The 56,678-nt window shown below is 34.2% G+C and carries 60 protein-coding genes, 2 tRNA genes and 1 other RNA gene (1 of these 63 running past the window's edge); 26 read left to right on the top strand and 37 right to left on the bottom strand.

Translation table 11 applies throughout. The features are described 5' to 3' along the window. Positions 1–721: the 5' portion of an enolase C-terminal domain-like protein gene (locus tag ACIQ2Z_RS03500; RefSeq protein ID WP_396182775.1), read on the bottom strand. It extends 296 nt beyond the left edge of the window; only the first 721 of its 1,017 coding nucleotides appear in the window; its start codon is at positions 719–721; its stop codon lies beyond the left edge, outside the window. A 66-nt stretch (positions 722–787) separates the two neighbouring features. After that, an RNA gene (gene ffs, locus ACIQ2Z_RS03495) (signal recognition particle sRNA small type) lies at positions 788–886 on the bottom strand. Positions 887–973: 87 nt separating this feature from the next. On the opposite strand from ffs, the gene ACIQ2Z_RS03490 reads away from it, so the two are divergent. Continuing rightward, complete coding sequence (locus tag ACIQ2Z_RS03490) at positions 974–2,053, top strand: glutaminyl-peptide cyclotransferase (protein ID WP_396182774.1); 1,080 nt, start codon at positions 974–976, stop codon at positions 2,051–2,053. A 379-nt stretch (positions 2,054–2,432) separates the two neighbouring features. Here ACIQ2Z_RS03490 and ACIQ2Z_RS03485 read toward each other — a convergent pair whose 3' ends face one another. Further along, positions 2,433–3,296, bottom strand: a complete 864-nt coding sequence (locus ACIQ2Z_RS03485) for a hydroxymethylglutaryl-CoA lyase (RefSeq protein ID WP_396182773.1) — start codon at positions 3,294–3,296, stop codon at positions 2,433–2,435. Positions 3,297–3,442: 146 nt separating this feature from the next. Further along, a complete protein-coding gene (locus ACIQ2Z_RS03480; RefSeq protein WP_396182772.1) occupies positions 3,443–4,018 on the bottom strand; it encodes a hypothetical protein in 576 nt (191 codons plus the stop codon). Between the two features lie 336 nt (positions 4,019–4,354). On the opposite strand from ACIQ2Z_RS03480, the gene ACIQ2Z_RS03475 reads away from it, so the two are divergent. Continuing rightward, positions 4,355–4,585 (top strand): hypothetical protein, encoded by a 231-nt coding sequence (locus ACIQ2Z_RS03475; RefSeq protein ID WP_396182771.1) that lies wholly within the window; start codon positions 4,355–4,357, stop codon positions 4,583–4,585. A gap of 52 nt (positions 4,586–4,637) precedes the next feature. Here the strand turns inward: ACIQ2Z_RS03475 and ACIQ2Z_RS03470 are convergent, their stop codons facing one another. The 4 genes from ACIQ2Z_RS03470 to ACIQ2Z_RS03455 all read right to left on the bottom strand — a co-directional run bounded on the left by ACIQ2Z_RS03470 (position 4,638) and on the right by ACIQ2Z_RS03455 (position 9,661). Next, a complete protein-coding gene (locus ACIQ2Z_RS03470; protein WP_396182770.1) occupies positions 4,638–5,240 on the bottom strand; it encodes a LysE family translocator in 603 nt (200 codons plus the stop codon). Between the two features lie 20 nt (positions 5,241–5,260). Beyond that, a complete protein-coding gene (locus tag ACIQ2Z_RS03465) occupies positions 5,261–6,280 on the bottom strand; it encodes a quinone-dependent dihydroorotate dehydrogenase (protein WP_396182769.1) in 1,020 nt (339 codons plus the stop codon). Between the two features lie 37 nt (positions 6,281–6,317). Next, complete coding sequence (locus ACIQ2Z_RS03460; protein WP_396182768.1) at positions 6,318–7,442, bottom strand: cysteine desulfurase family protein; 1,125 nt, start codon at positions 7,440–7,442, stop codon at positions 6,318–6,320. Between the two features lie 119 nt (positions 7,443–7,561). Next, entirely contained in the window at positions 7,562–9,661 is a 2,100-nt protein-coding gene (locus tag ACIQ2Z_RS03455) for a glycoside hydrolase family 97 protein (RefSeq protein WP_396182767.1), read from the bottom strand. A 120-nt stretch (positions 9,662–9,781) separates the two neighbouring features. On the opposite strand from ACIQ2Z_RS03455, the gene ACIQ2Z_RS03450 reads away from it, so the two are divergent. Further along, positions 9,782–10,780 carry a hypothetical protein gene (locus ACIQ2Z_RS03450; RefSeq protein WP_396182766.1) on the top strand — a complete coding sequence of 333 codons (999 nt, stop codon included), beginning with the start codon at positions 9,782–9,784 and terminating at the stop codon, positions 10,778–10,780. On the opposite strand, the gene ACIQ2Z_RS03445 is transcribed toward ACIQ2Z_RS03450, so the two are convergent. Both ACIQ2Z_RS03445 and ACIQ2Z_RS03440 read right to left on the bottom strand, forming a co-directional pair. Next, positions 10,775–11,329, bottom strand: a complete 555-nt coding sequence (locus ACIQ2Z_RS03445; RefSeq protein WP_396182765.1) for a Smr/MutS family protein — start codon at positions 11,327–11,329, stop codon at positions 10,775–10,777. The two genes, ACIQ2Z_RS03450 and ACIQ2Z_RS03445, sit on opposite strands and share 6 nt — an antisense overlap. Next, a complete protein-coding gene (locus ACIQ2Z_RS03440; RefSeq protein WP_396182764.1) occupies positions 11,322–11,504 on the bottom strand; it encodes a hypothetical protein in 183 nt (60 codons plus the stop codon). The genes ACIQ2Z_RS03445 and ACIQ2Z_RS03440 overlap by 8 nt, the downstream gene beginning before the upstream one ends. Before the next feature lie 126 nt (positions 11,505–11,630). Here ACIQ2Z_RS03440 and ACIQ2Z_RS03435 point away from each other — a divergent pair, with 126 nt between their 5' ends. Beyond that, positions 11,631–11,909 carry a DUF2752 domain-containing protein gene (locus tag ACIQ2Z_RS03435; protein ID WP_396182763.1) on the top strand — a complete coding sequence of 93 codons (279 nt, stop codon included), beginning with the start codon at positions 11,631–11,633 and terminating at the stop codon, positions 11,907–11,909. A gap of 46 nt (positions 11,910–11,955) precedes the next feature. On the opposite strand, the gene rocD is transcribed toward ACIQ2Z_RS03435, so the two are convergent. Continuing rightward, positions 11,956–13,236, bottom strand: a complete 1,281-nt coding sequence (gene rocD, locus ACIQ2Z_RS03430) for an ornithine--oxo-acid transaminase (protein WP_396182762.1) — start codon at positions 13,234–13,236, stop codon at positions 11,956–11,958. A 757-nt stretch (positions 13,237–13,993) separates the two neighbouring features. On the opposite strand from rocD, the gene rlmD reads away from it, so the two are divergent. The 3 genes from rlmD to ACIQ2Z_RS03415 are packed head-to-tail and all read left to right on the top strand — an operon-like array spanning position 13,994 to position 16,604. Further along, positions 13,994–15,406, top strand: coding sequence for a 23S rRNA (uracil(1939)-C(5))-methyltransferase RlmD (gene rlmD, locus ACIQ2Z_RS03425; protein WP_396182761.1), 1,413 nt, complete (start codon positions 13,994–13,996; stop codon positions 15,404–15,406). Further along, positions 15,407–15,904 carry a DUF6452 family protein gene (locus tag ACIQ2Z_RS03420; RefSeq protein WP_396182760.1) on the top strand — a complete coding sequence of 166 codons (498 nt, stop codon included), beginning with the start codon at positions 15,407–15,409 and terminating at the stop codon, positions 15,902–15,904. After that, positions 15,876–16,604 carry a DUF6048 family protein gene (locus tag ACIQ2Z_RS03415; RefSeq protein ID WP_396182759.1) on the top strand — a complete coding sequence of 243 codons (729 nt, stop codon included), beginning with the start codon at positions 15,876–15,878 and terminating at the stop codon, positions 16,602–16,604. The genes ACIQ2Z_RS03420 and ACIQ2Z_RS03415 overlap by 29 nt, the downstream gene beginning before the upstream one ends. 1 nt (position 16,605) lies before the next feature. Here the strand turns inward: ACIQ2Z_RS03415 and ACIQ2Z_RS03410 are convergent, their stop codons facing one another. Continuing rightward, on the bottom strand, positions 16,606–16,836 hold the full coding sequence (locus ACIQ2Z_RS03410) for a hypothetical protein (protein ID WP_396182758.1): 231 nt from the start codon (positions 16,834–16,836) through the stop codon (positions 16,606–16,608). 141 nt (positions 16,837–16,977) lie between these two features. On the opposite strand from ACIQ2Z_RS03410, the gene thrC reads away from it, so the two are divergent. The 3 genes from thrC (at position 16,978) to ACIQ2Z_RS03395 (ending at position 20,508) form a co-directional block, all read left to right on the top strand. Beyond that, a complete protein-coding gene (gene thrC / locus ACIQ2Z_RS03405; protein ID WP_396182757.1) occupies positions 16,978–18,267 on the top strand; it encodes a threonine synthase in 1,290 nt (429 codons plus the stop codon). A 112-nt stretch (positions 18,268–18,379) separates the two neighbouring features. Next, positions 18,380–20,098 (top strand): PAS domain S-box protein, encoded by a 1,719-nt coding sequence (locus tag ACIQ2Z_RS03400; RefSeq protein WP_396182756.1) that lies wholly within the window; start codon positions 18,380–18,382, stop codon positions 20,096–20,098. Continuing rightward, the gene (locus ACIQ2Z_RS03395) at positions 20,098–20,508 is read left to right on the top strand and encodes a response regulator (RefSeq protein ID WP_396182755.1); all 411 of its coding nucleotides are present in this window, start codon (positions 20,098–20,100) and stop codon (positions 20,506–20,508) included. The genes ACIQ2Z_RS03400 and ACIQ2Z_RS03395 overlap by 1 nt, the downstream gene beginning before the upstream one ends. A 55-nt stretch (positions 20,509–20,563) precedes the next feature. Here the strand turns inward: ACIQ2Z_RS03395 and rpsT are convergent, their stop codons facing one another. The 4 genes from rpsT to proS form a co-directional block, all read right to left on the bottom strand. Further along, complete coding sequence (gene rpsT, locus ACIQ2Z_RS03390; protein WP_396182754.1) at positions 20,564–20,815, bottom strand: 30S ribosomal protein S20; 252 nt, start codon at positions 20,813–20,815, stop codon at positions 20,564–20,566. Positions 20,816–20,849: 34 nt separating this feature from the next. After that, a tRNA-Glu gene (locus tag ACIQ2Z_RS03385) sits at positions 20,850–20,921 on the bottom strand. A 45-nt stretch (positions 20,922–20,966) separates the two neighbouring features. Continuing rightward, a tRNA-Glu gene (locus tag ACIQ2Z_RS03380) sits at positions 20,967–21,038 on the bottom strand. A gap of 76 nt (positions 21,039–21,114) precedes the next feature. Next, entirely contained in the window at positions 21,115–22,593 is a 1,479-nt protein-coding gene (gene proS / locus ACIQ2Z_RS03375; protein ID WP_396182753.1) for a proline--tRNA ligase, read from the bottom strand. A gap of 99 nt (positions 22,594–22,692) precedes the next feature. Here proS and ACIQ2Z_RS03370 point away from each other — a divergent pair, with 99 nt between their 5' ends. From ACIQ2Z_RS03370 to ACIQ2Z_RS03355, 4 genes are all read left to right on the top strand, one after another. Then, positions 22,693–23,655, top strand: a complete 963-nt coding sequence (locus ACIQ2Z_RS03370) for a hypothetical protein (protein WP_396182752.1) — start codon at positions 22,693–22,695, stop codon at positions 23,653–23,655. Between the two features lie 40 nt (positions 23,656–23,695). Next, positions 23,696–25,177 (top strand): OmpP1/FadL family transporter, encoded by a 1,482-nt coding sequence (locus ACIQ2Z_RS03365; RefSeq protein WP_396182751.1) that lies wholly within the window; start codon positions 23,696–23,698, stop codon positions 25,175–25,177. Between the two features lie 114 nt (positions 25,178–25,291). Further along, positions 25,292–26,593 (top strand): 30S ribosomal protein S12 methylthiotransferase RimO, encoded by a 1,302-nt coding sequence (gene rimO, locus ACIQ2Z_RS03360; protein ID WP_396182750.1) that lies wholly within the window; start codon positions 25,292–25,294, stop codon positions 26,591–26,593. Positions 26,594–26,753: 160 nt separating this feature from the next. Continuing rightward, positions 26,754–26,990 carry a YdcH family protein gene (locus ACIQ2Z_RS03355; RefSeq protein ID WP_396182749.1) on the top strand — a complete coding sequence of 79 codons (237 nt, stop codon included), beginning with the start codon at positions 26,754–26,756 and terminating at the stop codon, positions 26,988–26,990. Positions 26,991–27,028: 38 nt separating this feature from the next. On the opposite strand, the gene ACIQ2Z_RS03350 is transcribed toward ACIQ2Z_RS03355, so the two are convergent. The 4 genes from ACIQ2Z_RS03350 to ACIQ2Z_RS03335 form a co-directional block, all read right to left on the bottom strand. Beyond that, positions 27,029–29,209: a B12-binding domain-containing radical SAM protein gene (locus ACIQ2Z_RS03350; RefSeq protein WP_396182748.1), complete on the bottom strand. Its 2,181-nt coding sequence runs from the start codon at positions 29,207–29,209 to the stop codon at positions 27,029–27,031. A 159-nt stretch (positions 29,210–29,368) separates the two neighbouring features. After that, complete coding sequence (locus ACIQ2Z_RS03345) at positions 29,369–29,878, bottom strand: tetratricopeptide repeat protein (protein ID WP_396182747.1); 510 nt, start codon at positions 29,876–29,878, stop codon at positions 29,369–29,371. Beyond that, positions 29,862–30,554 carry a peptide chain release factor H gene (gene prfH, locus ACIQ2Z_RS03340; protein WP_396182746.1) on the bottom strand — a complete coding sequence of 231 codons (693 nt, stop codon included), beginning with the start codon at positions 30,552–30,554 and terminating at the stop codon, positions 29,862–29,864. The genes ACIQ2Z_RS03345 and prfH overlap by 17 nt, the downstream gene beginning before the upstream one ends. A gap of 1 nt (position 30,555) precedes the next feature. After that, a complete protein-coding gene (locus ACIQ2Z_RS03335; RefSeq protein ID WP_396182745.1) occupies positions 30,556–31,947 on the bottom strand; it encodes an RtcB family protein in 1,392 nt (463 codons plus the stop codon). A gap of 454 nt (positions 31,948–32,401) precedes the next feature. Here ACIQ2Z_RS03335 and bshC point away from each other — a divergent pair, with 454 nt between their 5' ends. Further along, a complete protein-coding gene (gene bshC, locus ACIQ2Z_RS03330; RefSeq protein WP_396182744.1) occupies positions 32,402–34,006 on the top strand; it encodes a bacillithiol biosynthesis cysteine-adding enzyme BshC in 1,605 nt (534 codons plus the stop codon). 2 nt (positions 34,007–34,008) lie between these two features. Here the strand turns inward: bshC and ACIQ2Z_RS03325 are convergent, their stop codons facing one another. Together ACIQ2Z_RS03325 and ACIQ2Z_RS03320 are read right to left on the bottom strand one after the other, a co-directional pair. Further along, on the bottom strand, positions 34,009–34,335 hold the full coding sequence (locus ACIQ2Z_RS03325) for a type II toxin-antitoxin system RelE/ParE family toxin (protein ID WP_396182743.1): 327 nt from the start codon (positions 34,333–34,335) through the stop codon (positions 34,009–34,011). Beyond that, a complete protein-coding gene (locus ACIQ2Z_RS03320) occupies positions 34,298–34,537 on the bottom strand; it encodes a hypothetical protein (RefSeq protein ID WP_396182742.1) in 240 nt (79 codons plus the stop codon). Before ACIQ2Z_RS03320 ends, ACIQ2Z_RS03325 begins: the two co-directional genes overlap by 38 nt. Positions 34,538–34,902: 365 nt before the next feature. On the opposite strand from ACIQ2Z_RS03320, the gene ACIQ2Z_RS03315 reads away from it, so the two are divergent. Next, entirely contained in the window at positions 34,903–35,322 is a 420-nt protein-coding gene (locus ACIQ2Z_RS03315; protein ID WP_396182741.1) for a nucleoside-diphosphate kinase, read from the top strand. Between the two features lie 133 nt (positions 35,323–35,455). Here the strand turns inward: ACIQ2Z_RS03315 and ACIQ2Z_RS03310 are convergent, their stop codons facing one another. Next, a complete protein-coding gene (locus ACIQ2Z_RS03310) occupies positions 35,456–35,752 on the bottom strand; it encodes a DciA family protein (RefSeq protein WP_396182740.1) in 297 nt (98 codons plus the stop codon). After that, positions 35,752–36,171, bottom strand: a complete 420-nt coding sequence (locus ACIQ2Z_RS03305) for a hypothetical protein (protein ID WP_396182739.1) — start codon at positions 36,169–36,171, stop codon at positions 35,752–35,754. The genes ACIQ2Z_RS03310 and ACIQ2Z_RS03305 overlap by 1 nt, the downstream gene beginning before the upstream one ends. A gap of 111 nt (positions 36,172–36,282) precedes the next feature. Between ACIQ2Z_RS03305 and ACIQ2Z_RS03300 the strand changes: the two genes are divergently transcribed. After that, complete coding sequence (locus ACIQ2Z_RS03300; protein ID WP_396182738.1) at positions 36,283–37,356, top strand: serine hydrolase domain-containing protein; 1,074 nt, start codon at positions 36,283–36,285, stop codon at positions 37,354–37,356. Here the strand turns inward: ACIQ2Z_RS03300 and ACIQ2Z_RS03295 are convergent. The 13 genes from ACIQ2Z_RS03295 to ACIQ2Z_RS03235 all read right to left on the bottom strand — a co-directional run bounded on the left by ACIQ2Z_RS03295 (position 37,353) and on the right by ACIQ2Z_RS03235 (position 46,003). Then, positions 37,353–37,652, bottom strand: a complete 300-nt coding sequence (locus ACIQ2Z_RS03295; protein ID WP_396182737.1) for a hypothetical protein — start codon at positions 37,650–37,652, stop codon at positions 37,353–37,355. The genes ACIQ2Z_RS03300 and ACIQ2Z_RS03295 overlap by 4 nt on opposite strands. Further along, on the bottom strand, positions 37,652–38,605 hold the full coding sequence (gene ftsY / locus ACIQ2Z_RS03290; RefSeq protein ID WP_396182736.1) for a signal recognition particle-docking protein FtsY: 954 nt from the start codon (positions 38,603–38,605) through the stop codon (positions 37,652–37,654). Before ftsY ends, ACIQ2Z_RS03295 begins: the two co-directional genes overlap by 1 nt. A gap of 98 nt (positions 38,606–38,703) precedes the next feature. After that, positions 38,704–38,856, bottom strand: coding sequence for a DUF4295 domain-containing protein (locus ACIQ2Z_RS03285; protein WP_290861547.1), 153 nt, complete (start codon positions 38,854–38,856; stop codon positions 38,704–38,706). 8 nt (positions 38,857–38,864) lie between these two features. Continuing rightward, positions 38,865–39,047: a 50S ribosomal protein L33 gene (gene rpmG, locus ACIQ2Z_RS03280; protein ID WP_290861549.1), complete on the bottom strand. Its 183-nt coding sequence runs from the start codon at positions 39,045–39,047 to the stop codon at positions 38,865–38,867. 24 nt (positions 39,048–39,071) lie between these two features. Then, positions 39,072–39,308, bottom strand: coding sequence for a 50S ribosomal protein L28 (gene rpmB, locus ACIQ2Z_RS03275; protein ID WP_396182735.1), 237 nt, complete (start codon positions 39,306–39,308; stop codon positions 39,072–39,074). A gap of 74 nt (positions 39,309–39,382) precedes the next feature. After that, positions 39,383–40,630 (bottom strand): CinA family nicotinamide mononucleotide deamidase-related protein, encoded by a 1,248-nt coding sequence (locus ACIQ2Z_RS03270; RefSeq protein ID WP_396182734.1) that lies wholly within the window; start codon positions 40,628–40,630, stop codon positions 39,383–39,385. Between the two features lie 238 nt (positions 40,631–40,868). After that, positions 40,869–41,213 (bottom strand): Hpt domain-containing protein, encoded by a 345-nt coding sequence (locus ACIQ2Z_RS03265; protein ID WP_396182733.1) that lies wholly within the window; start codon positions 41,211–41,213, stop codon positions 40,869–40,871. Between the two features lie 3 nt (positions 41,214–41,216). Continuing rightward, positions 41,217–41,828, bottom strand: a complete 612-nt coding sequence (locus ACIQ2Z_RS03260) for a fumarylacetoacetate hydrolase family protein (RefSeq protein WP_396182732.1) — start codon at positions 41,826–41,828, stop codon at positions 41,217–41,219. 45 nt (positions 41,829–41,873) lie between these two features. Then, positions 41,874–42,650 (bottom strand): exonuclease domain-containing protein, encoded by a 777-nt coding sequence (locus ACIQ2Z_RS03255; protein WP_396182731.1) that lies wholly within the window; start codon positions 42,648–42,650, stop codon positions 41,874–41,876. A gap of 148 nt (positions 42,651–42,798) precedes the next feature. After that, positions 42,799–44,145, bottom strand: a complete 1,347-nt coding sequence (locus ACIQ2Z_RS03250) for a dihydrolipoamide acetyltransferase family protein (RefSeq protein ID WP_396182730.1) — start codon at positions 44,143–44,145, stop codon at positions 42,799–42,801. Positions 44,146–44,303: 158 nt separating this feature from the next. Next, positions 44,304–45,473 (bottom strand): glycosyltransferase family 2 protein, encoded by a 1,170-nt coding sequence (locus ACIQ2Z_RS03245; RefSeq protein ID WP_396182729.1) that lies wholly within the window; start codon positions 45,471–45,473, stop codon positions 44,304–44,306. Positions 45,474–45,482: 9 nt separating this feature from the next. Then, the gene (locus ACIQ2Z_RS03240) at positions 45,483–45,785 is read right to left on the bottom strand and encodes a type II toxin-antitoxin system RelE/ParE family toxin (protein ID WP_396182728.1); all 303 of its coding nucleotides are present in this window, start codon (positions 45,783–45,785) and stop codon (positions 45,483–45,485) included. Continuing rightward, entirely contained in the window at positions 45,782–46,003 is a 222-nt protein-coding gene (locus ACIQ2Z_RS03235; RefSeq protein WP_396182727.1) for a hypothetical protein, read from the bottom strand. The genes ACIQ2Z_RS03240 and ACIQ2Z_RS03235 overlap by 4 nt, the downstream gene beginning before the upstream one ends. Before the next feature lie 155 nt (positions 46,004–46,158). On the opposite strand from ACIQ2Z_RS03235, the gene ACIQ2Z_RS03230 reads away from it, so the two are divergent. The 9 genes from ACIQ2Z_RS03230 to ACIQ2Z_RS03190 all read left to right on the top strand — a co-directional run bounded on the left by ACIQ2Z_RS03230 (position 46,159) and on the right by ACIQ2Z_RS03190 (position 56,513). Further along, positions 46,159–48,018 (top strand): ABC-F family ATP-binding cassette domain-containing protein, encoded by a 1,860-nt coding sequence (locus tag ACIQ2Z_RS03230; RefSeq protein WP_396182726.1) that lies wholly within the window; start codon positions 46,159–46,161, stop codon positions 48,016–48,018. Between the two features lie 81 nt (positions 48,019–48,099). After that, entirely contained in the window at positions 48,100–48,879 is a 780-nt protein-coding gene (locus ACIQ2Z_RS03225) for an O-methyltransferase (protein ID WP_396182725.1), read from the top strand. A 100-nt stretch (positions 48,880–48,979) separates the two neighbouring features. Continuing rightward, on the top strand, positions 48,980–49,669 hold the full coding sequence (locus ACIQ2Z_RS03220) for an ABC transporter ATP-binding protein (protein WP_396182724.1): 690 nt from the start codon (positions 48,980–48,982) through the stop codon (positions 49,667–49,669). Positions 49,670–49,745: 76 nt separating this feature from the next. Next, positions 49,746–50,702, top strand: coding sequence for a RimK family alpha-L-glutamate ligase (locus tag ACIQ2Z_RS03215; protein ID WP_396182723.1), 957 nt, complete (start codon positions 49,746–49,748; stop codon positions 50,700–50,702). 107 nt (positions 50,703–50,809) lie between these two features. Further along, positions 50,810–51,382, top strand: a complete 573-nt coding sequence (locus tag ACIQ2Z_RS03210) for a cob(I)yrinic acid a,c-diamide adenosyltransferase (RefSeq protein WP_396182722.1) — start codon at positions 50,810–50,812, stop codon at positions 51,380–51,382. Positions 51,383–51,564: 182 nt separating this feature from the next. Further along, positions 51,565–51,786: a DUF2795 domain-containing protein gene (locus ACIQ2Z_RS03205; RefSeq protein WP_002986941.1), complete on the top strand. Its 222-nt coding sequence runs from the start codon at positions 51,565–51,567 to the stop codon at positions 51,784–51,786. A gap of 81 nt (positions 51,787–51,867) precedes the next feature. Further along, the gene (secA, locus tag ACIQ2Z_RS03200; protein ID WP_396182721.1) at positions 51,868–55,221 is read left to right on the top strand and encodes a preprotein translocase subunit SecA; all 3,354 of its coding nucleotides are present in this window, start codon (positions 51,868–51,870) and stop codon (positions 55,219–55,221) included. 78 nt (positions 55,222–55,299) lie between these two features. Continuing rightward, positions 55,300–55,935 carry a hypothetical protein gene (locus ACIQ2Z_RS03195; protein ID WP_396182720.1) on the top strand — a complete coding sequence of 212 codons (636 nt, stop codon included), beginning with the start codon at positions 55,300–55,302 and terminating at the stop codon, positions 55,933–55,935. Positions 55,936–55,940: 5 nt separating this feature from the next. Further along, on the top strand, positions 55,941–56,513 hold the full coding sequence (locus ACIQ2Z_RS03190) for a hypothetical protein (protein ID WP_396182719.1): 573 nt from the start codon (positions 55,941–55,943) through the stop codon (positions 56,511–56,513). Positions 56,514–56,678 lie beyond the last annotated feature (165 nt).

Genomic DNA, 56,678 nt, shown 5'->3' with positions numbered 1-56,678 from the left:
AATGTGGTTGTAATAAATTCAAATCTTCAATGGATTGCACATCTTCATCCGCCATCCAATTGGCATAACTATTTTGGGATAAGTTTTTATAATTTTCAACACCTTTTGCCATTGGTTGTTCGAAATACAAGAATTTTGCTGAAAGTGGATCGTTTTGAATGAACTTACATATTTCCAATGAAAAACTACCATTGGAATCGATGCTGATTTTCTTTCCGGTAGCCAACAATTTATCCCTGAAGGAAGTTGACCATGAGTTGACTTTCACTTTACAAAATTGCCAATCCGATTCCATTATTTTCTTAAGTTGAATGGCTTCCTCATCCAAACTAATAGTAATGGAGGATTGAGGTAATGAAGTTGATTGTATTAGATTTAATTCAGCAAATGTTATGTTTTCTAACTTTCCATACAAATCCCAAAAAGCACAATCTAAGGCCGATTGTAAAAAAGGATGCAAAGAAAAAGCTTGAATTTTCTTGAAAAAATCAAACGGATGTTCAATTACTAAAGATGAAAATAAAGGCTTAATTCGCTCTAAATCATTCACAAAATCAGCTAAATGAATATGGTAATAATCAATTTCGGTACATTCGCCAAAGCCGTTTTTTCCATTAAAATCAATTGAAATAATTAATGCTTTTCTGAAATGATAAACACCGTAAGCAATTTTGAAAGGTTCTTTCAGTTGGTGTTGTACTATTTTCCAATTTAATTTCATAGGATAGAATTAGGAAAATTTCTGAAAGTTTGGTAGTAGAATCTGAACTAAATCATAGGAAACAAAAAATGGCAAGCGACCTACATCGCACCGCTACAACCACATACCTTTGCTGTGTTCCCACCCTGGAGGAGTTTGCAGGAGCTGGTCGTGTAGGACTTGCCGCTGTAAATATACAATATTTTTATGTTTTTGCAAGGAAAATAGTTCGATTCAAATTGTTATATTTGTCGATATTATTACTAAATTCTCATGAAAAACTATAACTTATTATCATTCATTTTATTAGCCGTTCTTTTTTTAAGTTGTGAAGACAAAGAAAAAGATAAATCAGGTTTATTTTTGTTGAATACTACTCAATCAAAAGCTCAATTTTCAACGGATGAAAAAGCTATTTTGACTATTTCAAATACAAAAAACAAAACAATAGACAGTATTGTTTATTTCGCTAACGATAAAAAAGTAGGAACTGTTACCGGTGCAAAAAACGTCGAATTTACATTAACCGATGAAAAGTTAGGTTATCAAAATTTGAAAGCCTTGGTTTATTATGAAAATGACTATGCCGAAGCAACCTACCGCATTGAACTGATTTCTGAAATTAAAGAACCAAAATTACTAAAATATACGTTAGTCAATACCTATCCACATGACATTAAAGCGTACACGCAAGGACTGGAATTTTACCGCGACACCTTGTATGAAGGAACCGGAAACGGTGCAGGAAATACTACCGGTTTAAAAGGAATTTCAAGCTTACGCAAAACCAATTACAAAACCGGAGAAGTCTATAAAAAAGTAGAACATCCGGAAGAAATCTTTGGAGAAGGCATAACCATTTTAAATAATAAAGTGTACCAATTGACTTGGCAAAATTTAATTGGTTTTATTTATGATGCAGATACTTTTAAAGAAATCAAACGTTTTAATTATTCCAAACGAATTCAAGGTTGGGGATTATGCAACAACGGAAAAATGCTTTATCAATCAGACGGAACGGAGAAAATTTACTTTTTAAATCCGGAAACCCTTCAAATTGAAGGAAATATCAACGTGTATTCGGGTGCCAATAAAATAAAATCGGTGAATGAGTTGGAATGGATTAATGGTAAAATCTTCGGGAACATCTATCAAAGAGACGCTATTGCTATCATCAATCCTACCAATGGAGCCGTAGAAGCCGTGATTAATCTTGCCGAATTAAAAAAGAAAGTCACACAACATCCCGACCTTGATGTGCTCAACGGAATTGCTTACAACTCGAAAACCAAAACACTTTTTGTAACGGGTAAGAATTGGGATAAGATGTTTGAGATTCGTATAGGGGAATAAGTTGCGGGATACGGGTTGAAAGTTGCTACCCAATAATCTTCTTAATGAAACAACTTACCTACATTATTTGTCTTTTATGCCATCTTGAAGGGTACAACAACTATGCCTTAGGTCAGTCGTATGTAAGGAGATAGTTCTCTTTTGATTGGGTTTTGCACATTACATTGTTGGGGATTTAAATCTCTTTTTGAATGCATTTGACCTGTTTTAACTGCTTTTGACCTAAGTTGATTCCCTTTGACGATTTTTTTGGATTTCAGAGTGGTTTTGTTCGATACATGTTCGGTATTTGTTCTAACGGGCTTCGGAAAAAGGGGGTGTTTTGCGAACAAATGTGCACCTAATCCCGAACAAAAGTTGAAAATTACAACCCAACCCTTTAATGAAACTCACCAAACACCTTCGTTGCTTCATTATAAGCACTTTCAAAGCTCATTGGGCTTGTGTTTGTATTTTCCTTTTGGGTGGTAAAGTAAGACAATAACTTCTCTGTCGGCATGTTTCCTGTTAAGTCGTCTTTGGCCATGGGGCAACCACCAAAACCTTGAATGGCCCCGTCAAAACGGCGACAACCTGCCTTGTAGGCTGCGTCCACTTTTTCAAACCACTTATCGGGTGTGGTATGAAGGTGAGCACCAAACTCAATATGTGGGTATTTTGGAATCAAATTCGAAAATAAATAGTCTATTATATCGGGTGTCGAACTGCCAATTGTGTCGGATAGTGACACTATTTTTACACCCATGCCTGCTAACTTTTCTGTCCACTCTCCTACGATGTCTACGTTCCAACGATCGCCATAAGGGTTTCCAAAACCCATTGACAAATAAGTCACTACTTCTTTATTCGAATGTTCGGCTATTTCCAGTATTTCTTCTAAGGTTTTGATGGATTCCGCAATGGTTTTGTGTGTATTACGCATCTGGAAGTTCTCTGAAATAGAAAAGGGATACCCTAAGTATTGTATTGCTTCATGTGCAGAAGCGAGTTTTACTCCTTGTGTATTGGCAATGATGGCGAGTAATTTACTGCGGGTTTGCGATAAGTCTAAACCTGCCAGCACCTCAGCAGTATCGGCCATTTGCGGAATTGCTTTGGGGGAAACAAAACTTCCAAAGTCTAGTGTGTCAAAGCCTACTCGCAAGAGCGACTGAATATAGGCTACTTTGCGCTCGGTGGGAATAAAGGTTTTGATGCCTTGCATGGCATCCCGCGGACATTCGATTATTTTTATTGGTTGCATCGGTGCTCAAATATAGGAAAGTATTTTGTTTTGTGAAAATGGTTTTTTTGGAGGGGCTGAGGGCCTAAGGCACTAAGGTACTGAGGGAGGTTGGAATAAGCAAAAAAAAATAGAAACACTGGGTTTCTATTTTTTGGTTAGGCTAGTTATTTTTTCTTTTTGCCGGACGCTTTTTTCTTAGCTTTTTTCGCTTTTTCTTTCGCTTTGGCTTTTTCTTTTGCTTTGGCTTTCTTTGCTTTTTCTTTCTCTTTCGCTTTTGCTTTTTTTGCTTTTTCTTTTTCTTTCTTTTTTGCTTTTTTCTCTTCTTCTTTTACCTTTTTCATTTTCTTTTTTAGTTTTTTAAGGGTCTTTTTGTCCAAGGTGGAAGTTACTTCCACGGTGGTTACTTTCATAGCTACTTCTTCCGGTTTGGCGGGAGTAGTGGCGGCCACTCTTCTTGGTGCAGGAGCGGTTTGTTCCATGCGGTCGACTAACGGGGAGCTTTTTACGGCAGGTTTGCGTACCGCAGGTGTTGCAGCGGCAGGTTTTGCGGTTGTTGTTCTAGGCGTTGCGGTTCTTTTAGGAGCCGCTGGTTTTGCTGTTGCCGCCGGTTTTGCCGCCGATGCTGTTGTTTTTGCTGCCGGTGTAGCCGGTTTTCTTACGGGAGTTGCCGGTTTTGGAGCCGGTGTAGCCGTTTTTTGTACTTCTGCTGCCGGAGCTTCCGGGGTTTTATTTTCTTCCATATGCTTGTGTGAATGAGTTGATTGTTATGTTATTATTAATTTAATGTTAAACAAAGTTAATTGATTGAAACCGAATTGCAAGGTTAAGTTTTTAGTTTAGGGAAAAACTTAACATTGGGATTTTGGCATTGGGGTTGTATTTTGGGTTTTTGTGGGGAGCGAAAGATCGATTTGTGTTGTTTTATAGGATACTTGGGTGTACTCAAAGACCAATTGGCAGGATGACTGATTTTATTGTGTTTCAGTCCTTCATAAAATCAATACAAAAAACGATTTGCTATAAAACTGATTTTGTTTTGGCCCAGCCTTGAAAGGTAGAAAAAAAGGTACTTCGAAATGGGTTTTGGTTTACAATTGAAAGATACTTCGACAGGCTCAGCAGGAGAGTTGGTTTTTGAATTGGGTTTTTGGTTAACTGTTAGTTTTTTCTTGTTTGTTTTTTTTCTCACCCCGACCCTAAAGGGTGAAAAAAAACGGTGCTTCGAAATGGGTTTTGGTTTACAATTGAAAGATACTTCGACAGGCTCAGCAGGACAGTTGGTTTTTGAATTGTTACTGTGGTATTAAAAACCGTTGTGATTATTTAGGTTAAAAAAAACCTAGTGTCATCACTAAACAGTTATACCAAAATCAACACCGCTATACCTAAAAACACAATAATTTGTAACCACTTTAAAAACACAGCAAACTTTTCGTTGTGGCGTATGAACCTCGTTAGTTTATCGGCGACGATGCTGACCGTAGCAAAAATCAGAAAGGCTTGGAGCATGAACACTAAACCCAGCACATAAATCTGTTGGGTGACATTGCCCGCCTTTTTGTCAATAAATCCTGGGAAAAAAGCTAAGAAAAACAAGGTTACTTTTGGGTTTAATACATTCATGATGAACCCTTGTTTCACTAAAGCCAGCATTGATTTTTGTGGCTTTGCCGAGGTATTCAAAGTAATGGAAGCCGGAGTTTTATAGACTTGGTAGGCAATCCAAAGCAAATAACAAGCTCCAAAAACTTTGATAGCTGTATAAATTACTTCCGCTTCTTTGATAACAGCTGAAACACCTAACGCAATTAATATGGTATGTACCAAAATTCCGGAGACTAATCCTAATGCTGTGGCAATGCCGTACTTTTTCCCGTTAGAGATGCTTTGGGTGAGGACATACAGAATATCCGGTCCAGGGGAAAGCGTTAAAGCGATGGAAGCGAGGAGGAAAGGGAGCATTAAAATTATGAATTGGGAAGTTATAATTCTTTCAAAATTCGGTTGTTGATTTCCTTGATTAATCCCGGACCTTCATAGATAAAGCCCGTGTAGAGCTGAATTAAACTGGCTCCGGCATTTAACTTTTCAATGGCATCATCTGCAGAATGAATTCCCCCCACTCCAATGATTGGGAAGGCTTTGTTGCTTTTTTCACTCAGAAAACGGATAACTTCTGTGGAACGTTTGGTCAGGGGTTTACCACTTAAACCACCTATTTCCTGTTTGTTTTCAGCTAATAATCCTTCCCGGGATAAGGTTGTGTTGGTAGCTATGACACCGGCAATTTTAGTTTCATTTACAATATCAATGATGTCTAACAATTGCTCATCGGTTAAATCGGGAGCGATTTTGAGTAGGATTGGTTTTTGTTTGGGTTTAGCTTCATTTAGGTTTTGCAAGGTTTGCAATAAATTGGTCAGTGGCTCTTTATCTTGTAAGGCTCTTAAATTAGGAGTGTTAGGCGAACTCACATTCACTACAAAATAATCTACGTGTGGAAACAGGGCTTCAAAACAAATCATATAATCAGAAGCTGCTTCTTCGTTAGGTGTATTTTTATTCTTCCCAATATTTCCGCCTATTAAAACGCCTTTGTTCTTTTTCAATCGTTCTACTGCTTCTAAAACACCACCATTATTAAACCCCATTCGGTTGATAATAGCGGCATCTTCTTTTAATCGAAATAATCTTTTTTTGGGATTGCCTTCTTGTGGCTTGGGCGTTAAGGTTCCGATTTCGATGAAGCCAAATCCGAAGCTGGAGAGTTCTTTGTATAGTTTTGCATCCTTGTCAAATCCGGCGGCTAATCCGACAGGGTTTTTGAATTTCAAGCCGAATACTTCTCGTTCCAGTTTTGGATTTTTCACTTCATACATAGCTTGGAAGAGTTTTCCAACGCCAGGTATCTTATGGAGAAAACGAATGACTGAAAAAGTAAAATAATGCACTTGTTCCGGGTCAAAGCAGAACAATATAGGTCGAATGAGTAGTTTATACATTATGGTTGTGTTGGTAGGCAAAAATAATCATTCTCACTTACATCGCTGCTAAACACGAAACAAAATAATCGATTTCTTCTTTGGTATTGTGTTGATTAAATGACAGGCGTAAGCTTGGTTTTTTTAATTCTGGTTCCGAGAGGAATTCCACCAACACATGAGATGGTTTTATACTACCCGACTGGCAGGCACTTCCACGAGAAACGGCAACTCCTTTCATGTCCAATTCAAATAAAATTATACTTTTTTTATCTTCTGCTAAAGGCAATTGCACATTTAAAATCGTGTAAAATGTTTCCAGTCCGCCATTAAATTTTACGGAAGGAAATTGAGCCGTCAGCTTTTCAATGGTATATTTTTTTAGTTCAAAGATGGTATCTCGTTGACTTTCCAAGCCTTCATTAGCGAGTTCCAAGGCTTTTGCTATGCCGGCAATTTGGTGTACTGCTTCCGTACCGGCACGAAGCCCTTTTTCCTGCTCCCCTCCCACTAACAAGGCTGCTATGGGCGTGTTCTTTTTAATAAAAGCAAATCCGACTCCTTTAGGCCCGTGAAACTTGTGGCCACTAGCGACCAGGAAATCAATGTTAAGCTGTTGTAAATCAAGCTCGGTTTTTCCCATTGATTGTACAGTATCCGAGTGAAAATAGGCTTTGTGCAGTTTGCATAACTCTCCTACCCGCTCAATATCTAAGACCACGCCAGTTTCATTGTTCACATGCATCAAGCTCACTAGCGTTGGAGTGTGGTTATCCAACAAAGCCGTCAATTGCAAATAATCAACTTGTCCATTCGGTAAAACCTTTAAGAACTCTACTTCGATTCCGAATTCCATTTGCAATGCCAGGATGGGGTATACTACAGCATGGTGTTCCATTTTGGAGGTGATGATGCGTTTTATTCCAATCTTTTTAACCGCATTATGCAAAATCCAATTGTTGGCTTCTGTTCCGGAAGAGGTAAAAATTATTTCCTGAGCCGAACAGTTGAGTTGTTTTGCTATCCTTTTTCTGGCGGATTCCAAGACTGCTTTTGCTCCCCGACCAAAACTGTGCGAGGAGGAAGGATTACCATATTCCGATTTCATCACGCGAGTCATTTCCTGAATTACTTCGGGATGAATGGCGGTGGTGGAGGCATTATCGAGGTATATTTTGTTCATTGAAAGAATATCATTGTAATTAAAAAAGTATTTATTTATAAGATTCTCTTACTTTATTTTTTCCCTACTTCGCAGGAGATTCCTATATCGACTTCGTCATCTTTCGGAATGACAAAAAATTAATTTAGAGGAATGAAACTAATCGCTGATCCTCCACCGGCGGCAAGGATTAATTTCAGTTTTGTTTTTGATGTTACTTCCATTTTTTTAATTGTGTAAGCTTTTGGATTTTTTTCCCAATGGGCGTCTTTTCCATCTTGATAAATCGTCGCTTTATATTTTTTGCCGGGGGTTAAAAAGTCTAAAGTTATTTCCGAGTTTCTGGCATTTTCATCTGTTATGGTTCCTAAAAACCAAGATTCTTTCCCTTTTGTTTTACGGGCAATGGTGAGGTAATCACCAGGTTCAGCTTCTATGATTTTAGTTTCATCCCAATCTAAATCCACATCTTTGATGAATTGAAACGCATCAGGATAACGCTCGTAATTTTCGGGCAAATCAGCTGCCATTTGCAATGGACTGTAGATCGTTACATACAAAGCCAATTGTTTCGCTAGGGTGGTGTGCACCTGCTCTTTTTTAGTTGCATCATAATGATTCATTTTGATTTCAAAAATTCCGGGCGTGTAATCCATCGGTCCACCTAAAAATCGTGTAAAAGGAAGAATAGTTTCGTGCATAGGCGGATTACCGATGCTCCAAGCATTGAATTCATTTCCTCGGGCTGCTTCCGCCGCAATGTAGTTAGGGTACGTTCGATGAACACCGGTAGGCCGAGATGATTCGTGAGAATTGACCATGATTTTATATTCTGCTGCTCTTTCGACTACCCAATTGAAATGGTTAACCATAGTTTGTCCATCATGCCACTCGCCTCTTGGAATAATTTTGCCAACATAACCGCTTTTTACTGCGTTATAATTATGTTTTTTCATAAAAGAAAAAGCACGGTCCAAACGTCTTTCGTAATTGGCAACCGAACCGGACGTTTCGTGGTGCATAATCATTTTAATTCCTTTAGATTCGGCATATTTTTGAACTTCCTCCACATTAAAATCAGGATAAGCAGTAACAAAATCAAACACGTTTTCTTTCCAGTTACCAAACCAATCTTCCCAACCAATATTCCAACCTTCCACTAATACCCCATCAAAACCATGCTTGGCTGCAAAATCAATATATCGTTTTGTGTTTTCAGTAGTTGCTCCGTGTTTTCCGGTTGGTTTTAACTCCGCATCCTGAGCCATTTGAGCGTTTTGTGAACCAGCATAGTCCCAAGTAGCTTTTCCTACATGCATTTCCCACCAAATACCGACGTATTTCATTGGTTTAATCCATGACGTATCTTCAATTTTTGAAGGCTCATTTAAGTTCAAGGTCATTTTTGAAGCAAGAATTTTACGAGCATCATCACTCACCATGATTGTTCGCCAAGGTGAATTAGCAGGAGCTTGCAAATAAGCTTTATCTCCAATGGCATTGGGCACCAAATGAGATTGCATCAAAAAAGTAGTGGTATCTAACTCTAAATGCATGATGGGATAATTGACCACCGCAGCTTCAAAGATATTGATATACAATCCATCGGCTGATTTCATCATTACAGGAGATTGAATACGGGAATTTGTCATCGGCCCTTTCATGCCAATTCCATTGTTCATGTCTAATTTAGACACATCAACTTGAGACAATTTTGTTTCATTATAAACATATTCCTGGCTATCATAATCACCGGGAATCCAAAAGGCTTTATGATCACCTGCTAAAGCAAATTGCGTCACTTCATCCGTAATGACAAAATAATTTAATTCGGGTTGAGTAGGAAATTCATATCGGAAAGCTAAACCCTCGTCGAATAATCTGAAAACAACATTCATTTTCCGTTTGGTTGGCCTTTGAAATAACTCGACAGTCATTTGGTTATATTGATTTTGAATTTCTTTTTGTTCACCTAAAACCGGTTTCCAACTATCATTAACGGTTGAAAAAGTGGTTTTTAAAATTTCGAAATCCGCTGCTAACGTATTCGTTTTTTTAAGAACCACTCCTAAAAAACTGGTTTGAAGCACCGGTTTCGTTTTATAATTTAAGCTATAATATGGGCGTCCAATTTTGTTTACTCCAACAGTTAATTCCAATTGTTTATCAGGCGATTGAAGATTTTGACTAAAAGTGATTGTTGAGAATAAAAAAAAGATGAATAGGAAAATATTTTTCATTTGTTACGGATTTATGAAACAGTTTCAAAGATAAGCATAATGGTTAAAATCATACTAATTAAATAGAAATGCTTTTGAAAGAAATTAAAAATCCTATTTTTGCTTTAAATTTATAAAACTATGAAACGATTTATAGGCTTTTTGGTGCTTATGTTCACGCTTAATGCTTGTGATGACGGAGACTTTGATATTGAAACATTTAATTTTTCAGATGTATCTACAAACCAGTGCAACAGTGGTGTTTCAGGTTTTTTTATCTATAAAATAAATAATGTAGAAGTATTACTCGTTCAAATTCCGGAAAGTAATTTTATAAATGAAATAACGACTCCCGGCACTCCGAGACCTGTAAACATTGGAGGAGCCAATAAAGTAATTTATAGAATTTATGATGGAACCCTCACAACCGGTGATATTTGCAACACTATTCCCCCTGCAACACCTGTAGTAACTGAAGAATGGAATGCTCTTGCCGGAACAATTGAAATAGTGACAACTGTAAACAAAACCGTTAATGAAACACTTAATTCCTCTATCATTACGGGCTATACACATAATATTATTTTACGAAATGTAAATTTTCAAAAAGGAAATGGAAAAGAACAATTGTTTGAATCTTTAACCTTTGGGAATTATATCACTTCAGCCACGCCACCCGCTAATTTTGAGGGATTTGCCGTAAAAAATTGTTCTACTGACTATAACTTTTTATATAAAATTTCAGGCACACAAGCGTTAACTTTTGCAGTAGATGCAACGCTTTTTCAAAATGAAGTCACACCTGTTGACAGCCCAAGAAAAGCGTTAATTGACGACACTAACCAAGTTGAATTACGGTATTACAGTGACAATATTAATGATGCATTTGCCTGCACATCACCACCGCTTTCTTATCCGGTATTAGATCAAAAATGGGTTTCGGAAGATGGAGTAACCAACGTAAGCGGAATGATTGAAGTGACCACTACAGAAGAATATTTAATTCCGACAGACAATCAAAGTCCGTTAGTGGGTTATCGTCAAAAAGTGACACTGAAAAAAGTTACTATGCTTAGTAACGGAGTAACTTTTAAATTGGGAGATGTATATGAATATGGTGAATTCGTAACGCCTTTATAAAAGTTTTTTCTGGATAAAATAAACCTCCGTTGCCCCTAAACCGTATTTTTGATAATCGGCATCCTGAAATTTGAGGTTTTCATAACGGCCTAATAAAAAGTCTAATTCGGCTTTTAAAACCCCTTCACCTACGCCGTGAATAAAAACGACTTTTGGCATTTTATTTTTAATAGCAAATTCGAGTTGCCTTTTTGCTGTTTCCATTTGTAAATTTAAAATATCGTAGTTGTTCATTCCGCGTTTAGAAGGAACTAATTTTTCGATATGTAAATCGACTTCTAAGACAAAATCATCCTTTCGGGATTTCTTTTCTTTAACAAAACTACGCTTAGTTGGTTCTGTTTTTTCCTGAATTGCTTTGTATAATTTATCTGTTGAAATAAAACTACTTAATTCACTGGTAATGTTTGTCTTAATTAGTTCCTTGACAAAATATGTCATCAGGAATCCGTCTGTAGTTTCTACTTCCACTTCGTTGTTTTTAATGGAAACAACCACGCCAGAAATATCCTCGTCTAACGCTGCAACTTTGTCTCCTATATTAAACATCCTCTTCTTCTTTTTCTTGATTTTTACTTGGAACTTTTTGCATAAGTTTCATTACCCCTATCATTAAAATTACAATTGCAGCAACTTTTATATAGACCTTATAATTACTTTCTTTCGGTGTATAAAAAGCAAAAAAAACTGCGATTAACATGATTGGAATAATAACTTTTTTCATGGTGGAAATTTAAAATGAAATCTCTTTTCAATGGATTCCAAATGTAGAAATTAAAATTATAAGTTTACTACTTGTATTGCAAACTCTTTTTTTTGTAAAATTGTGAATCAATAAAAGTTAAAACTTATGGAAGAATACATGCTTCCCTGTTTATCAAAAAAACTATTTGGCATTGACTGTTTAGGCTGTGGTATTCAGCGTGCCATTGTTTTATTGTTGGAAGGGGAATTTACTGCAGCATTTTACATGTATCCGGCTATTTATACAATGCTTTTATTTTTTGTCTTTATTGGCATCAGTTTTGTTGATAAATCCAGAAACTATCATAAGATAATTATGCTTTTTGGAACCGTCACAGCTGTCATCATGGTTGTTTCCTATTTGTATAAAGTCATAGTCTATTAAATAAATCTAAGCTATAAAAAAAGCCACTTTCAAAGTAGCTTCCTTCTTATTTTTCAAACTCTTTCAATGTTTTGATGATAATTGAAACACAATCCAACAACTGTTCTTCATTCATAACCAAAGGTGGAGCAAAACGAATGATGTTTCCGTGGGTAGGTTTCGCAAGCAATCCGTTTTCAGCTAATTTCATACAAATATCCCATGCTGTTGAGCTATCTTCTGTATCATTAATTACAATAGCATTCAGCAACCCTTTACCTCGCACTAAACTTACGATGGAACTATTTTCAATATACTCGCTTAATTTTGCTCTAAATAATTTACCCAAAGCACGGGCATTTTGAATTAAATTTTCTTGTCCAACTACTTCCAAAGCTGCTTTTGCAACTGCTGCAGCTAATGGGTTTCCTCCAAATGTAGAACCATGTTGTCCGGGTTTAATCACATGCATAATGTTATCATCCGCTAAAACTGCCGAAACCGGATAAACGCCACCGGAAACTGCTTTTCCTAAAATCAGGATATCGGGTTTAGCATATGTATTTTGTCTTTCACAATTGTTTTCGCAAGTACAATTGCCACAAACAGCCAGTAAAGAACCTGTTCTGGCAATTCCGGTTTGTACCTCGTCAGCAATAAAAAGAACATTGTATTGATCACAAAGTTCTTTCACTTGTTCTAAATAGTTTTCTGCCGGAACATAAACACCGGCTTCTCCTTGAATAGGTTCAACTAAAAATCCGGCAATATTTTTATTGTTTTCTAAAACAAATTGAAAGGCTTCAATATCATCATAAGGAATCTTGATAAATCCTACTGTGTAAGGACCAAAGTTTTTTCTGGCATTTTCATCATTAGAAAAAGAGATGATTGTAGTTGTTCGTCCGTGAAAATTATTGTCACAAACAACAATTATAGCTTCATGTTCATCGATACCTTTTTTTTCATAAGCCCATTTTCTACAAATTTTGATAGCTGTTTCAACCGCTTCAGCTCCCGTATTCATGGGTAATATTTTATCAAACCCAAATAATTCGGTAATATATTTTTCATATTTCCCTAATTTATCATTGTAAAAAGCTCTCGAAGTCAACGTCAACGTTTGAGCCTGTTGCACCAGAGCATTCACTATTTTTGGATGACAATGACCTTGGTTCACCGCTGAATAAGCAGATAAAAAATCATAATATTTTTTTCCGTCTACATCCCACACATATACTCCTTCTCCTCTACTCAGTACGACCGGCAACGGATGATAATTATGAGCACCAAATCGATCTTCTAAGGCGATAAATTCTTTTGAATTGATTTTTTCTAAAACTGACATTTTCTTGAATTTAAAATTAACTGCTTGTCAATTCCTACTTTTGGAGAGAAATCATCCTAAACAGAAGCAAAAATAACGAATAAACCGTTGAAAATAATGAGATGATTCATAAAAAAAAATAGTAAGCAGTAAAACTCTTTATTAATCAAATATTAAAAAAGATTACTAATTAAGAATAAATTTTTATTTTTTGCAAAAATTAAAAAAATTGAAATAAAAAAATTCTATTTTTATTATTAAGTTTCACTTTAGTGGGAATAACTTCTTGTTCCTCTGATGATGACATAGCAGACGTGAATTATGTTACTGCAAAATTTAACTGAGTTGAAACGAAGTTTAATATCTTTTAAGTATTATAAAATTAATTATGACGGATATTCAGATATTATTGTAACCGCTACAACAAACAGTGAACCTACTAAAGTAATTACTATTACTTGAGAGTATGGTGCTAACGATCAGAATTTAATTTGGGGATTTGATTAAGAAACAGCTGATGTTTATTACGTTCAGGATTCCGATAATTTTACCTCAAACCTTACTACAAATTCAGACGGAAAATACATAGGTACTTTCTCCGGATCGCTAGTTGATGATTCAGATGGAAATGTAATGGTATTGACTAATGTTGCGTTCAATATTGCTTATTAAAAAATTAATTAAGTTCTAAAACGCCTTCTTTCGAGGGCATTATTTGTTTTAAAAAATAATTTCAATACCCGATTAATTATCTTATTGAATACCTTATTTTTGCCAAATGGGAAGAAAAAACACAGACAAAATAATATTTAAAGAAGTAAACGTTTTAGATGCCGGAGCAAAAGGCGTTTCTGTAGCAAAAGCAGAAGATGGCCGGGTAATTTTTATATCCAATGTTGTTCCGGGCGACATTGTTGACGTTCAAACCTTAAAGAAAAGAAAATCCTATTTTGAAGGTAAAGCAATTTATTTTCATAAACTTTCACCGCATCGCGTAAAACCGGAGTGTGAGCATTTTGGAGTTTGTGGCGGTTGCAAATGGCAAAACATGCAATATAACCAACAATTGTTTTATAAAAACAATGAAGTTTATAATAATTTAAAACGAATTGGCAAGATTGAACTTCCTGATTTTGAACCCATACTAGGCTCCGCAAAAGAATTTTTTTATCGCAATAAAATGGAATTTTCCTTTTCAGACAGTCGTTGGCTCTCTGAATACGAGATTCAACAAGAGGATACGATTGAAAACCGAAATGCATTAGGTTTTCACATGCCAAAAATGTGGGACAAAATTTTAGATATCAATAAATGTCATTTGCAACAAGATCCGTCAAATGCTATTCGAAATAGCTTAAAATCATTTGCAACAGAAAATAACATTCCATTTTTTAATCCCCGACATCAAGATGGTTTGTTGCGAACATTGATGATTCGGACAACCTCAACAGGAGAAATCATGGTTTTGATACAGTTTTTTAAAGAAGATATAACACAACGCGAATTGGTTTTAAATTTTTTAAAAGATAAATTTTCGGAAATCACTTCTTTGCTCTATGTAATTAATAGTAAAGCAAACGACACTTTGTATGATCAAGATATTAAGATTTTTAGTGGTCGTGATTATATTTTAGAGGAAATGGAAGGATTACAATTTTCAATCAATGCAAAATCTTTCTATCAAACGAATTCCGAGCAAGCTTATGAACTGTATAAAATTACGCGGGAATTTGCCGGTTTAACCGGAAATGAATTGGTCTATGATTTATATACCGGAACCGGAACCATTGCTCAATTTGTTTCAAAAAAAGCTAAGAAAGTAATTGGTGTGGAATCTGTTCCTGAAGCTATTGACGATGCCAAAGAAAATGCTAAACGCAATAACATTACTAATTGTGAATTTTATGTTGGAGATATGAAAGAAGTTTTTAATGCTGATTTCATTGCTAAACACGGTAAACCGGATGTTATCATTACAGACCCTCCGCGTGATGGAATGCATGCAGTTGTGGTTGAACAAATTATGCAAATTGCCCCTAAAAAAGTAATTTATGTCAGTTGCAATTCTGCTACACAAGCAAGAGATTTAGCGTTAATGGACTCGCTTTATAAAGTTACCCGTGTACGTTCGGTAGATATGTTTCCGCAGACGCATCATATAGAAAATGTTGTACTTTTAGAAAAAAAATAAATGAAACGATTATTGTTTTTAGTGGTGTTATTATTTCTTTTTCAAGGATGTGAAAAAGACGACATCTGCACACCCGAAACTCCTACTACACCTCGACTTATCATTGAGTTTTATGACAGCGTAAATACATCGGTAAAAAAGGTAGTGGCCAATTTAAAAGCTGAAGGAGAAGGAGCTGATACAGCACTTACATTTGATTTAGTAAGTACAATAGAACTCCCTTTAAAAACAAATGAAGATTTTACACAATACAAATTAACAATCAATTCAACTTCTGCAACGGAGGCGAATATAGACAGTATCCGTATCAATTACACCCGAAATGATATTTATATTTCAAGAGCCTGCGGATTTAAGACAAATTTTGATTTGAATTTATTCAATCCGATAGAAAACACAAATCCGATTGGTGATCCTGAATTTTGGATTGAAACTATAGAAATAATTAAGAACAAAATTGAAACCGAAGATGATGTCCATATCAAAATGTATTTTTAGCGTCGGTTTAATTTTGGTTTCCATTTCTATTGGAGCTCAAGAAACCAAAAAAGACAGTATTCCTTTGAAAACTGAGCGTTACGGTGTTCGAGTTGGAATTGACTTATTTAAATTTGGTAAAAGTTTTTTTGATGAAAACTATAAAGGATTGGAACTAGTAGGCGATTATAGATTAACCAAAAACTACTATCTCGCCGGTGAATTAGGCAATGAAAACAAGACAACACAAGACGATCGATTAAATTTTACTACAAAAGGTTCCTATTTTAAAGTTGGTTTTGATTATAATGTATATGAAAACTGGCTTAATATGGAAAACCTTATATATATTGGTTTGCGTGTGGGAGCTAGCACACATTCTCAGGAAATAAACGCCTATAAAGTTTATAATCCAAACCCTTATTTTGGGGAAGCTCCAGAAGTAATTTCTGATGAAAAATTTGATGGTTTATCAGCCCAATGGGGAGAATTTCTGATTGGAGTAAAAGCCGAATTGTTTTCCAATTTATATGCAGGTTTTAGTTTTAGGTTAAACTATTTGATAAACACCAAAGAACCGGATGGTTTTGAAAATCTTTATATTCCGGGATTTAACAGAACCTATGACGGCACTTTTGGAGTTGGGTTTAACTATACCATTTCCTATTTTATTCCAATTTACAAGAAAATAATAGAGCCTAAGAAGGAAGTTATAAAATAAATTATAATTCTTTAATCTCTTTACTAAAAATCCACTTCATAAAAATTTTAGAGCCATCTTTCGTGTTGACTACTTGAAATTTTGGTGCTATAATTAATGTTATTACAAAAGCTAAAAAAGGAATCCAAATACCTTCTAAAGAAGAAAAATTGGAAATTGCAAAACGCAACGGAATAAAAAAAGCGGCAAAAGAAAGTAACTGGTAAATAAAAACTTTGGTTTTTATATTCATTAGATTTGAATTTTTACCAAAAGTACAAAAAAATCAAGTTTTAATTTTTATATTTCTGTTGAAGAACACAACCTATAAAAGAATTATTTTATATTTACCTTTTCATTATACAAACCAATTCTTCAAAACCAATTCAACCTGATGCTTTACAAAAGTTTGAATCTCAAAGCTCCGAAAGTAACCTTTGAACAAGCCGTTACTCTGGGACTTGCTCCTGACAAAGGACTTTATTTTCCGGACAGTATTAATCCGTTAGAAAATTCTTTTTTTGAAACAATAGCAACTCGTTCAAATGAAGAAATTGCTTATACTGTTATTAAACAATTTATAGGAACTGAAATTGCTGAAGCTGATTTAAAAAAAATCATTTCAGAAACATTGTGTTTCGATTTTCCATTAACAAAAATTGAAGAAAACATTTATTCTTTAGAACTCTATCATGGTCCAACCATGGCTTTTAAAGACATAGGAGCCCGATTTATGGCAAGGTGTTTAGCTTATTTCAATAAAAAAAAACCTAACCAGAAGAACACAATTTTAGTAGCCACTTCCGGAGATACCGGTGGAGCGGTTGCTAACGGTTTTTTGAATGTTCAAGGAGTAGAAGTAGTTATTCTTTACCCGAGTGGAAAAGTTAGTGATATTCAAGAACGTCAACTTACCACGTTAGCTCAAAATATCACAGCGTTGGAAGTTGATGGCGTTTTTGACGATTGTCAGGATATGGTAAAAAGAGCTTTTTTGGATTCTGAATTAACCCATAAAAATCTAACGTCTGGCAATTCAATAAATGTAGCTCGATGGCTTCCCCAAATGTTTTATTTTTTCTTTGCTTATAAAGAATTAAAAAAAATGAATTTGCCCATCATCATTTCAGTTCCAAGTGGTAATTTCGGAAATATTTGTGCCGGTATCCTAGCAAAAAAATTAGGTTTACCTATTAACCATTTTGTTGCAGCAACCAATATAAATGACACCATTCCGCGTTTTATGTTAGATGGGATGTATAACCCAAAACCATCAAAAGCCAGTTTATCAAATGCTATGGATGTTGGTAATCCGAGTAATTTTATACGAATTCAGGAATTATATAAGCATGATTTTTCGGCTTTTAAAAATGATTTTTCGGCCTATTCTTTTTCTGACGAAGAAACACATATTGCATTAAAAGAATTATATACAAAAAATCAATATATTGCTGAACCGCATGGTGCAATTGGCTTTCTAGGTTTAAAAGAAGAAATCAAAAAAAACAATAAGGCCGTTGGAGTATTTTTAGAAACCGCTCATCCGATAAAATTTTCAGATACTGTTGAGCCTGCTTTAGAAATCCGTTTACCCATTCCAACACAGATTGAAAGCATAATGAATAAAGAAAAAAAAACCATCAAAATAAAAACATATACTGATTTAAAAAATTATTTAAGTTAATACAAAATCATAACTATAAAAAATACCACACTTTATTATGATTCAAACTCGACTACAAAAACTACCTTTTTTTTCGCTATTAAAAAGTCAATAATTTATTTATATTTGAATAATGAAAAGTAAATCGAACATCATCACCTTTATTTTTATTATTACAGCTCTTTTTTTAGCACTTATAAGTCATTTAGCTTTCCGTAATAATTTAAAAAATAATGTTGAAAATTTCAACTCCTATCATTTCTTAGTTGATGCTTTCCTTATTATAGGTACAGGTATATTAATCCGTTTTGTTATTGCCCGAAATGACAAAAGAAATATTGGCATACTAAAACAACTTCAAACCATTAACACGGAAATCAAGGATTCTAATGAACGCTATGATATTGTAGCTAAAGCAACCAGTGATACCATTTGGGATTGGAAGATTCAAACCGACGAATTTGTTTGGAATAAAGGAATTCAAGGAGTTTTTGGATACAAAAATGAAGATGTTGGAAATAGTTCCAATTGGTGGTTTGACCGGATACATCCGGAAGACAGTTTGAAAATGTCTGTTAAACTATATTCCTTTTTAGAACAAAAAACAGAACGTTGGCAAGATGAATATCGATTTAAATGTGCCGATGGAAGTTATAAATATGTTTTTGACAGAGGATTTTTATTAAAAGATATTGATGGTAAAGCCATTCGAATGATTGGAGCTATCCAGGATGTTACCAAGCAAAAAGAAGAAGAACAACGGCTAAAACTATTAGAAACAGTAATTACCCAAACCAAAGATGCTGTAGTTATTACAAATACAGATATCTCTGAAAACCCAATTCCTAATATCATTTTCGTGAACCAAGCTTTCGCTAAAATGACTGGTTATAAACCAAAAGAAGTAATAGGAAAGTCACCCATTATGTTTGCCGGAGTAAAATCAGATTCTAATGAATTGAAAAAACTTACTGAATCTATAAAGAATTATCAGGAGTGTTTCATTGAAACGGTTAGTTACAAGAAAAACGGTGATGAATATTGGGTAAATTTTTCTATGATTCCGGTCACAAATAAAGAAGGCGAACATTCACACTGGATTTCCATTCAAAGAGATGTGACCAAAGAAAAAAACCAAGAACGGGAGCGAGAACAACTCATACAGGAATTAACCCGAAATAATAAAGATTTAAAACAGTTTTCATACATAACATCACACAATTTCAGAGCCCCCCTATCCAACTTAACAGGTTTACTTAACCTTATTGATGATTTGCCTATTGAAAATGAAGAACTACAGGAAATTTTAAACGGATTCAAACGTTCAACTCATTTATTAAATGAAACAATTGACGATTTAGTAAAAGTTGTTATCATTAAAGACAATCCATCCATTCAAAAAGAAATTGTTTCCATCAAAGAGATTTTTGAAAATGTTTTTTTTCAATTAAACAATCAAATTAATTTATATAAACCAATTATAAATATTGACATTGAAGACAACCTTTCCACCACGATTAACAGAGCTTACCTCGAAAGTATTGTTTTAAATTTAATGTCAAATGCACTAAAATACCGTTCGTTAACTAAAACTCCAAAAATTTCAATTATAGCAGTAGAAAAAGAAAATTCAGTAAATTTGATTATTAAAGATAACGGAATCGGTATTGATTTGGGCAAAAACAGTGATAAAATCTTTGGATTATATCAACGTTTTCATAATTATCCTGACAGTAAAGGATTAGGATTATATTTAGTAAAATCTCAAATTGAAGCAATGGGCGGTTCAATTGAAGTAGAAAGCCAAGTAAATAAAGGAACTCAATTTAGTTTAACCTTTAAAAAAGTATAATGTTGAAATCTATATTATGTGTTGATGATGATCCAATTACTTTAATGTTATGTAAAAAAGTAATTGTTAAAGCTGAATTTAGTGAAGAAATAATCTTTGCCAATAACGGTCAGGAGGCTTACGATTTATATCAATCTTTTGTTGTAAAAAAAGACAGGGATGCAATTTTTCAATTTCCCCAATTGATTTTTTTAGATTTAAACATGCCCGTAATGAATGGTTGGGAATTTTTAGATTTATTCAAAGATAACCTCTTAAATGAATTTTCTCAAACTAAAGTAATCATCTTATCTTCCACTATTGATCCGTCAGATTATCAAAAGGCAAAACAATATCAAATGGTTTCACATTTCCTATCAAAACCGATTACAGTAGAGATGTTACAGAATTTAAAACCTTTATATTCATAAAAAAAAAATAGCTTTCCAATTGGAAAGCTATTTTTTTTATATCTAATTTTACTAATTATAATTTAGCTACATGCTTAGTTAATTTAGATTTTAAATTTGAAGCTTTGTTATCATGAATGATATTTTTCTTTGCTAATTTATCAATCATAGAAATCACTGATGATAATTTAGCTGATGCATCAGACTTATCTGTAGAAACTCTCAACGCTTTGATAGCATTACGCGTAGTTTTGTGTTGGTATTTGTTTAATACTCTTCTCTTTTCGGTACTTCTGATTCTCTTTAGAGCAGACTTATGATTTGCCATTTTCTTTAAAATAAATATTTTTATTAAAATTTTGTAGTCCGTAGGGGAATCGAACCCCTGTTACCAGGATGAAAACCTGGCGTCCTAACCCCTAGACGAACGGACCATTGTTTTCCTCTAGTTTAAGATTTTCAACCTAATATTGAACTTGTAGCCCGTGGGGGAATCGAACCCCCCTTACCAGGATGAAAACCTGGCGTCCTAACCGATAGACGAACGGGCCAATTGTTTATTGCGAGTGCAAAAATACAACTATTTTTAATACTTGCAATAGTTACAATTTATTTTTTTAATTTTTTTTAATATGCTTTCGCAAAAAGCACCCTTCCAACAGATGGTTTTCCGCTAAGCATGCACATTCCAGGCTCTTCCACTCTATTTAATGGAATACATCGTATTGTTGCTTTTGTCAACTCTTTAATTTTTTCTTCTGTTTCCGGTGTTCCATCCCAATGTGCAGCAAAGAATCCGCCTTTAGAATCCAATAAATCTTTAAATTCTTCAAAATTATTTACTTCCGTTATATGAGTGTTTCTATACTCAAATGCTTTATCAAAAAGATTCTTTTGAATTGTTTCCAATAAATTTTGAATATAAAACTCAATCCCTTCTTTAGAAACTATTTCTTTTGTTAATGTATCTCTACGTGCCACTTCATAGGTCCCGTTTTCTAAATCCTTTGGTCCTACAGCTAATCGAATCGGCACACCTTTCAATTCGTATTCATTGAATTTAAATCCGGGCTTTTGGGTAGTTCTATTGTCAAATTTAACTGAAATATTTAATTTTTTAAGGGCATACACAACATTTTGAACTTCCGTACAAATAGCTTCTAATTGTTCATCCGATTTGTAAATTGGGACAATAACAACTTGAATTGGAGCTAAATTCGGCGGAAGTACCAAACCATTATCATCGGAATGAGTCATCACTAATGCTCCCATCAAACGAGTAGAAACTCCCCAAGAAGTTCCCCAAACAAATTCTTGAGTCCCTTCCGCATTAGCAAATTTAACATCGAAAGCCTTTGCAAAATTTTGTCCTAAAAAGTGAGAAGTTCCGGCTTGAAGTGCTTTCCCGTCTTGCATTAAAGCTTCAATACAATAAGTTTCCACAGCACCGGCAAATCTTTCTGATTCTGTTTTAATTCCTTTAACAACCGGAATTGCCATAAAATTTTCTGCAAAATCAGCATAAACATTCATCATTTGAAAAGATTCAGCAATTGCTTCTGCTTGAGTAGCATGGGCAGTGTGTCCTTCTTGCCACAAAAACTCCGCAGTTCTTAAAAACAAACGCGTTCTCATTTCCCAACGAACCACATTAGCCCATTGATTTATTAATAATGGTAAGTCCCTGTAAGATTGTATCCAATTTTTATAAGTGCTCCAAATAATTGCTTCACTGGTCGGACGAACAATCAATTCTTCCTCCAATTTTGCATTGGGGTCAACCATTAATTTACCTTTTCTATCGGGGTCATTTTTCAATCTGTAATGTGTCACAATGGCACATTCTTTTGCAAATCCTTCTGCATTTTTTTCTTCTGCTTCAAACATACTTTTGGGCACAAACAGAGGGAAATAAGCGTTCGAATGTCCTGTTGCTTTGAATTTTCTATCTAATTCAGCCTGCATTTTTTCCCAAATAGCATATCCGTATGGTTTTATCACCATACAGCCTCTAACAGCGGAATTTTCAGCTAAATCAGCTTTTACCACAAGTTCATTATACCACTTTGAATAATCTTCGTCTCTTTTGGTTAAATTTTTACTCATTTTGAATTATTTGGCATAAAAATTGTTTTATAAATATTAACTATAAAGTTCAGCAAAACTAACTATTTTTGTATTAACAACAATAAAAATGCTTTGATAATGAAAACAAAATATCTCACTTCGTTTAAAATATTATCCCTCTTGTTGACATCAACTCTTGGGGTTTTATTGGTTTCCTGTGGATCTACTCAAAATTCATCCTATTATGATAACGATGGAATTTATAGTGGCTCAGAAAAAAGTAAATCTAAAGAGGCTGAACAAGTTGCACAAAATAATGCAAACTTGGCCTATCAAAATTACTTCAAATCAAAACAATTAAATGCTGAGGAAGAAATTTTTACTGATGTTGAAAATTATTCTTCCGTAACCGATTCAACACAAATAACTGCAGAAAGTTATACTTCCAATGCTAGTTGGGGTACAAATCCAACTTCAATATCTGTAAATGTTTATGATTCCGGTTGGGGATTTAATTATTGGAACTCTTGGTATGCACCTTATTGGGGATTCAACACTTGGTATGGTCCTTATTGGGGCGTAGGGTTTTATCCTTGGTATGGTCCTCATTGGGGCTGGGGATATCCTTATTACGGGTATGGTTACGGTTATGGAAGTTATTATAATGGTTACGCCTACAATAGTGGAAGAAGAGGTGGTAACTATTACACCAATGGTTACAGAGGAAGTTCAGCTTATTCTAGCAGAACAAATGGTTATAGAGGAAGTTCAGCCTATAGAAGTCAGTATAGCACCCGAAATTACACCAATTCAGGAACGCGTTTTGGTACTACCAGAACAGGGACTAGAGGCTATAACACCAACACTGTAAATTCAAGTAATCCTAGAAGTAACCAATACAACACAAGCGGAACCCGCAATAACACAAGAAATTACGGGAATACACCTTCAAATGGAAATAATACTTATACTCCAAGAAGTAGTAGCAGTAGTTCTTCTTCAACTTCAGGAACAAGAGGTGGAGGATATTCAGGAGGTAGCAGCAGTGGTGGCGGAGGTCGATCTGGTGGCGGAGGCGGACGTTCAGGAGGAAGAGGTTAATTTTTTATTTGTTATATAGTTTTAGTTTAAAAATATAGTAATGAAAAAGATACTATTATTTATTGTAGGGTTTGCTAGTCTAACCATACAATCACAAGAAATTCAAGATGCCGTTCGTTACAGTCTTGACGATATGACCGGAACAGCTCGTTTTAGAGCAATGAGTGGTGCTTTTGGAGCATTAGGTGGCGATTTATCCGCCATAAACATGAACCCGGCAAGTTCTGTTATTTTTAACACAGATCAAGTTGGCTTTACCTTTTCAAACCATAGTAAAAAAAACGAGTCTACTTATTTTGGCACGTATACTGAACAATGTGACAGTAGTTTTGATATGAACCAATTTGGTAGTGTGTTTATATTTCACAACAATGATGCAAATTGGAAAAAATTTGCCTTTGCGATTAATTATGAAAACGAAAACAGACTTGATAATTCTGTTTTTTCTGCAGGTGTAAATCCTACTACATCCATAGACAGTTATTTTTTAAATTATGCCAATGGTATTCCTTTAGGAACATTACAAAGTAATTTATATGCCTTAAATTACAATGAGCAACAAGCCTTTTTTGGTTATAATGGCTATATAATAAGTCCTATTTCTGAAAATTTAAGTAATACACAGTATGTTTCAGAGGTTCCTGCCGGGGGTAATTATTACCAAGATAACTATGTAGAAAGCTTCGGATTTAATGGCAAAGTTGCCTTTAACTTGGCTACACAATATAAAGACTTTTTAAGTTTTGGTATCAATTTAAATGCTCACTTTGTTGATTTTAATCGTGCGAGCAGTTTTTATGAAAAAAATACAAATGATTTGGTAAATGGTGTACAAGATGTTGTTTTTGAAAACTTTTTATACACTTATGGATCAGGATTTTCTGTACAAGTTGGAGCAATAATTAAAGCTACTCAAAGTTTACGTTTTGGAGCCTCCTATGAATCTCCAACTTGGTACAATTTAAATGATGAATTCACACAACGTTTATATGCAACGAACAGAGTTAATGGGGTAACTTTTAATGATGTAGTTGATCCGAGAATTCTTAATATTTATCCAAGTTATGAAGTGCAAACACCTGAAAAATGGTCCGCTAGTGCTGCTTATATTTTTGGTAAATCTGGGTTAATTAGTTTTGATTATACTTTAAAAAATTATAGTCATACCAAACTAAAACCTGAAAATGATTATGTTTTCAGAAATTTAAATACTGAAATGGCAAATACTTTAAACAATGCCAATGAATTCAGACTTGGAGCAGAATATAAAATTAAGGAATTAAGCCTTCGAGGAGGCTATCGTTTTGAAGAAAGCCCATATAAAAATGGTAAAACATTAGGAGACTTAACCGGATTTTCAGGTGGTTTAGGCTATAATTTCGGCTATTTCAAGTTAGACTTTGCTTATAGCTATTCACAAAGAAAATCTCAAGAAGGCTTTTTTACAACTGGACTTACTTCGCCCGCTTTTATCAATACCATCACAAATAGCTTTACCACATCATTTATATTTGAACTATAATTAAAGGTAAAATATAAAATACAAAAACCATTCGCTTTTTCGAATGGTTTTTTGTTTTTATCAAAATTTACTCAATATAAATAGCTAATTTTGCAGTCCGTTATAAAAAACAGTATGAGAACCAAATCTTTAAAGAAAAATAAAATCAACGTCATAACTTTAGGTTGCTCTAAAAATGTATATGACAGTGAAGTGTTGATGGGACAACTTAAAGCCAGTGGCAAAGACGTAGTGCATGAACAAGAAGGAAACATCGTCGTAATTAATACGTGTGGTTTTATTGATAATGCAAAAGAAGAATCAGTCAATACAATTTTAGAATATGTTGACAAAAAAGAACAAGGATTAGTTGATAAAGTATTTGTAACCGGCTGTTTGTCTGAACGATACAAACCTGATTTAGAAAAAGAAATTCCTAATGTAGATCAATATTTTGGCACATCAGATTTGCCTCAATTACTCAAAGTTTTAGGAGCAGATTATAAACATGAATTATTAGGTGAAAGATTAACTACTACTCCGAAAAACTATGCTTATTTAAAAATTTCGGAAGGTTGCGACCGACCATGTAGTTTTTGTGCTATTCCTATAATGAGAGGTAAACACGTATCTCAAACCATAGAAAAATTGGTAAGCGAAACAGTGAAATTGGCTAAAAATGGAGTAAAAGAATTAATTTTAATTGCCCAGGATCTCACCTATTATGGTTTGGACATTTATAAAAAAAGAAATTTAACTGAATTGCTGGAAAATTTAGTAAAAATAGAAGGAATCGAATGGATACGATTGCATTATGCATTTCCTACGGGTTTTCCTATGGATGTATTGGAATTAATGAAACGAGAAACTAAAATTTGTAATTACATTGATATTCCATTACAACATATTTCTGATTCCGTTTTAAAATCCATGAGAAGAGGAACAACACAAGAGAAAACAACTTCATTATTAAAAGAATTCCGAAAAACAGTTCCCGATATAGCTATTCGAACAACTTTAATTGTTGGTTATCCCGGAGAAACGGAAGAAGATTTTCAAATATTAAAAGATTGGGTTCAGGAAATGCGTTTTGAACGTTTAGGTTGTTTTGCTTATTCTCATGAAGAAAACACACATGCATATCTGTTGGAAGATGATGTTCCGTCAGAAGTAAAACAACAACGTGCAGCAGAAATCATGGACATTCAGTCACAAATTTCATGGGATTTGAACCAAGAGAAAATTGGTCAGACTTTCAAATGTATCATCGACAGAAAAGAAGGCCCTTATTTTATCGGAAGAACTGAATTTGACAGTCCGGATGTAGATAATGAAGTACTAATAGATGCTTCAAAATTTTATGTGAAAGTTGGTGATTTTGCTTTTATCAAAATCAATAATGCTACTGAATTTGATTTATATGGTGAACCTATATAAATTATATTGTAAATATGGTGCCATTAATCCCTTGATAAATTTTCAAGGGATTTTTAATTTAATACTGTTAAACCTGATATTTATCATACACTATTTCCTTTTTTATATTTAATTTAGTTAAATCAAATAAAACCTATATTAACATATAAATCCTATCACTATGATTACTACTCATCCAATCGTTCAAGAATTCCCAGAGTATTTAGATAAAATAAAAGATTTATATCATCACAATGAAGAATTTCAGGTTCTTTTAGGGTCATATCATTCTTTAGACAAAGAAATATTTGAGATTGAAAAAGGAGAAATTCCAGTTACAGATGATGAATTAACACATAAAAGAAAAGACAGGGTGTTTTTGAAAGATGAAATTTATAACTATTTAAAAAACAACTAAACTTAACAGCTGAAAGTAAATTTTCAGCTGTTTTTTTTTTATAATGTCAGTAAACCTATTGAGCGTAAGGTATTGATTTGTTTAGAATACCAAAACAATTCAAAATCTTCAAAATGCAATTCAAAATCAGATTTGATTTGAGAAAAAGTTATTGTTTTATCCCCTGAGATTGAAATTTTTTCTAGCATTTCTGAAAACCAAATGCCTTTTTCTTTTTCTAATGAAATTTCAACCGTTTCAGTTTTAGAATGAAATATCAGTTTAACCATTTCCCATGATTTACCTTTTTTAGATTTGGTAAATAGTTCATTCGAAGGCCTTGCTCCTATCCAAACAATTTTTGCCGACGGTTTGGTGTTGAATGATTCTTCTTTTTCTAAACATGAAATAATATAATCAGGAGCAATTTTCGTTTTTGGAATTTTAAAATCAAACCATTCTTGTAACTCATATTCGAAGCAAATTCCGTGCATAAAATTAAAGAGCGATTTTTTTAATCCAAAACTAAATTTATCATGATTGATTCCGGTTTTGTCAGTAAACTGTATATCGTTATTAGCAAAAGTAATTTCATTTTGGTGCGGAACAACTCCAAATTTTTCCGGAAACATTCCCACCGGACTGTGGGCTGTCATGGCAAATTGATGCCAAAAACCGGATTGTAAAATTCCTAATTCAAATAATTGACGAACCATTTCTAAACTATCAACCGTTTCCTGAATGGTTTGTGTCGGATAACCATACATCAAGTAAGCATGCACCATGATGCCTGATTCAGTAAGATTTCGGGTTACTTGGGCTACTTGTTCTACGGTAACACCTTTTTTAATAAGCTCTAATAATCGGTCGGACGCCACTTCCAATCCGCCCGAAACGGCAATACAACCAGAAGCTTTGAGCAACTGACATAAATCAGCCGTAAAGCTTTTTTCAAAGCGAATGTTGGTCCACCAACTGACTGTTATTTTTCTTCTAAGAATTTCCAAGGCTACTTCACGCATTAATGCCGGAGGAGCTGCTTCATCCACAAAATGGAATCCGTTTTCGCCGGTTTGAGTGGTAAGTTCTTCCATTCGGTCCACCAATAATTTGGCCGCGATAGGTTCGTATAATTTAATGTAATCGAGTGATATATCACAAAAAGTACATTTTCCCCAATAGCAACCGTGAGCCATGGTGAGTTTGTTCCAACGACCATCGCTCCACAAACTGTGCATTGGATTGGCAATTTCTATTACAGAAATATACTTATCTAAGTACAAATCGGAGTAATCAGGTGTTCCGACTTCTGATTGTTTGTAGTCGTGTTGAAGTGAATTGTTTTTGTAAACGACTTCATTGTTTTCAAGGAGGAAGGTTCTTTTGTATTTGTTGGAAGATGGAACCTGGAAGCTGGAAGCCAATAATTCAATTGGTAATTCCCCATCATCCAACGTAATAAAATCGAAAAATTCAAAAACCCTTTTATCTTTTAAATCGCGTAATTCGGTGTTGGGAAAACCGCCTCCCATCGCTGTTTTAACAGCGGGGAAATGGGTTTTGATCAATTGTGCACATCGAAAAGCACTGTATAAATTTCCTGGAAAAGGAACCGAAAAACAAACCAATTTGGGTTGAATTTCGGTCAACTTTTGATATAAAATAGCAAGCGTAATTTCATCAATATATGTTGGTGGTTGATTCAATTGATAATACAATTCGTCAAAAGAATTGGCACTTCTTCCCAAACGTTCCGCATACCGACTAAAACCGAAATTTTCATCTACGCAAGCCACAATATAATCGGATAAATCTTCGAGGTATAACGTGGCTAAATGCTTTGCTTTGTCTTGCATTCCCATGGTTCCGAAAGCATATTCCATATCATCCAATTGTTCAAAACGAGAAGCTTCCGGTAAAAAATTACCGGAACAAATTTGACGAGCTAAGGTTGGATTTTTTCCTTGAAGAAAATCTATTACGGCATCGATGGTTTGGATGTAATCTTGCTTAAGAGCAAAAATGCGTTCAAGGTTGGAAGATGGAAGATGGGAGTTGGAAGTTGCAAAAATGCTTTCTAATCCTTTTTTTGAAAAAATTTCCAAAATCACTTCAATACCTAAATCCATTTGAAACGAGGAAATGTTTTTGGTATTCAAAAATCCTTTCAAATAAGCTGTGGCCGGATACGGTGTATTCAGTTGGGTGAAAGGTGGTGTGATGAGGAGGAGGTTTTTCAAAGGAATTCTTTTTACAAAAATAGATTTTTGAACTAATAATGTGGTTGTTAAAACATGATTGATTTATATAAAATCCATCATGAAGCAAATTTAGCTGATTTTAGATTTATAAAAGCAATTTTCAATAAAACAAAAAAGACACATCGCTGTGCCTTTCTCTTACTTTCTCTTTTTCTTTTTATCATTGGAATTCGTTTCCAATTTTAATTTCAATCGCTTTTCCGTTTCTTCAATTTGGTGATTATAATCTGAAGAAATCAATTCCAACTTTACTTTTTTAAGCAATTTAGTCGCTTTTTTAAACTGTAACTGTCTTTCTAATAGTGAAACTAATTTCAATTTAATTTCCACTTTCTTCACACCTTTAATGGTTAGAGCAAAATCGATTAATTTTTGAGCTTCTTCAAAATCTTCATTCAAAAGCAAGGTTTCGATGTAATAGGGATAGACTTCCAACGAATGAATGTCAATAGAAATTGCCTGTTGAAAATAGTTCTTTGCTCCTTCATAATCTTGCAATTGTTCGGCATGAATTCTTCCATATAAACATAAAGCCGTTGTGTTTTTATCATCATACGACAAGGCATAATCCAACGATTCAATAGTGCCTTCTAGCCAATACGGATAATTATCCAAAGCTTGAAAAAGATATTTATCTACTGATTTCATTTTGTAATTCTTTTTTTAATTGTTCTCTTTTTGTTTTGTAAGAAGTAACTACTTTTTGTTTTTTAAAATCGGAACCTTCAAAAACTCGTACCGGATTTCCGCGTTGCACTTGCGTTTGATTCAACCAAGTTGTTTGAAATTGTGTTTTTAGTTGTTTGATTTCTTCCTCTTTTAATTTTAATAATAGTCGCTCTTTTGCTGTCTTTTTGTTTTGATGTTGCGATCGCGAATCCATACAAACAGTCGAAATTCCGGTAGGAATATGTGTCGCACGAATGGCCGAACTTACTTTATTTACATGTTGGCCGCCGGCTCCTGAACTTCGCATGGCTAGATACTGAATATCAGATTCATTAATTCGGCTTTCACTTATTGGAGGAATTTCAAAAACACCAATAAACCAGTTTTTCCGCTTGTGGAATTTTCTAAATTGGCTTTGCCCAATCCATTGAATAGTTCCCATCCATAAAGTAGCAAACTCAGTTGCTGCTTTTCCTTCCAATTTAATGATAGCCGATTCTAATGTACCATTTTCAACACCTTGCTCTCGTTCAATAACTAAGCATTTAAGGTTGAATTCTTTAGCTTCATCCAACATTTTTTTTAATACTTGGGCAACTACCCAAGTACATTCCGCCGGACCTCTTCCGGCGGTAATTTGAATTATTTTTTCCATATTATTTATCCATTCTTACGATTTTTGGCGTAAACGTTCCCAATACTTCCACCAATTCGGTTTGTAAATTCATCACCGTATTGATGTTTTTATAAGCCATCGGGGCTTCGTCAATACCACCTCCAATCAATTGTACATCATGCTCTTTGAGCACTTTTTTAATTTCACTTTGCGTGAATTTCGCTTTGCATTTCGCTCTCGAAAAAAGTCGGCCAGCACCGTGCGACGCAGAATTCAAACTAGCTTCATTTCCTTTGCCTCGAACAATAAATCCAGGTGCCGTCATTGAGCCGGGAATGATTCCTAACTTTCCATTTTCAGCAGGTGTTGCTCCTTTTCGATGAACGATGCATTCTTTACCATCAACCATTTCTTTCCATGCAAAATTGTGATGGTTTTCAATGGTTAAAGCAATTCTTTTACCCAAAGCTTTGGCAATTCTACGATGAATGTCGTCGTGACAAGCTTTGGCATATTCTCCGGCTAAATTCATAGCCAACCAATATTCTTGACCGTCATGTGAATTCAAATCAAGCCAAGCCAAATGCTGCACATTTTTTGGCAAAGGACATTGTTTTGTTGCTAAATACGTATAATGTTTAGCGATATTTGCCCCTAAACCACGTGATCCACTGTGTGACAAAACAGCCAAGTACTCTTTTGCTTCGAGTTTCCATTCCGGTAAGGTTTCGTTAAATTTAACGATGCCAAATTCTACAAAATGATTACCTCCACCCGATGTGCCTAATTGTTTGTATGCCTTGTCCAACAATTGCTTCAACAACGGAATAGCTTGAAATTCATCTCTGTAAAACACTTCATGATCTGCTTTGATTTGATGTGTTTCACTCATCCCAAACTTGGTGTTGTCTTTCAAAACTGCTAGTAATTGATGGTCCTTTCCTTTTAAATAAGAAGCTGGTAAATCAAACACCGATAAGCTCATTCTGCAACCAATATCCACTCCAACTCCATAAGGAATTACTGCATTATCTGTGGCTAAAACTCCGCCAATTGGCAATCCGTAACCGGAGTGAGCATCGGGCATCAAAGCTCCTTTTACAGCTATTGGCAGTTTCAGTGCATCATACAATTGAAATTTTGCTTGTTCGTCAATCTCATTTTCTCCAAAAATTGAAAAAGGTGCTCGGGTAGTAGTCAATTGAGTGAACTTTATTTGAACAGGATTTACTAATCCTTCTGCCACCTTACCCCATGTACCGTTTCCTTTGAATTTTTCAGGAAACAATAACACTTCTTTCGCTTCGGTTAAAATGCTTTCCTTTTTCTCTTTCTTTCTATATCTGTTAATTTGCCCTAGAGCAATATTTATTGAATTATTTTTTGGGAAGCCCAGTTTAATTAGGTCTTTCCCGGAGAGTTTATTTCCCATGATTAATTTAAATTTTTTGTTTTTAGGCAATAAAATAACTATCTCCAAAATGGAAAATATAGCATTTGCCAACCTTTTATTCACATTGGAATAAATAGCATTTCAGGAAAGTTCAGGAAAGTTCGTCGTCATTAATAAGCACAAAAAAACCCGAAACTAATTGTCTTCGGGCTTTTCATATTATTTTTATAATTACTATGATTGTGATAAGCCACGAAGAAGAGCCGCACCAGTTCCAACTGACGCATTGCTTTGAGGTAAAGATTTAAATACTCGCATTTCTTCGTTTTTTTTAAGAGTTATTTTTTAACGGGACAAATTTTCAAAAAATTATTTTAAAATTCCAAACTTTTGTTAACATTTATTTAAGAATATTATTCTATCAAATAATAATCATCTGTTAAACTGTAATTCCAATAATGTTAAATGCTTATTTTTACGAAAATTTCTAACTATGCCAACGGACTGTATCAGCTACCAAGAATCGGGATATTTTACCTCTATTATGGTAGATTACTTAAACCAAAAATCGGAGCTGTCAGCGTTGTATAACCGTTTTCCAACGTTGGAAAACTTCAAGTTGCAGTTGGAAGAAAAAGGGAAAAACTTCAATAGCACTGGTGATGGCCAATTGAAGAGAGAACTATTGATTGCTGTTTTAGAAAAGCACTATGCGTCTATTGAAGCTTCTCAAACTACCTTAAACAATATTAAACTTTTAAACAATTTAAACACCTTTACGGTTACAACCGGACATCAGTTGAATTTGTTTACGGGTCCGCTTTATTTTTTATATAAAATTGTTTCAACAATAAATTTGTGCAAACAATTAAAAAGTAACTATCCGGAGCATAATTTTGTCCCCATTTACTGGATGGCAACCGAAGACCATGACTTTGACGAAATCAATTATTTTTCACTACATGGCAAAAAAATCAGTTGGAATGCAAACAGTTCGGGTCCAGTAGGTCGTTTGTCAACGGAAGGACTTAAAAAAGTTTTCGAAATTTTCGAATTAGAAATCGGTCACGGCAACAATGCAAACTTTTTAAAAGACCTTTTCCAAAAAGCCTATCTCGAACATGCTAATTTAGCCGTTGCCACCCGATTTTTAGCAAACGAACTTTTTAAAAATGAAGGTTTAGTGATTATTGATGCAGATGACCGTGATTTAAAAAAACAATTTATTCCTTTTGTAAAAAAAGAATTAATCGAGCAAGTCTCCTTTAAAAAAGTAACGGAAACCATTGAAAAATTGAAGGATTATGCAGTTCAGGTAAATCCTAGAGAAATCAATTTGTTTTATATTGAAGATGATTTACGGGAACGCATTATTTTTGAAAACGGCAAGTATCAAGTACTGAATACTAAATTGACATTCTCAGAAGATGAATTACTAAAAGAAGTAGAAAATCATCCGGAAAGATTCAGTCCGAATGTTATTTTACGTCCGCTCTACCAAGAAGTTATCTTACCCAATTTATGCTACATTGGTGGCGGTGGCGAATTGGCTTATTGGTTGGAACTAAAGAGCACTTTTGAAGAAAATCAAGTTACTTTTCCTATCCTATTATTGCGAAATTCGGTACTACTTGCTACCGAAAAACAAGAAAAAAGACTAGAAAAATTAAATTTAAATTGGAGTGACCTATTTAAAACGCAACAAGACTTAATCAATCAACAAGTACAGAAAATGTCAGAGTTTACGATTGATCTTTCCACTCAAAAAGAAGCTCTGATAAAACAATTTGAGCACTTACATCAAATTGCTACTCAAACCGATCCTTCTTTTGTTGGAGCCGTAAAAGCTCAGGAAGCTAAACAAATTAAAGGACTAGATAACCTGGAAAAACGATTGCTGAAAGCCGAAAAAAGAGTCCACCAAGAACTATTAAATCGAATTAGTACACTTCAAAACGAATTGTTCCCCAACCAAAGTTTAAAGGAACGCAAAGCAAATTTCTCTGAATTTTATGTAGAATTTGGACAGGAGTTGATTGAGAAATTATTGAATGAATTGAAGCCGTTGGAGCAGGAATTTAAGGTAATCGTTTTGTAAAATTATTTTAATTTTCTTTTATCTGGACTTTGACGATTTGAAAAAAATGATAAGATTTCTACATCATTTTCTAAAACTCTATAATAGATGGAATTAACAGTAAGAACAACAGCTCTTCTAACTTCTTTTTTAACATCAGAAGTTTGAAACAAATAAGGATTTTGAGAAATTAATTGAAGTGTTTTTTCTAGTTGTGTTGCTAATTTCTTTAATTCTCTTTCCGTCCAATTTTGTTCTAAATAGGTTACAGTTTTCTTTAATTCCAATAGAGCATTGTCTGTCCAAAGAATTCTATAACCACTTATCATAGATTTCTCTTGCCTTGTCATGAGAATTTAATTTACCTGCAGCTGCATCTTTAAGTCCTAAATTAATTGATTCTTTTTCTTGATTAGAAATTGAATTCCACCAATCGGAAGTTTCTTTCTTTCTCAATTCCATAATTTTTTTGATAAGAGAAGAATCTTCAACAGTAGAAAGCCATTGAATTAATTCAAGTTTTTGATTCAAAAGTGTTGGATCTAATTTCATATGGCAAAGTATATTTACCAAAAGTAATAAAAAATCAGGATTTTGTAAAATTTAAAATTAAGTTTCCTTTTGTACTAAAATTTCTTTAGTAAACTAATCCTTAAATGGCTTGCTTTTTAGCCCTGATTGAAGCGATATCCTTTTGTGGAATCACGATAGCAATCGGGAGAGCAAAAGATATAGCGGAAAGCGGGAAAATGGATTCCTGAAAAAGCCCGAGCCATTCGCTTCTAAAAAGCCACATAAAGCTCTATGAGATTCCGTCTGCGTCGAAAAAAAATTGTCGGAAAATAGACATTGAAATTTTCTTGTAACATAAAACAAAAACCCTACCTTTGCACCCGAATTAAAAACAATAAAACAAAATGGCTACAAATAGAACATTTACAATGATTAAACCGGATGCTGTTGAAAACGGACACATCGGTGGGATTTTAAATATGATTACAGAAGGTGGTTTTAAAATCGTTTCTTTGAAATTAACTCAATTGACTCTAGCAGATGCTCAGGCATTTTATGCTGTTCACGCTGCAAGACCATTCTTTGGTGAGTTAGTTGAATTTATGACAAGAGGCCCAATTGTTGCAGCTATCTTAGAAAAAGATAATGCAGTAGAAGATTTCAGAAAGTTAATTGGTGCTACTAATCCAGCGGAAGCTGCCGAAGGAACTATCCGTAAAAAATATGCTACTTCTATCGGAGAAAATGCTGTTCACGGTTCTGATTCTGATGAAAATGCTGCCATTGAAGGTGCTTTCCATTTTTCAGGAAGAGAGATGTTCTAGTCGCAGTCACAGTTTTCAGTCACAGTCGCAATTGACAAAATATCAAAAATCCCTTTTTTAATGTAAAAAGGGATTTTTTTTGACTTTTTAAATTACTTATTACTGTAATACAGACAGAAACTATGACTGAAAACTACCTCAACACCAACTCCTTCACTACATCTTTTCGTAATTCATCGTTGAGCATAATTATGATTTTTTGTTTTCCATGGCTGAGTTCTTCACGCAAAACGGAGGAAGTCAACGTAACATAAAGTGTACTTCCTTTCAAAATTACTTCTTTAGTATAAGTATTCACACCATTTCCCATCAAGTCTTTCCATGCTTTCTCCACGTCAATTTTATCCATGCCAGATTGGAGTTTATTGTTTTCAATAAACACTTTTAGCACATCAGAAATAGTACTTTCGTTACTTAATCGCTTAGCCATTATTTGATAGAAAAAGGGGTAAATCTTTTATAATGATATTCCAAATTCTGTTTATTTTTCAACACTAAAATACTATCTGTTAAAGTTATAATTTCTTCTTTCCATTGTGTATAAGGTGTTTTATAATGAATTCGAAAAATTCCGAAACTGTCTTTGATTTGAATTTCCTCTAACTCATCATTTATTAAAAAAGTGCCATCAAATTGAGGAGTTACTTTTTTTCGAAAACCGATGCTTTCTTTCCATTCAAAATAATCTACTGTTTCATTTATTTTGTATTCTTTCTTTTGACCATCCGGTAATTCAACTTTTTGAATTTCCCAATATCCATTTATTTTAGAAATAGATTCAAGAGTTGCTTTTTCCTGACAGGAAATAAAAAATACTGAAATAAGTATGGAATAAAAAAAGTGTTTCATTGTTTCATAAATAAAAATCTAAAATTACAATTAATTTTGGAGGAATAAAAAGTAAATTTGATTAAACCTTTTAAAGAAACAAAAGTCATAAGCTAGATAAAACTCCTAATCATGAAAAAATATTTTTCCTTTTTGCTAATTTCAATTCTCTTTTTAAATTGCTCTTCAGATTCAGATTCTCCTGAAGAAAACCCATCAGATTCCATGTATTTTCCTCCTATTTCAGGCATAACTTGGGAAACTAAATCGATGGCTGACTTGGGTTGGAATGAAAGCGAAGTACAACCCCTTTTGAATTATTTAGAAGAAAAAAACACCAAGGGATTCATCATTTTGGTGAATGGTCGTATTGTGATGGAAAATTATTTTAACGATCACAACGCCAATTTACCTTGGTATTGGGCAAGTGCGGGAAAAACATTAACCACTGCAACAATTGGTATTGCTCAACAAGAAGGTTTACTTAGTATTAATGATAAAGTATCTGACTATTTAGGAATTGGTTGGACATCAGCACCCACAAATAAAGAAAATTTGATTACTAACAAACATTTACTTTCCATGACATCTGGATTAGATGACACCTTCGGCGATGGGAATGATCCTAGTGACCTACAATATAAAGCAGATGCCGGGACAAGATGGGCCTATCACAATGTATTTGAAAAATTACAAGATGTGATTGCTAATGCTTCAAATCAAACTTTTGATTCCTATTTTACTTCTAAACTTAAAAGTAAAATCGGTATGACTGGAGCTTGGATTGAGAGTGATGAATTTAATGTTTATTGGAGTACAACTAGAAGTACAGCCCGTTTTGGTCTTTTATCATTAAACAAAGGCAAATGGAATTCAGAAGTAATTGTTCCCGAAGCATATATGATGGAAGCGATGTCTACATCGCAAACTATCAATAATTCGTATGGTTATTTATGGTGGTTGAATGGAAAAACAAATTATCGTTTACCACAAACACAATTACAATTTCCAGGAAGTTTAATCCCTAATGGACCGGCTGATATGGTTTGTGGACTTGGAAAAAATGATCAGAAAATTTATGTTATTCCAAGTAAAAAAATGGTTGTTATTCGCTTGGGAGATGTTGCAAATCAGGACAATCCGACCTTTGCACTTTCAGGATTTGACAACGAATTATGGCAAAAAATTAACGCTGTAATAAATTAGTTTCCGTATTTATTTTGAAGAAAATAAACCCAATCGTACTCATAATATCGAGTAATAATTATTAATAGGACACCAAGAATAGCAATTGCCCAAGAATATTTTTTATAAATCACGGTATAAGCAGTCCAAATTCCGAAAATCATAAAAGGAATTGCCATAACAACATTTGGAATCATCCAGGCTCCACGAGCAATTGCAACCGATTTTAATAAAACAAAAAAGAAACAGTATACTGAAACAATCTTGGTTAGGGATACTAAATACTTATTGAAAACTTTAGGCTCTTGTTGTTCCATTATTTAAAAAAAGAGTCTACAAACTCATATTTGTTAAACACTTGTAGGTCTTCAATACATTCACCTACACCAATATATTTAACAGGAATTTGGAATTGATCTGAAATCCCAATTACAACTCCGCCTTTAGCTGTTCCGTCTAATTTTGTTACAGCTAAGCAAGACACCTCCGTAGCAGCAGTAAACTCTCTAGCTTGCTCAAAAGCATTTTGTCCGGTTGAACCATCCAATACTAATAACACATCGTGTGGAGCATCGGCTACCACTTTTTGCATGACTCGTTTCACTTTAGTCAACTCATTCATTAAATTCACTTTATTATGCAAACGACCGGCAGTATCAATAATAACTACATCAGCTCCTTGTGTAACGGCACTTTGTAATGTATCAAAAGCAACAGAAGCCGGATCACTGCCCATTTGTTGCTTCACTATTGGCACACCTACTCTATCCGCCCAAATTTGCAATTGGTCTATAGCTGCAGCTCTAAAAGTATCAGCAGCTCCTAAAACCACTTTATATCCTGATTTTTTAAATTGATAAGCTAATTTGCCTATAGTTGTGGTTTTACCAACGCCGTTTACACCTACAACCATAATAACATAGGGTTTTTTATTTGATGGAATATCAAATTCTGTCGCTTCACCGGAATTGGTTTCTGATAATAATCCGGCAATTTCTTCTCGAAGAATTTTATTGAGTTCATCAGTACCCAAGTATTTATCACGAGCGACGCGAGCTTCAATTCGAACAATAATCTTTAATGTAGTTTTTACACCTACGTCAGAAGAAACTAACACTTCTTCTAAATTATCCAATACATCGTCATCAACAGACGATTTACCGGCAACTGCTTTAGTTAGTTTTGCAAAAAAGGAAGTTTTAGTTTGCTCTAGGCCTTTGTCTAATGTTTCCTTTTTTTCGGATGAAAATATTCGTTTGAAAAAACTCATATTCTGATTTTTTAATATTTTTTATTCTGAGAACAAATATAAAAATAAAAAAGCTACTCTCAAGGAAAGTAGCTTTTACTATAATGGAGTAAAGTAAATTATTTCTTAGTTAAGAAAGAATCTACTAGCTCAGGAGCCATTACAGATTCAACAAAAGTATATGCTCCAGTTTTTGGAGATTTTACCATTTTAATGGCTTTTGTTAATCTTTTTGACGCTGTTTGTAATGTTGCTACGGTTTTCTTTGCCATTTCTTATCTTATTTAATTTCTTTATGAATAGTTACTTTTTTCAAGATAGGATTAAATTTTTTAATCTCTAATCTGTCAGGAGTATTCTTTTTGTTTTTCGTTGTAATGTAGCGAGATGTTCCCGGAACACCTGAGTTTTTATGCTCTGTACACTCTAAAATTACCTGAATTCTATTGCCTTTCTTTGCCATTTTTCTTTATTTTTTAGAGTTGAATTAAGATATAAAACCTTTTGCTTTAGCGTCTTTCAACACAGCAGACAACCCTTTTCTATTAATCGTTTTAATTGTAGACGCTGCTACTCTTAAAGAAATCCATCTGTCTTCTTCAGCAAGATAGAAACGTTTTTTAACTAAGTTCACAGAAAATTTTCTCTTAGTTTTGTTCATCGCGTGAGAAACATTGTTTCCTACCATCGCTCTTTTACCTGTAAGGTCACAAACTCTTGACATTATGCTTATCTTTTATCGTTATTCAAAATCAGGGTGCAAAGAAACAAAAAAGTAATCTATTACACAAACAAATTTTAGTAGTTTTTTAAAATTTCTTTCAGAAGCATTTCAAGTCCTTTATTTACTGCTCTATCAATTACTTTTTGACGCGGTTGACCAAAGTTAAATTGCTCTGAAAAAACTCCGTTTGGAGTTGCTATAGCTACACAGACTGTTCCCAAAGAAGCATCAGCATCTCCTTTAGAAGGTCCGGCATTTCCGGTGGTTGCAACAGCAAAATCAGACCTCAAAACTTTCTGTACACCTAACGCCATTTCTTCTGCAACTTGAGTACTCACTACAGAGAAAGCATCAATTGTAGATTGTTTCACGCCAAGTAAGGAAACTTTAGTGTCTGTTGCATAAGAAACAATACCACCTCGAAAATAATTGGATGAACCGGAAATTGAAGTAATTATTTCGGATATTTTTCCACCTGTACAACTTTCGGCGGTAGAAAGTGTAAGCCCTTTTTGGGATAATAATTCCCTTAAAACCAACTCAATACTTTCATCTTCTTCAAAGCCTACGATGATATCGCCAATAATTTCAACTAGCTTTTCAACTAAATCATTAATAGTTGTTTGCAATATACTTTCATTTGGACCTCTTGCCGTTAAACGCAAACGAACACGTCCCGGATTAGGTAAATAAGCTAATTTCACAAAACCGGGCAAATTATCTTCCCAAGGTTCGATACGTTCCGCTACGATGCTTTCACCTTGTCCGTAAGTTAGAATCGTTTTGTGCAATATGTATGGTCGCTTATATTCACTTACAATTTTCGGAACTAGTTCATTGGTGACAATAGCTTTCATCTCATAGGGAACACCGGGTAAAGAAACAAAGACAGTCTTTTCTTTAGTCATCCACATTCCGGGTGCGGTCCCGAATTGATTTTGTAAAACAATTGCTTTTGATGGAAGTAAGGCTTGATCACGATTAACTTGAGAAACATTAAAATTCATTTTAGTAAAAAGTGCTACAATATGATTTTCTACTGTTGAATTTCGCTGCAAAGTATCCTGAAAATAATCACAGAATGTTATTTTAGTTAAATCATCTTTTGTTGGTCCCAAACCACCTGTAATAATGACAAAGTCTACTTCATTCTGCACCTTCGCGAAGGTTTCCAAAATGTGGCTTTTATCGTCGCTGATGGAAATCATTTCATGTATTTGAATGCCAATTTTATCCAATGATTTAGCTATAAAACCGGAATTAGTGTCGGTAATTTGTCCGATAAGAATTTCGTCTCCGATGGTGATGATAGTTGCTTTCATTTTTTGAGGTGCTGAGTTGCTGAGTGACTGAGTTGTTGAGGTTTTTTTTTGCTAAATCACTTAGCGACTTAGGAACTCAGATTCTCAACGACTTTTCTAGCCCGGATAGTAGCGGAAAGCCCGGAGCTAAAAAAACTAATTTTTCTTGTCAAAAAAGAGCGACCAAGGGAAGCTACTTTTTGGCTAAGAAAAACAGGTTTTTTAGTGAGGACTTGTAGTGAATAGCCGGAATAGCTTTTTATAAATCGAAATCTTTGTTTATTTCTTTGACGGCTTTTTCAACTTGGTCTTCAATTGACTTAAAAATTTCTTTGATTTCGTTTCGTTTTCCTTCGCGTTTTGTCCATGCTTCTACCTGAAGAATTTCTTCATAAGCAACGTTCATTCCTAATAAATCAAGTGTTGGCTTAATTTTGTGAGCATAGCTGTAGGCTAATTTGTGATTTTTTTCCTCGATACCTTGTTTGACAAACTTTAAATCCTCCGGAATTTCGCTAACGAATAAGGTAATTATCTGTAAAACGAACTCAGGGTCGTTGTCTGAAAGTGCATACACTTTGGCTAGGTTGTAGTTTAATGCCATTTTTTATTTTACTTGAATTCGGAATAATTTTTTTTCTTCAATAAATCCTTCTAGAATATCATTAGTTTTTACTTGAGCCACCCCTTCTGGTGTTCCGGTAAAAATAATATCGCCAATTTTAAGTGTAAAAAACTGAGAAACATAGGCAATAAGTTCATCAATTTTCCACAACATGTGGCTCGTGTTCCCTTTTTGTACGGTAACTCCGTTAGATTTCAATTCAAAATTAATACTTTCTGTGGAACTGAAATCTTTTTTCGATAAAAAGTTGCCAATAACCGCTGAACCGTCAAAAGCTTTCGCTTTTTCCCACGGCAATCCTTTGTCTTTGAGTTTTGCTTGTAAATCACGAGCGGTGAAGTCAATCCCAAGTCCGATTTCATCATAATAATTATGAGCAAATTTTGTTTCAATATATTTCCCAACTTTATTAATTCGAACGAGTATTTCCACTTCGTGATGAATATCATCACTGAATTCAGGAATCACAAACGGATGTTGCTTCAATAAAACAGCACTGTCAGGTTTCAAAAAGACCACTGGCTCATCCGGTCGCTCATTTTGAAGCTCTTCAATGTGTTTGGTGTAATTTCTTCCGATGCAGATTATTTTCATTTTTTGAGGTACTGAGGTTCTAAGGTACTGAGGTTCTAAGTTTTGCTAAGATAGCTTATTATTCAATTTTCGTAATTTGATGGCGGTCAGTACTTTTTTGGTATACAAAGGAAAATCAGCGTTTTGAATCCAACCAAAATAGCCAGGTTCTTCCTCTAATATTTTTTCGACCAAAGCTCCTTTGTGCTTTCCAAAGGTAAAAATCTCTTGTCCTTTATCATTCATAGCAATAAATCCTGCAAAATCAACAGATTTTTTTCGTGTAGTAAATTCAGAAAGCGATTTCATATCGTTCTCCAATTCAGGATACCTCTCTAATTGCGATTTTAAAATTTCGTAGGTTGCCATTGTATCTGCTTCTGCTGAATGAGCATTTTCCAAGGATTGTCCGCAGTAAAATTTATAAGCAGCACTTAAAGTTCGCTCTTCCATTTTATGAAAAATAGTCTGTACATCAACCGAAACCCTGTTTTTCATATCAAAATCAACGCCGGCTCGCAATAATTCTTCGGCCAATAATGGAATATCAAATCGATCGGAATTAAAGCCCGCCAAGTCGGAATCCTTAATCATGGCATATACCTGACTGGAAAGCTCCTTGAAAGTGGGTTCGTTGGCTACTTTTTCATCGGTTATCCCATGAATTTGAGAAACTTGAAACGGTATTTTGATTTCTGGATTTACCAACCATGTTTTACTTTCTTTATTCCCGTTGGGAAAAACTTTAAAGATTGAAATTTCTACAATTCTGTCTTTCGCTACTTCCACACCCGTGGTTTCGAGATCAAAAAAGCAGATGGGGCGGTTTAATTTGAGTTCCATTTTAAAATTTTAGGAGAGCAAATATAAGGGATTGAAATAACCTTTAGTGGATTGTTCTCGTTTTTTTAAAATACTTTTAATAAATAAAATTAAAAAACCCTTTCAGAGTTAAAACTAAGAAAGGGTTGAATTTTTATCTTTAAAAAATCTAAAATTCTCTGTTTTCGCTGAAACCTTCTAGATAATCCGCTACACGTTTCACAAATTGTCCGCCTAACGAACCATCTACCACACGGTGGTCATAACTGTGTGATAAGAACATTTTGTGACGGATACCGATGTAATCTCCGGTTGGAGTTTCAATTACAGCCGGAACTTTACGAATTGCTCCCAATGCTAAAATTGCTACTTGAGGTTGGTTAATAATCGGTGTCCCAAAAACGCTTCCAAATGTTCCAACGTTGGTAACAGTGTAGGTTCCACCTTGAATTTCATCCGGTTTTAATTGATTATTTCGAGCACGATTTGCCAAATCATTCACCGTTTTGGTTAATCCGACAAGGTTTAGCATATCTGCATTTTTGATAACAGGAACAATTAAGTTTCCGTTTGGTAATGCTGCAGCCATTCCTAAATTAATATTTTTCTTTTTAATGATATAATCACCTTCTACAGAAATATTAATCATTGGGAAGTCTTTGATGGCTTTTGCCACAGCTTCCATGAAAATAGGTGTGAAAGTCAACTTCTCACCTTCTCTTTTTTCAAAAGCATCTTTGACTTTGTTTCTCCAATTTACAATATTGGTTACATCCACTTCGATAAACGACTGTACATGAGCAGAAGTTTGCAAGGAGGAAACCATATAGCCGGAAATCAATTTCCGCATACGGTCCATCTCAATGATTTCATCTTGACCGTTTACAGAAACCGGTATTTTTTTCTCAGGAGTTGTTTCAATTTTCACAACTGCTTTTACCTCCGGTTTCGAAATTTCAGCAACAATTGGTTCTGCTTTTGGAGCAGTTGCAACCGGTTGGTTGGCTCTGTCTTTTACGTACGATATAATGTCATCTTTGGTCACACGACCTTCTTTTCCTGAACCTTTTATTTTTTCTAATTCTGCAATCGATACCCCTTCTTCCTTTGCAATGTTTTTCACTAAAGGTGAAAAGAATTTTTCAGATGAGGAAAAATCAACAGCAATTGGTGCAGCAGCATGAACAACTTCTTTGGCAACTTCAATGGCTTTTTCTATTTCAACAATGGCCGGTGAAACTTCAACTTTTTGAACTTCAATTGAAGCACTTCCGCCTTCGGTATCAATAATAGCAATCGTTTGTCCTACTTTGACAACATCGTCAACGTTGAAAAGTATTTCAGTAATTGTTCCCGAAACCTCAGATGGAACTTCACTATCTACTTTATCGGTAGCAATTTCCAAGACTGCTTCGTCAACTTCAATTTTATCGCCTACTTTTTTAAGCCAATTAGTGATGGTCGCTTCCGCAACACTCTCTCCCATTTTGGGCAATTTCAATTCAAATTTTGCCATATCGATAACCTAAAGGTTTATTTTGTGTTTCAGTTTGCGAAATTACTAAAAAAAGGACTGATTATTATCATTATCAATAATTTTATTTGACACGAATTTCACGAATATTCACGGATTAAAAAATTTTACAGAGTTCTAAAAACCTCAAAATTCAGTAATCAACCTTCAATCATCACGACTTCTCCTCGATCATTGCTGCTGTTGCTTCCAATCATAAAATTACTATGATTAGGAATGATTTTGAAGGTTACTTTCTCATTTTTATGCAATTCCATTGCTGAAATAATAGTTGAAAAAGTTAAATAGTTCTGATCAAAAATGATTTCAATGTTTGTATTTATTCCTTTTAAAAGCGAAGATAATTCATTTTTAAAGGAAGATGGAATGACTTTCACATTTTTTCCTAACAATTTTTCGAGCTTTTCTTTTAATAACTGATTTTCAGAAATCAGTATATAATGGTCAACCATACTTTTAGAATCAGTTATTTTATTTTTCTTCAAAAAGGCAAAAAAAACACTTCCTACTTTCATAAAAAAACTAAAAAAAGCTGATTTTTTAAAGTGTTTGCTATAAAAATACTCCATTGCTTCTTGAAATCGCTTCCTATAAGTGCCATCTTTCAAGGTACTTTCGCCCTTGTAATGAATGACTGAAGTTTCACTAAAATAAAAATTAGACTTGCCCGATAGCAGCAATCGATAACTCAAATCAATATCATCTGAATACATAAAACAGTTTTCGTCAAACCCACCATGCTCCAAATATAATTCACGCGGCATCACCATAAAAGCACCTACCAATATATCAACTACACCCGATTCATTTTCAGATAAATGCTGAGCATAATACTGATTGAAGAGTGAAACTTTTGGAAAAATTTTATACAAGCCGAATATTTTTGTAAATGCCACCCATGGAGTTGGAATACCACGCTTACTTTCAGGAAGAAAATTTCCTGTGCCGTCGATTAGTTTGCAACCAAGCCCCCCAGCCCCCGAGGGGGGAGTTTGCCGTAGATGACCCAAAATTTTTGTAAAAGTATCTTCTGCGACAACGGTGTCGGGATTGAGGATGCAAATATATTCGCCTTTCGCTTCGGCAACTCCAATGTTATTTCCTTTTGGGAAACCGGTGTTTTCTTTGTTCTCAATTAGTCTAATGCTAGGGAAACGGGCTTTCATCATTTGACAACTATCATCAGACGAATGATTATCAACAACAATTATTTCGCCATCAATGTGTTGTAAAGCGTCTAGAACACTGAGCACACATTGCTCAAGAAAATAGCGTACGTTGTAATTGAGAATAATGACGGATAGTTGCATAGGGCAAATTTACAGCAACTTATTTAAATCTTCCGGATTTTTTAAATTGTTCCAAAATAAAAGAAGTTCAATTGATTTAACTTTATCATTTATTCGATAAATCAGAGTTGTTTGTTTAGAAATTGCAATTGAATAATTGTTTTTAAAATTTATTTTTCCTAAAGTTGGATTTTTAGAAAGTCTTTCTAATTCCTTTTCTACTAATTTCTCAAAATTCAAAACTTCATTTTGATTCCATTTTAAGTAAATGAATTCGATTTCTTCATAGTATGAATTTAGTGCAGAAAAAGTCCAGTCGAGGTGATAACTCATTTCAAAAAAGGATATCTTTCCTTTATTCTTCTCATCGCTTCTTCGTGTGGAATTAATTTTCCTTCATTAGCTTCTTGAATTGATTTTTCCAAAAGTTTCACCAAAACCGGATGCAATTCTTCCTCTTGAACAGCATTTTTTTCTACATTATAGTCAGTTGTTGGCTCTTCAACTTTGTTGATTTGTTTGTTTTCGTGGCTTGGGTTCTTTTTACTCATGACAGTATCTTTTAAAAAAGTAAAAATAGTGATTTTTTCTTTGCATTTCTAGCAAAGTCAAATGTTTCAACAATTCGTTTCAGAAAAAATAAAGCATTACTTTTGCACTTTTAAAACCATTGATTAATTGGCAAATTGCCTCATTGACAAATTAAATGAATTACCTCTCAGTAGAAAATATATCCAAAGCCTATGGCGAACGCGTATTATTTGAAAACATTTCCTTTGGTATCAACAAAGACCAAAAAATTGCTTTCATCGCTAAAAACGGTTCGGGAAAAACGACCATTATGAACATCATCAATGGTTTTGATGAACCGGATACAGGACAAGTAGTGGTTCGTAAAAATATCCGAATGGCTTTTTTGTCGCAAAAAAATGAATTGCAAGATGAATTGACAATTGAGGAAAGCATTTTCGCCAGTGATAACGAAACGCTGAAAGTAATTGAGCAGTATGAAAAAGCATTAGAAAATCCGGAAAATGAAGAAGCTTATCAAAAAGCGTTTGATTTGATGGATCAACACAATGCGTGGGACTTTGAAACGCAATTCAAACAGATTTTGTTCAAATTGAAATTGGAGGATTTTAAATTGAAAGTCAAAAGTCTTTCGGGTGGACAAAAAAAGCGACTTTCGTTAGCAATTATTTTGATTAATCGTCCGGATTTATTGATTTTGGATGAGCCTACCAACCATTTGGATTTGGAGATGATAGAATGGTTGGAAAGTTATTTTGCCAAAGAAAATATTACGTTGTTTATGGTGACGCACGACCGTTTCTTTTTGGAACGTGTGTGTAATGAAATTGTCGAACTCGATAACGGCAAACTATACCAATACAAAGGAAACTATTCGTATTATTTGGAGAAAAAAGAAGAACGAATTGCTTCTGAAAACGCCAGTATCGACAAAGCTCAGAATCTTTTTGTGAAAGAATTGGCATGGATGCGTCGCCAACCGAAAGCACGTACAACCAAATCGAAATCTCGTCAGGATGATTTTTATGTGATTAAAGAAAAAGCCGAAAGTCGCCGAAAAGAAAATGTGGTGGAGTTGGAAATCAACATGGAACGAATGGGAAGCAAGATTATTGAGCTTCATAAACTGTATAAAAAATTCAAAGACAGAGTGATTCTTGACAATTTTTCGTATGATTTTCAGCGTGGCGAACGCATTGGAATTATCGGAAAAAACGGAACAGGAAAATCGACTTTTTTAAATATTTTGACCAAAACGATGTTGCCCGATGCCGGAAAAGTGGTGATTGGCGAAACAATTAAGGTGGGTTATTATACGCAAAGCGGCATCAACCCAAAACCGGGTCAGAAGGTTATCGATATTATTAAAGAGTATGGCGAATACATTCCGCTAACGAAAGGTAAAATTATTTCGGCTTCGCAATTGCTGGAACGATTCCTTTTTGATGCAAAAAAACAATATGATTTTGTAGAAAAATTGAGTGGTGGCGAATTGAAACGTTTGTATTTGTGTACGGTTTTAATTCAGAATCCGAACTTTCTGATTTTGGATGAACCTACCAACGATTTAGACATTGTCACATTAAATGTTTTAGAAAGTTTTCTATTAGATTTTCCGGGTTGTTTGATAGTGGTTTCCCACGATCGCTACTTTATGGATAAAATTGTCGATCACTTATTTGTGTTTCGAGGTGAAGGTGAAATTGAAGATTTTCCGGGTAATTATTCCGATTTTAGAGCCTATGAAGACAGTGCTGATGTGGCTTTAAAAGAAGAACACAAAGCTGACAAAAAAGCTTGGAAACAAAATAATTCGACAGGAAATTTATCATTTAACGAACAAAAAGAATTTCAAAAAATTGAACGGGAAATCAAAGAGTTGGAATTTGAGAAAAAGCAAATCGAACAATTGTTTGCCGATGGGAAAGTAACTGATGATGCTATTGAGAAAAAAGCGAATGAGTTGCAAGAGATTATAAAGAAATTGGAAGAAAAGGAAGAGCGATGGTTTGAACTTTCTTCGAAAATTGAATAACTATTTAAACCATCAAGATATTAAGTTAAATTAAGGTTTCTTAATTCCCTTAATATCTTGATGGTTTAGAAAAAAATTGAAATGTTTCATATCATAAAATCATATTTTAAATTTTTACTAAAATCCAAAAACCAACACGGAGTTCATTCGCCATTTGTGTTCGATTTGGTGACAAAATGTTTTTATGATAAAAAAAAATATCCTGAATATTCCATTTTAAAAGAATACCGAAAATCCCTTTTAGCAAACGAAAATACAATTGAAGTAACCGATTTTGGAGCCGGTTCAAGAGTTTTTAAATCCAATCAACGAAAAATTTCAGCAATTGCAAAAAATGCCGGAATTTCTCCCACAAGAGCTGAATTGTTATTTAGAATTACAAACTATTTTCATCCGGAAAGTGTATTAGAAATTGGAACTTCGTTGGGATTGGCTACAATTGCTCTTTCATTAGGAAGTAAAAATTCGAAAATAATTACGTTGGAAGGATGTTTACAAACAATTTCAATTGCAAAAAATCAGTGTCAATTACAAAATCTAAACAACATTGAATTTATAAACACAAAATTTGAAGACTATCTAAAAAAACTTCAACCCGCAACTCGCAACCCACAACTAATTTACTTTGACGGAAATCATTCTAAAAAAGCAACCTTAGACTACTTTGAACTTTTATTACCAATCATTTCTAACGAATCTGTTTGGATTTTTGATGACATTCATTGGTCAAAAGACATGGAAGAAGCTTGGGAAATAATTAAAAATAATCCGAAAGTGACCGTTACGATTGATACTTTTCAATGGGGAATTGTATTTTTTAGAAAAGAACAAGAGAAAGAACATTTTGTTATTCGAGTTTGATTTTAAAAAATAGTGTAACATTTAATGTATTTTTACTACTTATAATCCGAGTATTGTAAATCAAAAAATTTGCAATCGTTAATCAAAAATCCGAAAACCAATGGCAAATCCATTAATCAAAATAACCAATCTAAAACGAGATTTTATTTTAGGAAGTGAAACGATTTATGTTCTAAAAGGCATCGATTTAGAAATTAATAAAGGTGAATATGTTGCTTTGATGGGACCATCCGGATCAGGGAAATCAACGTTAATGAATCTTTTAGGATGTTTAGACACCCCTACTTCAGGTTCGTATATTCTAAACGGAAAAGATGTCAGCAAAATGCACGATGACGAGTTAGCTGAAATCAGAAACAAAGAAATCGGATTCGTATTCCAAACCTTCAATTTGATGCCAAGAACAACGGCTTTGGACAATGTAGCTTTACCGATGGTTTACGCCGGATATTCAAAAACGGAACGCAACGAAAGAGCAAATGAAGTATTGAAGCAAGTGAATTTAGCCGACCGTATGGACCATAAACCCAATGAACTTTCCGGTGGTCAACGTCAGCGTGTTGCTATTGCTAGAGCTTTAGTGAACAAACCTTCAATTATTTTGGCCGATGAACCCACCGGAAATTTAGATTCAAAAACTTCCGAAGAAATTATGGGACTTTTTAATGAAATTCATAACAACGGAAATACTGTAATTTTGGTTACGCACGAAGAAGAAATTGCGGCTTATGCACACCGAATTATTCGTTTGCGTGACGGAATTATCGAAAAAGACGAGCGAGTAAAATAAACAATTTGTACCTTTGTGTATTAAGTTTATTTTATGAAAACACTTATTATTATTCTTGTAGTTTTATTTATAGCCGTTGCTATTATTACTCGAATGGCAAATAAACACAGAGAAAATCGACGAAATCGTAATTTCAAGACTAGCTATTATTCAAAAAAGAAACATTAACCGAATGAATGTTGGAATACTCACTTGTGCCCGATTACCTGAACTTTTAGAATCGGATCAAAAATTAATTCCACTTTTTGCAAAAGGAAATATTACTGCAAAAGCAATTATTTGGGATGATGAATCGGTTGATTGGACTGAATTTGATTACCTTATTTTTAGAAATACGTGGGATTATTATCAAAAAGAAATTGCGTTTAACCAATGGTTGTATAAAATCGAATCGTTAGGAATTAAAACCTTTAATCCGATTTCAATCATCCAAAAAAACAAACATAAATTTTATTTAAAAGAATTAGAAAAAGACGGAATTTCGATACTTCCGACAATCTTTTTAGAAAAAAATTCAACTTCAAATTTACACCATTTAATTCCTTGGAATTGGGAGAAAATTGTCATCAAACCAGCGTTTTCGGCCGGGAGCTATTTGACAAAATTAATTAATAGAAGTGAAATTGAATCCATCCAAACAGAATTCAAAGAACATTTTGAAACCAAAGATTTTCTTTTGCAAGAATTTCGTCCTGAAATAAAAGAATTGGGCGAAACATCGCTGATTTTCTTTAACGGAAATTTTTCACATGCAGTCAACAAAAAACCGGTTTCGACAGATTTCAGAGTTCAAATTCAATACGGAGGAAAATATACTTTGATTGAACCCAATGATGATTTAATACTTCAAGCCGAATTAGTTCTATCAAAAATTCCCGAAAAACTTTTATATGCTCGCGTTGACGGTATAGTCATCAAAAATAAACTCCATTTGATGGAAGTTGAACTCATTGAACCCGATTTATATTTTGATTTGGCTCATGGGTCAAGAGAAAGATTTGTAGAAAGTTTTTTGAAGGTAATAAGAAGCTAAGGTACTAAGGTACTGAGGTTATCCGTATCATCTTAAAACTACGATTTAATTCAACCCAATTAAAAAAACTTAGTACCTTAGCACCTCAGAACCTTAGCACCTCAAAAATGAAAATATACACCAAAACCGGCGATAGCGGAACCACCGCACTTTTTGGCGGAACTAGAGTTCCCAAACATCACATTCGTATTGAAAGTTATGGAACAGTAGACGAATTAAATTCACACATCGGCTTAATTCGCGACCAAAACATCAATCAATTATATAAAAACATTTTAATTGAAGTGCAAGACCGCCTTTTTACGGTTGGAGCCATTTTAGCCACACCGCCCGAAAAAGAGATTTTAAAAAATGGTCAACCACGGTTAAATATCAATCGAATTTCCGAAGAAGACATTCAATTATTGGAAAATGAAATCGATTCGATGAACGATTCATTACCCCCAATGACGCATTTTGTTTTACCCGGCGGACATACAACAGTGTCATATTGTCATATTGCAAGATGTGTTTGCCGAAGAGCCGAACGTTTATCCGTGCACCTTCACGAATTAGAACCAACAGATGAGCAGGTTTTAAAATACTTAAACCGCCTTTCTGACTACCTTTTTGTCTTGGCACGAAAGTTGTCATTTGACCTTCAAGCGGATGAAGTAAAATGGATTCCGAGGAAAGAGTAATCAGTTGGCAGTTTTTAGTCATCAGTTTAAACTGAACACTAAAAACTGAACACTGACCACTATTTTAACCACGTTCTTAACTTTTAAAAAGTAAAAAAAATACTTTTTGGTAAAATAAATCACTTTTTACTTGACTATTTCAGCAGAAAAATTATTTTTGCATAAAATTAAATCGATAGAAGATGTATTGGACATTAGAATTAGCATCCTATTTAAGTGATGCACCGTGGCCAGCCACCAAAGATGAGCTTATTGACTATGCTATTAGAACGGGAGCTCCACTTGAAGTAGTGGAAAACCTTCAATCTATAGAAGATGAAGGTGAAATCTATGAATCAATGGAAGAAATTTGGCCGGATTATCCTACAGACGAAGATTATCTTTGGAACGAGGACGAATATTAAAGAAAAATAAAAAATCACCAGAAAGAAGTCTCACTAGAGGCTTTTTTTTTGTGTAAATTTGCACACTTAAAAACAATAATCATGAGTTTCATAAATAGTATTCTTAAAGCATTTGTTGGCGACAAATCCGAGAAAGATGTCAAAGCAATAAAACCCTTTTTAAATAAAATTAAAACATATGAAAGCAATTTAGCATCGCTTTCACATGACGAACTGCGTGCAAAAACTACAGCTTTCAAAGAAACTATAAAATTAGCCCGTGCTGAAAAAGACAATAAAATTGCTTCCTTAAAAACAGAAGTTGAGCAGATTTTAGATATCGATAAACGCGAAGATTTGTATTTAACAATTGATGCATTGGAAAAAGAAGCTTATGAAATTTCTGAAAAAGTTTTATTAGAAATTCTACCGGAAGCTTTTGCTGTAGTGAAAGAAACGGCTAAACGTTTTAAAGATAATAATTCAATTAAAGTAAAAGCAACTCCAAAGGACATCGAACTTTCAGCAACAAAATCATATATCTCGCTTGAAGGTGACGATGCAATTTGGGCAAATTCATGGAATGCTGCCGGGAAAGAAATTACTTGGGACATGATTCACTATGATGTTCAGTTGATTGGTGGTGTCGTTTTGCATCAAGGAAAAATTGCCGAAATGCAAACTGGGGAAGGAAAAACTTTAGTTGCAACTCTACCTCTTTATTTGAATGCCTTAACAGGAAACGGTGTGCATCTAGTTACCGTGAATGATTATTTGGCAAAACGTGACAGTACATGGAAAGCTCCTTTATTTGAATTTCATGGTTTAACAGTTGATTGTATTGATAATCACCAACCAAATACCGATGCCAGAAGAAAAGCATATGATGCGGACATTACGTATGGTACTAATAATGAATTCGGTTTTGATTACCTAAGAGATAACATGGCTCATTCGCCAAACGATTTAGTACAACGCAAACACAATTATGCTATTGTGGATGAGGTCGATTCGGTTTTGATTGATGATGCCAGAACACCTTTAATTATTTCAGGTCCGGTGCCGCAAGGAGACAGACATGAATTTAATGAATTGAAGCCAAAAGTTGATAATTTAGTTTCTTTACAACGTAATTTAGCAACCGGATTTTTAACCGAAGCCAAACGTTTAATCAAAGAAGGAAACACCAAAGACGGCGGGTTTCAATTGTTGAGAGCGTATCGTTCGATGCCAAAAAATAAAGCATTAATTAAGTTTTTGAGTGAAGAAGGAATCAAACAATTGCTTCAAAAAACTGAAAATAATTATATGCAAGATAATAATCGCGAAATGCCCAAAGTGGATGAAGCATTATATTTTGTTATTGAAGAAAAAAACAATCAGGTAGAATTAACCGATAACGGGATCAAATTTTTATCACAAGATACCGATGGAAATTTCTTTGTTTTACCAGATATCGGAACTGAAATTGCCCGAATTGAAAAAATGAATTTGGTTAAAGATGCTGAAGCCGAAGAAAAAGAGAAATTGTTTCAAGATTTTTCTATTAAATCGGAACGCATTCACACGCTAACTCAATTATTAAAAGCTTACACACTTTTTGAAAAAGATGTGGAATATGTAATCATGGAAGATAAAATCATGATTGTCGATGAGCAAACCGGTCGTATTATGGATGGCCGTCGTTATTCTGACGGATTACACCAAGCAATTGAAGCCAAAGAAAATGTAAAAATTGAAGCAGCAACGCAAACTTTTGCAACCGTTACACTTCAAAATTACTTCCGCATGTACAGCAAATTAGCCGGTATGACAGGAACAGCTGTAACAGAAGCCGGTGAACTTTGGCAAATTTATAAATTGGACGTGGTGGAAATTCCAACCAACCGTCCGATGTCGAGAAAAGATCAGGAAGATTTAATATACAAAACTACCCGCGAAAAATTTAATGCTGTTATTGAAGATGTTACAAAATTATCTCAAGCAGGAAGACCGGTTTTGATTGGAACAACTTCAGTTGAAATTTCAGAATTATTAAGTAGAATGTTGAAGATGAGAAACATTCCACACAACGTTTTGAATGCAAAAATGCATAAAAGAGAAGCAGAAATTGTTGCAGAAGCAGGTAAAGCCGGAATTGTAACTATTGCCACCAATATGGCCGGTCGTGGAACCGATATTAAACTAACACCGGAAGTTAAAGCCGCAGGAGGTTTAGCGATTATCGGCACTGAACGACACGATTCACGTCGTGTGGACAGACAGTTACGTGGTCGTGCCGGTCGTCAGGGTGATCCGGGAAGTTCACAGTTTTATGTTTCTTTAGAAGATAATTTGATGCGTTTATTTGGTTCTGAACGAGTGGCCAAAGTAATGGATAGAATGGGCTTGAAAGAAGGCGAAGTGATTCAGCATTCGATGATGACCAAATCGATTGAAAGAGCTCAGAAAAAAGTAGAAGAAAACAACTTTGGTGTTCGTAAACGTTTGTTAGAATATGATGACGTAATGAATTCTCAACGTGAGGTGGTTTACAAACGCAGAAGACACGCTTTGCATGGCGAACGTTTGAAAGTGGATATCGCCAACATGATGTATGATACCTGTGAAAACATAACGAATGAAAACAAAGCAGCTTCAAACTTTAAAAACTTTGAATTTGAATTGATAAGATATTTTTCGATTACCTCACCAATTACCGAAAGTGAGTTTACTAAACTTACTGAAATAGAAATCACCGGAAAAATTTATAAAGCCGCATTATCCCATTATGATGAAAAAAATGTCCGTGATGCTCGTGAAGCCTTCCCTATAATCAGAAATGTTTATGAGAATCCATCTAATCATTACGAACGAATTGTAGTTCCATTTAGTGATGGTCAAAAAACATTAAATGTGGTGACCGATTTGAAAAAAGCCTATGATTCGGAAGGAAAACAATTAGTAGCTGATTTTGAAAAAAATATCACCTTAGCCATTGTAGATGAAGCTTGGAAAAAGCATTTACGCAAAATGGATGAATTAAAACAATCCGTACAATTAGCCGTTCACGAACAAAAAGATCCGCTGTTGATTTATAAATTTGAAGCTTTTAATTTGTTTAAAGCAATGTTGGATAAAGTAAATAAAGAGGTCATTTCGTTCTTATTTAAAGGTGATTTACCAAATCAAGGTAATGCGGCTATTCAAGAAGCAAAACAAATTCGTCAGAAAGAAAATTACACTGAATCAAAAGCTTCAACAGAAATAAACGATGGTGCAAAAGCCAACAGAGAAGCCGGTGAAATGGCTAGTCAGCGACCAGCAGTAACCGAAACCATTGTACGTGAAATGCCGAAAATCAACCGAAACGATACCGTAACTATCAAACATGTAATGAGTGGTAAAACGGAAAGTATGAAATTTAAAAAAGCAGAAAGCATGATTGCCAGTGGTGATTGGGTTTTAGTGAACTAATTTTAAATAAATCAAATAATATAATCCCCAATGGTTCTAAACTGTTGGGGATTTTTTATATTTGAAAAAAATCGAACAATGAAAAAAACAGTTATACTATTCTTTATTTTTGTTTCCTTTCAAAGCCTTTATTCGCAAGAAAAAAACAATAGTCCCTTTTTAGAACCCAAAAATCAATTTAAAGTTGAGGTTGATTCCAAAGAATATTTCTATTCTGAAGGAGATGAATTAGAAATAAATCATTCCGCTACAAAATCAAAATTAAAAATCGAATTACTTGGTTTTAAAAAATTTGATAGCGGAACCGTTAGTTTTCATTATCCTTCAAACTTTGCTTTTGAAGTAGACAAAGATTTTGGTTATAATAATTGGACATTTGACGGCAATAATGTAGTTATCTTATATTTTGAAATTGATAATGACATGAAAATGCAGGAATATATAGATTTAATGGTTGAACAATTCGGTAAAAAAAATTGCAAAACTGAAAAAAAACAAATTCAATTAGGAAACAAAATACTTTCCGGCACAAGAATTAATATAACATTGGTTGGTCAATTATTAAGTTTGGAATTCTTTGAGATTCCGTTAAACGATTACAAAACCCGTTTTATAGCTTTTCAAGATTCTAAAGATGAAGAAGGGAACAACTCAAAAGAATTAGCTGATATGATAAAAATGGTTCATGAAACGATTACTTTTTTAGAGAATTAGATTAAATGAAAAAAATTATAAATCTTCTTTTAATTTTAAATTTTACAATTTTCTATTCACAATCCATAGAAAATTTAAAAACAGAAACTAAAAATTTCTACGACGCACACTACAATATGAACTTTGAAGGAATTACTTCGCAGTATCACCCCAACTATTTTGAAAAATATACTACTGAAACAATCGTTTCTAATTTAGATGAATGGTTTCAAAATGATGTTTTAGGCAATCGAATTGTATTTCCAACAATGACTTTTATATATGGTCCAATTTTAGAAATTGAGAAAGCAAAGTATTGTGTGATTACATTCAAAAATTCCTTTCGAATCAATCTGGAGAATAAAGTTACTGATGACCAAATTAAGAGAGATTTAGCCACTTATAAGGAGATACCGCATTATAAATCAGTAAAATATGAATCCAATCGAAATAGCTATTTTGTAGAAGAAAACACAACTTGGATTGCGGTTGCCTCAGCTTCTACCAACAATAAATGGAAATTCATTGAACGTAACCCGAAATTTCATTCTTTTGATGAATTGCTTCCACTTTCTATTCAAAAACAACTGGGATTGTAATTATTTATAAAATAAGCACTATCTTTACTAAGATGCTTCTAATAGCATTACCAAAAAAGTATGGCAAAGAGTCAAGATGCTAAGAAAAACGTGAAGAAAGAGCCTTTAAAAACAGCGAAAGAGAAGAAAGAAGAGAAACGCGAGAAGAAAAACAAAAGGGATTAA

The organism is Flavobacterium sp., from assembly GCF_044361015.1.
GTDB lineage: Bacteria > Bacteroidota > Bacteroidia > Flavobacteriales > Flavobacteriaceae > Flavobacterium.
Note: the sequence above shows the minus strand (reverse complement) of the source record. Positions and strands in the feature narration are given on the sequence as shown.

Coding starts and splice junctions, on each gene's coding strand:
- ACIQ2Z_RS03490 (WP_396182774.1), top strand. CDS start 974: ATGAAAAACTATAACTTATTATCATTCATTTTATTAGCCGTTCTTTTT.
- ACIQ2Z_RS03485 (WP_396182773.1), bottom strand. CDS start 3,296: ATGCAACCAATAAAAATAATCGAATGTCCGCGGGATGCCATGCAAGGC.
- ACIQ2Z_RS03480 (WP_396182772.1), bottom strand. CDS start 4,018: ATGGAAGAAAATAAAACCCCGGAAGCTCCGGCAGCAGAAGTACAAAAA.
- ACIQ2Z_RS03475 (WP_396182771.1), top strand. CDS start 4,355: ATGGGTTTTGGTTTACAATTGAAAGATACTTCGACAGGCTCAGCAGGA.
- ACIQ2Z_RS03470 (WP_396182770.1), bottom strand. CDS start 5,240: ATGCTCCCTTTCCTCCTCGCTTCCATCGCTTTAACGCTTTCCCCTGGA.
- ACIQ2Z_RS03465 (WP_396182769.1), bottom strand. CDS start 6,280: ATGTATAAACTACTCATTCGACCTATATTGTTCTGCTTTGACCCGGAA.
- ACIQ2Z_RS03460 (WP_396182768.1), bottom strand. CDS start 7,442: ATGAACAAAATATACCTCGATAATGCCTCCACCACCGCCATTCATCCC.
- ACIQ2Z_RS03455 (WP_396182767.1), bottom strand. CDS start 9,661: ATGAAAAATATTTTCCTATTCATCTTTTTTTTATTCTCAACAATCACT.
- ACIQ2Z_RS03450 (WP_396182766.1), top strand. CDS start 9,782: ATGAAACGATTTATAGGCTTTTTGGTGCTTATGTTCACGCTTAATGCT.
- ACIQ2Z_RS03445 (WP_396182765.1), bottom strand. CDS start 11,329: ATGTTTAATATAGGAGACAAAGTTGCAGCGTTAGACGAGGATATTTCT.
- ACIQ2Z_RS03440 (WP_396182764.1), bottom strand. CDS start 11,504: ATGAAAAAAGTTATTATTCCAATCATGTTAATCGCAGTTTTTTTTGCT.
- ACIQ2Z_RS03435 (WP_396182763.1), top strand. CDS start 11,631: ATGGAAGAATACATGCTTCCCTGTTTATCAAAAAAACTATTTGGCATT.
- rocD (WP_396182762.1), bottom strand. CDS start 13,236: ATGTCAGTTTTAGAAAAAATCAATTCAAAAGAATTTATCGCCTTAGAA.
- rlmD (WP_396182761.1), top strand. CDS start 13,994: ATGGGAAGAAAAAACACAGACAAAATAATATTTAAAGAAGTAAACGTT.
- ACIQ2Z_RS03420 (WP_396182760.1), top strand. CDS start 15,407: ATGAAACGATTATTGTTTTTAGTGGTGTTATTATTTCTTTTTCAAGGA.
- ACIQ2Z_RS03415 (WP_396182759.1), top strand. CDS start 15,876: ATGATGTCCATATCAAAATGTATTTTTAGCGTCGGTTTAATTTTGGTT.
- ACIQ2Z_RS03410 (WP_396182758.1), bottom strand. CDS start 16,836: ATGAATATAAAAACCAAAGTTTTTATTTACCAGTTACTTTCTTTTGCC.
- thrC (WP_396182757.1), top strand. CDS start 16,978: ATGCTTTACAAAAGTTTGAATCTCAAAGCTCCGAAAGTAACCTTTGAA.
- ACIQ2Z_RS03400 (WP_396182756.1), top strand. CDS start 18,380: ATGAAAAGTAAATCGAACATCATCACCTTTATTTTTATTATTACAGCT.
- ACIQ2Z_RS03395 (WP_396182755.1), top strand. CDS start 20,098: ATGTTGAAATCTATATTATGTGTTGATGATGATCCAATTACTTTAATG.
- rpsT (WP_396182754.1), bottom strand. CDS start 20,815: ATGGCAAATCATAAGTCTGCTCTAAAGAGAATCAGAAGTACCGAAAAG.
- proS (WP_396182753.1), bottom strand. CDS start 22,593: ATGAGTAAAAATTTAACCAAAAGAGACGAAGATTATTCAAAGTGGTAT.
- ACIQ2Z_RS03370 (WP_396182752.1), top strand. CDS start 22,693: ATGAAAACAAAATATCTCACTTCGTTTAAAATATTATCCCTCTTGTTG.
- ACIQ2Z_RS03365 (WP_396182751.1), top strand. CDS start 23,696: ATGAAAAAGATACTATTATTTATTGTAGGGTTTGCTAGTCTAACCATA.
- rimO (WP_396182750.1), top strand. CDS start 25,292: ATGAGAACCAAATCTTTAAAGAAAAATAAAATCAACGTCATAACTTTA.
- ACIQ2Z_RS03355 (WP_396182749.1), top strand. CDS start 26,754: ATGATTACTACTCATCCAATCGTTCAAGAATTCCCAGAGTATTTAGAT.
- ACIQ2Z_RS03345 (WP_396182747.1), bottom strand. CDS start 29,878: ATGAAATCAGTAGATAAATATCTTTTTCAAGCTTTGGATAATTATCCG.
- prfH (WP_396182746.1), bottom strand. CDS start 30,554: ATGGAAAAAATAATTCAAATTACCGCCGGAAGAGGTCCGGCGGAATGT.
- ACIQ2Z_RS03335 (WP_396182745.1), bottom strand. CDS start 31,947: ATGGGAAATAAACTCTCCGGGAAAGACCTAATTAAACTGGGCTTCCCA.
- bshC (WP_396182744.1), top strand. CDS start 32,402: ATGCCAACGGACTGTATCAGCTACCAAGAATCGGGATATTTTACCTCT.
- ACIQ2Z_RS03325 (WP_396182743.1), bottom strand. CDS start 34,335: ATGACAAGGCAAGAGAAATCTATGATAAGTGGTTATAGAATTCTTTGG.
- ACIQ2Z_RS03320 (WP_396182742.1), bottom strand. CDS start 34,537: ATGAAATTAGATCCAACACTTTTGAATCAAAAACTTGAATTAATTCAA.
- ACIQ2Z_RS03315 (WP_396182741.1), top strand. CDS start 34,903: ATGGCTACAAATAGAACATTTACAATGATTAAACCGGATGCTGTTGAA.
- ACIQ2Z_RS03310 (WP_396182740.1), bottom strand. CDS start 35,752: ATGGCTAAGCGATTAAGTAACGAAAGTACTATTTCTGATGTGCTAAAA.
- ACIQ2Z_RS03305 (WP_396182739.1), bottom strand. CDS start 36,171: ATGAAACACTTTTTTTATTCCATACTTATTTCAGTATTTTTTATTTCC.
- ACIQ2Z_RS03300 (WP_396182738.1), top strand. CDS start 36,283: ATGAAAAAATATTTTTCCTTTTTGCTAATTTCAATTCTCTTTTTAAAT.
- ACIQ2Z_RS03295 (WP_396182737.1), bottom strand. CDS start 37,652: ATGGAACAACAAGAGCCTAAAGTTTTCAATAAGTATTTAGTATCCCTA.
- ftsY (WP_396182736.1), bottom strand. CDS start 38,605: ATGAGTTTTTTCAAACGAATATTTTCATCCGAAAAAAAGGAAACATTA.
- ACIQ2Z_RS03285 (WP_290861547.1), bottom strand. CDS start 38,856: ATGGCAAAGAAAACCGTAGCAACATTACAAACAGCGTCAAAAAGATTA.
- rpmG (WP_290861549.1), bottom strand. CDS start 39,047: ATGGCAAAGAAAGGCAATAGAATTCAGGTAATTTTAGAGTGTACAGAG.
- rpmB (WP_396182735.1), bottom strand. CDS start 39,308: ATGTCAAGAGTTTGTGACCTTACAGGTAAAAGAGCGATGGTAGGAAAC.
- ACIQ2Z_RS03270 (WP_396182734.1), bottom strand. CDS start 40,630: ATGAAAGCAACTATCATCACCATCGGAGACGAAATTCTTATCGGACAA.
- ACIQ2Z_RS03265 (WP_396182733.1), bottom strand. CDS start 41,213: ATGGCATTAAACTACAACCTAGCCAAAGTGTATGCACTTTCAGACAAC.
- ACIQ2Z_RS03260 (WP_396182732.1), bottom strand. CDS start 41,828: ATGAAAATAATCTGCATCGGAAGAAATTACACCAAACACATTGAAGAG.
- ACIQ2Z_RS03255 (WP_396182731.1), bottom strand. CDS start 42,650: ATGGAACTCAAATTAAACCGCCCCATCTGCTTTTTTGATCTCGAAACC.
- ACIQ2Z_RS03250 (WP_396182730.1), bottom strand. CDS start 44,145: ATGGCAAAATTTGAATTGAAATTGCCCAAAATGGGAGAGAGTGTTGCG.
- ACIQ2Z_RS03245 (WP_396182729.1), bottom strand. CDS start 45,473: ATGCAACTATCCGTCATTATTCTCAATTACAACGTACGCTATTTTCTT.
- ACIQ2Z_RS03240 (WP_396182728.1), bottom strand. CDS start 45,785: ATGAGTTATCACCTCGACTGGACTTTTTCTGCACTAAATTCATACTAT.
- ACIQ2Z_RS03235 (WP_396182727.1), bottom strand. CDS start 46,003: ATGAGTAAAAAGAACCCAAGCCACGAAAACAAACAAATCAACAAAGTT.
- ACIQ2Z_RS03230 (WP_396182726.1), top strand. CDS start 46,159: ATGAATTACCTCTCAGTAGAAAATATATCCAAAGCCTATGGCGAACGC.
- ACIQ2Z_RS03225 (WP_396182725.1), top strand. CDS start 48,100: ATGTTTCATATCATAAAATCATATTTTAAATTTTTACTAAAATCCAAA.
- ACIQ2Z_RS03220 (WP_396182724.1), top strand. CDS start 48,980: ATGGCAAATCCATTAATCAAAATAACCAATCTAAAACGAGATTTTATT.
- ACIQ2Z_RS03210 (WP_396182722.1), top strand. CDS start 50,810: ATGAAAATATACACCAAAACCGGCGATAGCGGAACCACCGCACTTTTT.
- ACIQ2Z_RS03205 (WP_002986941.1), top strand. CDS start 51,565: ATGTATTGGACATTAGAATTAGCATCCTATTTAAGTGATGCACCGTGG.
- secA (WP_396182721.1), top strand. CDS start 51,868: ATGAGTTTCATAAATAGTATTCTTAAAGCATTTGTTGGCGACAAATCC.
- ACIQ2Z_RS03195 (WP_396182720.1), top strand. CDS start 55,300: ATGAAAAAAACAGTTATACTATTCTTTATTTTTGTTTCCTTTCAAAGC.
- ACIQ2Z_RS03190 (WP_396182719.1), top strand. CDS start 55,941: ATGAAAAAAATTATAAATCTTCTTTTAATTTTAAATTTTACAATTTTC.